The organism is Pedobacter glucosidilyticus (genome assembly GCF_002483235.1).
In the GTDB taxonomy this organism is placed as follows: Bacteria; Bacteroidota; Bacteroidia; order Sphingobacteriales; family Sphingobacteriaceae; genus Pseudopedobacter; species Pseudopedobacter glucosidilyticum_B.
Window position 1 is genome coordinate 57,672 of sequence record NZ_DLHN01000022.1, and the last position, 57,671, is coordinate 115,342.

General features: G+C 34.4%; 49 protein-coding genes (2 of these 49 cut by a window edge). 16 read left to right on the forward strand and 33 right to left on the reverse strand.

Going from position 1 to position 57,671, the window contains the following annotated elements:
* The 5 genes from B2745_RS08270 to B2745_RS08290 all read right to left on the reverse strand — a co-directional run.
* Positions 1 to 1,571, reverse strand: the 5' portion of a protein-coding gene (locus tag B2745_RS08270; protein ID WP_304065256.1) for a hypothetical protein. Its footprint begins 1,876 nt before the window's first position; 1,571 of the gene's 3,447 nt are visible here — the first part of the coding sequence; the start codon lies at positions 1,569 to 1,571; its stop codon lies off the left edge, out of view.
* A complete protein-coding gene (locus B2745_RS08275; RefSeq protein WP_304065258.1) occupies positions 1,568 to 5,269 on the reverse strand; it encodes a sensor histidine kinase in 3,702 nt (1,233 codons plus the stop codon). The genes B2745_RS08270 and B2745_RS08275 overlap by 4 nt, the downstream gene beginning before the upstream one ends.
* A gap of 112 nt (positions 5,270 to 5,381) precedes the next feature.
* Positions 5,382 to 6,263, reverse strand: a complete 882-nt coding sequence (fabD, locus tag B2745_RS08280) for an ACP S-malonyltransferase (protein WP_304065260.1) — start codon at positions 6,261 to 6,263, stop codon at positions 5,382 to 5,384.
* 94 nt (positions 6,264 to 6,357) lie between these two features.
* Positions 6,358 to 6,993, reverse strand: coding sequence for a GTP cyclohydrolase I FolE (gene folE / locus B2745_RS08285; protein WP_304065262.1), 636 nt, complete (start codon positions 6,991 to 6,993; stop codon positions 6,358 to 6,360).
* Positions 6,994 to 7,002: 9 nt separating this feature from the next.
* Positions 7,003 to 7,416: a 6-pyruvoyl trahydropterin synthase family protein gene (locus B2745_RS08290; protein ID WP_304065265.1), complete on the reverse strand. Its 414-nt coding sequence runs from the start codon at positions 7,414 to 7,416 to the stop codon at positions 7,003 to 7,005.
* 84 nt (positions 7,417 to 7,500) lie between these two features.
* Between B2745_RS08290 and mqnB the strand changes: the two genes are divergently transcribed.
* The 3 genes from mqnB (at position 7,501) to B2745_RS08305 (ending at position 9,597) form a co-directional block, all read left to right on the forward strand.
* Positions 7,501 to 8,157: a futalosine hydrolase gene (gene mqnB / locus B2745_RS08295; protein WP_304065266.1), complete on the forward strand. Its 657-nt coding sequence runs from the start codon at positions 7,501 to 7,503 to the stop codon at positions 8,155 to 8,157.
* A 372-nt stretch (positions 8,158 to 8,529) separates the two neighbouring features.
* Complete coding sequence (locus B2745_RS08300; RefSeq protein ID WP_304065268.1) at positions 8,530 to 9,372, forward strand: menaquinone biosynthesis family protein; 843 nt, start codon at positions 8,530 to 8,532, stop codon at positions 9,370 to 9,372.
* 87 nt (positions 9,373 to 9,459) lie between these two features.
* Entirely contained in the window at positions 9,460 to 9,597 is a 138-nt protein-coding gene (locus B2745_RS08305; protein ID WP_155977898.1) for a hypothetical protein, read from the forward strand.
* A 197-nt stretch (positions 9,598 to 9,794) separates the two neighbouring features.
* Here the strand turns inward: B2745_RS08305 and B2745_RS08310 are convergent, their stop codons facing one another.
* From B2745_RS08310 to rmuC, 6 genes are all read right to left on the reverse strand, one after another.
* Entirely contained in the window at positions 9,795 to 11,021 is a 1,227-nt protein-coding gene (locus B2745_RS08310; RefSeq protein ID WP_304065269.1) for an FtsX-like permease family protein, read from the reverse strand.
* A complete protein-coding gene (locus B2745_RS08315; RefSeq protein ID WP_304065271.1) occupies positions 11,018 to 11,659 on the reverse strand; it encodes an MBL fold metallo-hydrolase in 642 nt (213 codons plus the stop codon). The genes B2745_RS08310 and B2745_RS08315 overlap by 4 nt, the downstream gene beginning before the upstream one ends.
* A gap of 1 nt (position 11,660) precedes the next feature.
* A complete protein-coding gene (locus B2745_RS08320) occupies positions 11,661 to 12,971 on the reverse strand; it encodes an alpha/beta hydrolase (RefSeq protein ID WP_304065273.1) in 1,311 nt (436 codons plus the stop codon).
* 27 nt (positions 12,972 to 12,998) lie between these two features.
* Positions 12,999 to 14,501 carry a rhomboid family intramembrane serine protease gene (locus B2745_RS08325; RefSeq protein ID WP_304065275.1) on the reverse strand — a complete coding sequence of 501 codons (1,503 nt, stop codon included), beginning with the start codon at positions 14,499 to 14,501 and terminating at the stop codon, positions 12,999 to 13,001.
* Positions 14,502 to 14,639: 138 nt separating this feature from the next.
* On the reverse strand, positions 14,640 to 16,721 hold the full coding sequence (locus tag B2745_RS08330) for a prolyl oligopeptidase family serine peptidase (RefSeq protein ID WP_304065507.1): 2,082 nt from the start codon (positions 16,719 to 16,721) through the stop codon (positions 14,640 to 14,642).
* A 190-nt stretch (positions 16,722 to 16,911) separates the two neighbouring features.
* A complete protein-coding gene (gene rmuC / locus B2745_RS08335) occupies positions 16,912 to 18,297 on the reverse strand; it encodes a DNA recombination protein RmuC (protein WP_304065277.1) in 1,386 nt (461 codons plus the stop codon).
* Between the two features lie 178 nt (positions 18,298 to 18,475).
* Between rmuC and B2745_RS08340 the strand changes: the two genes are divergently transcribed.
* Positions 18,476 to 19,027, forward strand: coding sequence for a DUF1003 domain-containing protein (locus B2745_RS08340; RefSeq protein ID WP_304065279.1), 552 nt, complete (start codon positions 18,476 to 18,478; stop codon positions 19,025 to 19,027).
* Positions 19,028 to 19,097: 70 nt separating this feature from the next.
* Here the strand turns inward: B2745_RS08340 and B2745_RS08345 are convergent, their stop codons facing one another.
* The 14 genes from B2745_RS08345 to B2745_RS08410 form a co-directional block, all read right to left on the reverse strand.
* The gene (locus B2745_RS08345) at positions 19,098 to 19,784 is read right to left on the reverse strand and encodes a zinc metallopeptidase (RefSeq protein WP_304065282.1); all 687 of its coding nucleotides are present in this window, start codon (positions 19,782 to 19,784) and stop codon (positions 19,098 to 19,100) included.
* Between the two features lie 154 nt (positions 19,785 to 19,938).
* Positions 19,939 to 20,433, reverse strand: a complete 495-nt coding sequence (locus B2745_RS08350) for a GNAT family N-acetyltransferase (protein ID WP_304065285.1) — start codon at positions 20,431 to 20,433, stop codon at positions 19,939 to 19,941.
* Positions 20,433 to 21,002, reverse strand: a complete 570-nt coding sequence (locus B2745_RS08355; RefSeq protein ID WP_304065287.1) for a thiamine diphosphokinase — start codon at positions 21,000 to 21,002, stop codon at positions 20,433 to 20,435. Before B2745_RS08355 ends, B2745_RS08350 begins: the two co-directional genes overlap by 1 nt.
* Before the next feature lie 3 nt (positions 21,003 to 21,005).
* Positions 21,006 to 21,638, reverse strand: a complete 633-nt coding sequence (locus B2745_RS08360) for a thiamine phosphate synthase (protein ID WP_304065289.1) — start codon at positions 21,636 to 21,638, stop codon at positions 21,006 to 21,008.
* Between the two features lies 1 nt (position 21,639).
* On the reverse strand, positions 21,640 to 23,286 hold the full coding sequence (pafA, locus tag B2745_RS08365; RefSeq protein WP_304065291.1) for an alkaline phosphatase PafA: 1,647 nt from the start codon (positions 23,284 to 23,286) through the stop codon (positions 21,640 to 21,642).
* Between the two features lie 271 nt (positions 23,287 to 23,557).
* On the reverse strand, positions 23,558 to 24,835 hold the full coding sequence (locus B2745_RS08370) for a T9SS type A sorting domain-containing protein (protein WP_304065293.1): 1,278 nt from the start codon (positions 24,833 to 24,835) through the stop codon (positions 23,558 to 23,560).
* Between the two features lie 9 nt (positions 24,836 to 24,844).
* Positions 24,845 to 26,485, reverse strand: a complete 1,641-nt coding sequence (locus B2745_RS08375; RefSeq protein WP_304065296.1) for a glycerophosphodiester phosphodiesterase family protein — start codon at positions 26,483 to 26,485, stop codon at positions 24,845 to 24,847.
* Positions 26,486 to 26,568: 83 nt separating this feature from the next.
* Positions 26,569 to 27,726 (reverse strand): hypothetical protein, encoded by a 1,158-nt coding sequence (locus B2745_RS08380; protein WP_304065299.1) that lies wholly within the window; start codon positions 27,724 to 27,726, stop codon positions 26,569 to 26,571.
* 67 nt (positions 27,727 to 27,793) lie between these two features.
* Positions 27,794 to 28,705 carry a glycerophosphodiester phosphodiesterase family protein gene (locus B2745_RS08385; protein ID WP_304065302.1) on the reverse strand — a complete coding sequence of 304 codons (912 nt, stop codon included), beginning with the start codon at positions 28,703 to 28,705 and terminating at the stop codon, positions 27,794 to 27,796.
* A gap of 55 nt (positions 28,706 to 28,760) precedes the next feature.
* The gene (locus B2745_RS08390) at positions 28,761 to 30,167 is read right to left on the reverse strand and encodes a RagB/SusD family nutrient uptake outer membrane protein (RefSeq protein ID WP_304065303.1); all 1,407 of its coding nucleotides are present in this window, start codon (positions 30,165 to 30,167) and stop codon (positions 28,761 to 28,763) included.
* A 10-nt stretch (positions 30,168 to 30,177) separates the two neighbouring features.
* Entirely contained in the window at positions 30,178 to 33,609 is a 3,432-nt protein-coding gene (locus B2745_RS08395) for a TonB-dependent receptor (protein ID WP_304065304.1), read from the reverse strand.
* Positions 33,610 to 33,791: 182 nt separating this feature from the next.
* On the reverse strand, positions 33,792 to 34,961 hold the full coding sequence (locus B2745_RS08400) for a FecR family protein (RefSeq protein ID WP_304065307.1): 1,170 nt from the start codon (positions 34,959 to 34,961) through the stop codon (positions 33,792 to 33,794).
* Positions 34,962 to 35,024: 63 nt separating this feature from the next.
* Entirely contained in the window at positions 35,025 to 35,597 is a 573-nt protein-coding gene (locus B2745_RS08405; protein ID WP_304065309.1) for an RNA polymerase sigma-70 factor, read from the reverse strand.
* Between the two features lie 97 nt (positions 35,598 to 35,694).
* Entirely contained in the window at positions 35,695 to 36,873 is a 1,179-nt protein-coding gene (locus B2745_RS08410) for a THUMP domain-containing class I SAM-dependent RNA methyltransferase (protein WP_304065311.1), read from the reverse strand.
* A 65-nt stretch (positions 36,874 to 36,938) separates the two neighbouring features.
* On the opposite strand from B2745_RS08410, the gene B2745_RS08415 reads away from it, so the two are divergent.
* The 4 genes from B2745_RS08415 to B2745_RS08430 all read left to right on the forward strand — a co-directional run bounded on the left by B2745_RS08415 (position 36,939) and on the right by B2745_RS08430 (position 42,021).
* The gene (locus B2745_RS08415) at positions 36,939 to 37,310 is read left to right on the forward strand and encodes a DUF3127 domain-containing protein (RefSeq protein WP_026904209.1); all 372 of its coding nucleotides are present in this window, start codon (positions 36,939 to 36,941) and stop codon (positions 37,308 to 37,310) included.
* 273 nt (positions 37,311 to 37,583) lie between these two features.
* Positions 37,584 to 39,455, forward strand: coding sequence for a sensor histidine kinase (locus tag B2745_RS08420; RefSeq protein WP_304065313.1), 1,872 nt, complete (start codon positions 37,584 to 37,586; stop codon positions 39,453 to 39,455).
* Between the two features lie 10 nt (positions 39,456 to 39,465).
* Positions 39,466 to 40,164, forward strand: coding sequence for a response regulator transcription factor (locus tag B2745_RS08425; protein ID WP_026904213.1), 699 nt, complete (start codon positions 39,466 to 39,468; stop codon positions 40,162 to 40,164).
* Between the two features lie 36 nt (positions 40,165 to 40,200).
* Positions 40,201 to 42,021 carry a DUF4153 domain-containing protein gene (locus B2745_RS08430; RefSeq protein WP_304065315.1) on the forward strand — a complete coding sequence of 607 codons (1,821 nt, stop codon included), beginning with the start codon at positions 40,201 to 40,203 and terminating at the stop codon, positions 42,019 to 42,021.
* Positions 42,022 to 42,086: 65 nt separating this feature from the next.
* Here the strand turns inward: B2745_RS08430 and rplS are convergent, their stop codons facing one another.
* From rplS to B2745_RS08445, 3 genes are all read right to left on the reverse strand, one after another.
* Positions 42,087 to 42,434, reverse strand: coding sequence for a 50S ribosomal protein L19 (gene rplS, locus B2745_RS08435; protein WP_026904215.1), 348 nt, complete (start codon positions 42,432 to 42,434; stop codon positions 42,087 to 42,089).
* 177 nt (positions 42,435 to 42,611) lie between these two features.
* Complete coding sequence (locus B2745_RS08440; RefSeq protein ID WP_304065317.1) at positions 42,612 to 43,247, reverse strand: hypothetical protein; 636 nt, start codon at positions 43,245 to 43,247, stop codon at positions 42,612 to 42,614.
* Positions 43,240 to 43,512: a hypothetical protein gene (locus tag B2745_RS08445; protein ID WP_304065319.1), complete on the reverse strand. Its 273-nt coding sequence runs from the start codon at positions 43,510 to 43,512 to the stop codon at positions 43,240 to 43,242. Before B2745_RS08445 ends, B2745_RS08440 begins: the two co-directional genes overlap by 8 nt.
* 106 nt (positions 43,513 to 43,618) lie before the next feature.
* Here B2745_RS08445 and B2745_RS08450 point away from each other — a divergent pair, with 106 nt between their 5' ends.
* Positions 43,619 to 44,008, forward strand: coding sequence for a hypothetical protein (locus B2745_RS08450; RefSeq protein WP_304065321.1), 390 nt, complete (start codon positions 43,619 to 43,621; stop codon positions 44,006 to 44,008).
* Positions 44,009 to 44,010: 2 nt separating this feature from the next.
* Here B2745_RS08450 and trmD read toward each other — a convergent pair whose 3' ends face one another.
* Positions 44,011 to 44,685 carry a tRNA (guanosine(37)-N1)-methyltransferase TrmD gene (gene trmD / locus B2745_RS08455; RefSeq protein WP_304065322.1) on the reverse strand — a complete coding sequence of 225 codons (675 nt, stop codon included), beginning with the start codon at positions 44,683 to 44,685 and terminating at the stop codon, positions 44,011 to 44,013.
* Between the two features lie 6 nt (positions 44,686 to 44,691).
* The gene (gene rimM / locus B2745_RS08460) at positions 44,692 to 45,219 is read right to left on the reverse strand and encodes a ribosome maturation factor RimM (protein WP_304065324.1); all 528 of its coding nucleotides are present in this window, start codon (positions 45,217 to 45,219) and stop codon (positions 44,692 to 44,694) included.
* A gap of 132 nt (positions 45,220 to 45,351) precedes the next feature.
* Here rimM and B2745_RS08465 point away from each other — a divergent pair, with 132 nt between their 5' ends.
* Positions 45,352 to 46,377 carry an alkaline phosphatase family protein gene (locus B2745_RS08465; RefSeq protein WP_304065326.1) on the forward strand — a complete coding sequence of 342 codons (1,026 nt, stop codon included), beginning with the start codon at positions 45,352 to 45,354 and terminating at the stop codon, positions 46,375 to 46,377.
* A gap of 38 nt (positions 46,378 to 46,415) precedes the next feature.
* On the opposite strand, the gene msrA is transcribed toward B2745_RS08465, so the two are convergent.
* Together msrA and B2745_RS08475 are read right to left on the reverse strand one after the other, a co-directional pair.
* Positions 46,416 to 47,066 (reverse strand): peptide-methionine (S)-S-oxide reductase MsrA, encoded by a 651-nt coding sequence (gene msrA / locus B2745_RS08470; protein ID WP_304065329.1) that lies wholly within the window; start codon positions 47,064 to 47,066, stop codon positions 46,416 to 46,418.
* 66 nt (positions 47,067 to 47,132) lie between these two features.
* Complete coding sequence (locus tag B2745_RS08475; protein ID WP_304065331.1) at positions 47,133 to 48,674, reverse strand: YifB family Mg chelatase-like AAA ATPase; 1,542 nt, start codon at positions 48,672 to 48,674, stop codon at positions 47,133 to 47,135.
* Between the two features lie 486 nt (positions 48,675 to 49,160).
* Between B2745_RS08475 and B2745_RS08480 the strand changes: the two genes are divergently transcribed.
* From B2745_RS08480 to ybeY, 3 genes are read left to right on the forward strand one after another with little or no spacing between them, the layout of a single operon-like run.
* Entirely contained in the window at positions 49,161 to 52,451 is a 3,291-nt protein-coding gene (locus B2745_RS08480) for a DUF4175 family protein (RefSeq protein ID WP_304065334.1), read from the forward strand.
* Between the two features lie 2 nt (positions 52,452 to 52,453).
* Positions 52,454 to 52,882: an ATP-binding protein gene (locus B2745_RS08485; protein WP_245584817.1), complete on the forward strand. Its 429-nt coding sequence runs from the start codon at positions 52,454 to 52,456 to the stop codon at positions 52,880 to 52,882.
* Between the two features lie 28 nt (positions 52,883 to 52,910).
* The gene (gene ybeY, locus B2745_RS08490; protein WP_304065338.1) at positions 52,911 to 53,351 is read left to right on the forward strand and encodes an rRNA maturation RNase YbeY; all 441 of its coding nucleotides are present in this window, start codon (positions 52,911 to 52,913) and stop codon (positions 53,349 to 53,351) included.
* Between the two features lie 27 nt (positions 53,352 to 53,378).
* Here the strand turns inward: ybeY and B2745_RS08495 are convergent, their stop codons facing one another.
* Positions 53,379 to 54,092 (reverse strand): pirin family protein, encoded by a 714-nt coding sequence (locus B2745_RS08495; RefSeq protein WP_304065341.1) that lies wholly within the window; start codon positions 54,090 to 54,092, stop codon positions 53,379 to 53,381.
* 116 nt (positions 54,093 to 54,208) lie between these two features.
* Between B2745_RS08495 and B2745_RS08500 the strand changes: the two genes are divergently transcribed.
* The 3 genes from B2745_RS08500 to mnmG all read left to right on the forward strand — a co-directional run.
* Positions 54,209 to 54,865 (forward strand): NAD(P)H-binding protein, encoded by a 657-nt coding sequence (locus B2745_RS08500; protein ID WP_304065343.1) that lies wholly within the window; start codon positions 54,209 to 54,211, stop codon positions 54,863 to 54,865.
* Positions 54,862 to 56,727: an ABC-F family ATP-binding cassette domain-containing protein gene (locus tag B2745_RS08505; RefSeq protein WP_304065346.1), complete on the forward strand. Its 1,866-nt coding sequence runs from the start codon at positions 54,862 to 54,864 to the stop codon at positions 56,725 to 56,727. Before B2745_RS08500 ends, B2745_RS08505 begins: the two co-directional genes overlap by 4 nt.
* A gap of 72 nt (positions 56,728 to 56,799) precedes the next feature.
* Positions 56,800 to 57,671, forward strand: the 5' end (the start) of a protein-coding gene (mnmG, locus tag B2745_RS08510; protein ID WP_304065348.1) for a tRNA uridine-5-carboxymethylaminomethyl(34) synthesis enzyme MnmG. 991 nt of this gene lie beyond the right edge of the window; 872 of the gene's 1,863 nt are visible here — the first part of the coding sequence; the start codon lies at positions 56,800 to 56,802; its stop codon lies beyond the right edge, outside the window.

The window sequence follows — 57,671 nt, forward strand, 5'->3', positions numbered from 1 at the left end:
AAATCAGAAAACAAGTTGACATCGTTATTACTCATCCCAACTTCGGTAAATAAACGCGTTTTTTTTGCGATTTGATAATCAGCGTTAAGCGTTAACAATTGTTGCTTTTTGGGTGTAATTAATAAGGTAACAGGTTCGTAATCTCCTTGCGGGATATTATTAATAGGTGCTACAAATACATAAACCCTACCGTTGGCAGTACTGGCAGCATCAACCCGATAGTTCCCTCGGTTTGCCCCTACAAAAGAAAAACCTACGCGGTACTTTGCCAATTGCGGATTGGTGGAGTAAACATAAACCTGGTTAAAGCCCAATGTATCTACACGGCGGTATAAAATCTCATTCTCATTAAACGTAACCGAATCTATATTAGGAAATAATGCCTGATTGATATTATTACCAATACCGCTTAAAAATTGCTGCTGCTCTTGACTTAAATCTTGTAAAAAAGGACGATTAGGATTGTCTTGTTCCGAGTATAAATTGAAACCAATTTTTAGTTTTTCTGATTTAAAATCCTGATTAACATAGTATAAACTTCTGCCAAAAACCTTATCAGAATACTCAAACTCTACCACAATACGGGTAAAACGGGTAATTAACCTTTTAGTAGTAAAAGTAAGTTCTGAGGTATTATAATCTACAATATAATCGTTATCCTGCCCTCTTAACAGCAATTGACCATCTATAAAAACACGCTCTGTACCCGATAGCACTACAATAAACTGCTCACCATTATTACCGGTTAAACGATATGGCCCTTGGTTACCCTCTATACCATCAAACTGGTTGCGGGCCGAGCGACCTTTGGCCACAGCACCAGCTACCTGCGTATTAAAAAGCTGTCCTTTTTTATTTTTATAGCTGTTTGATACATAAGCACCTTGCGTACGTTTAAAATAATTCATGAAATAACTATCAGGTTTACGCAGCTCGTAATCTCCAGCAATTAAAGTAGTTTCTTTTCGCTTTAGCTGGATAAAAACCCTGTCAAAATCATTAATCTGTTGGGTGTTTCCTTCTGGCTGTATAGGTAAATTATCATCAGAAATGGCGGCAGAAAACTCTATTTCATTATTGAGTTTACCAGCCAACTGCAATACCATATTAGAGTTTACAGATAAATCTTGATTATTACCAAAGCCAATACTTCTAGAAATACTTCCGCTTTTCTCTATTCCCTCAAAATTAAACAGCGTATTATCTTCTTGCTTTGGCCGATAGATAAATGGATTGTTATTGATGACCGCTTCCTCTATTAAACTTGGATTTTTGCGAAAGCTTTTTTGAGTAAGCAAAAGTGGAAAAGTACGATAACTAATAGTTACAGAATCTATAGCTGGCTTCTGCTTCCAAATAAGTAAAGCATTTGGATAGTCTACGCTATAAGTGCTGCTATCTACCAATTGCTCATGAAAAACCTTTAAGGTATGAGGTAAAATACTTAGCGTATCAATGGAAATAGTATCGGTTATTGCTATTTTTTTAGATTGGAAATTACTCTTGAATTGGGCAAAACTATGCTCAGCAGTTAAAAGCAGTATAAAGCCGATGAGTATTTTCTTGATCATTTATTTACCAGAGGCAAGATAATGAAGAAAGATGTTCCTGCATTAATTTGCGTAGTAAAATAGATATTTCCGCCAATATTCTCTATAGCTTGTTTCACAAATGCTAAACCTAAGCCCGTTCCAGAGCTTTTGGTAGTGAAATTTGGTGTAAAAATCTTGCTCCTTAAATCTTCTGGTATACCCGCACCATTATCTTGTACTTTAATTTCTACCTTTTCGGTATAAATCTGGCAGCTGATGTTGATGATACCTGCTTTATTCTCAGGCATCGCTTCAATAGCATTTTTAAGCAAGTTGTTAAAAGAGCGTAGAAGTTGGTCTCTATCTGCCTTTATCCAAAGCTTAGCAAAGTCTTCTTCTTCATAAATGATTTGTACACCTTCCATTTGTTTATAAATATGGATGGCTTGGTTTAAAACATCAACCAATTCAAAAACTTCTAGTTTTAAATCGGGCATTTTGGCAAAGTTAGAAAACTCCGATGCAATACTACTTAAACTGTCTATCTGCTCTAAAGATGATTTGCTAAACTTCTCGAATTTAGCGTCAAACTTCGGATCTTTTTCTTTCCAGGAGCGCTCTAACATTTGTATACCTAAACGGAGCGGTGTAAGCGGATTTTTAATTTCATGTGCCACCTGCTTAGCCATCTCACGCCAGGCGGTTTCTCTTTCAGACTGTGCCAGCTTGTTAGCACTTTCTTCTAGGGCTAATATCATTTTATTATATTCAGAAATCAAGTTTCCTATTTCATCATTTCTGCGCCAAAATATGGGTTTATTTTTTCTGCCAATAACTGTTTTGGCCATGCTTTCCTGTATCAGCGTAAGCGGAGATGTAATCTGATTGGCTACTACAAAAGCAAAGAAACCTATGGCTACAAAAACTAATACATAAATATTTATCAATAAGTTTAAGAAGTTTCCTATCCGTTGGTTAAACTCGTTCTGGTTAGAAAAGTAAGGTAATTGCAAATAGGCTATCACATTATTACTAGCATTTTTTACAGGCATATAGGCAGATTTGTAATTTAAATTGCCAATTCGCTCATCTTGCAACAGTTCTGCCTTTTGTAATAAACGTAATTGTATTAAAGCATGGGCATCCATCCTTTTAGCCTGTATACCTAAATTATAAATACGGGGTTGCGTAGAGTTGATAAGGATACCGTTAATATCATACAAATTTAAATCGGTATTGTACATTTTAGAAAACTCTGTGAAAGACATCATATCTTCCTCAATGTTTAAAGTAGTGTTTCTGTACTTTACCCTGCTTTCAAAAGCTTCTACGATAATTTTTATACGTTCTTTTATCAAATCATCTTGCTGTTCTTTGTATTGGATAGATATGTAAGAGAAAGTGATTAAACCTACGATAACCAAAGAGCTTACAACAGCCATCACTAAAGCTATCTGTATACGGGTTTTATACAACATTTTACCACTGTTGATAAAGAGCCGAAATTTTAGATTGCGGAAATTAAACCTGTGTGTAGTTACAAAAACCCATATCCATTTATAAGAGATAATGAGTAAGCCAAAAACCAAAAGCAAGATAAAGAAGAAAGACAAAGAGGCTATTTCTCTCCAAAAAGTATGATACTCTTTGCTAATCACAATATATTTATGAGGCTCGGGCTGATAAATCATGTGGCTATAATTATCTTTCCTAAGGATTACAAAATCTTTAAGCCTTCCACTAAAATCCTTATTTACAAGATCATATATAAAATTACCTGATTGATAAATCAATTTATTATTTGCATAATAAGCATAAGAATAATCAACATAATCTTCTATAGAAATAAGTTTCCCATCTTTAAATAACTGCGGAAAAGTACCAAACTCTCTAATATCTTTAGACCTTAACTCTATCACCATAGAACCTAACAAAGTGTTTTGTTCCTTTACAGGGATGATAGCAAAATAGTTTTGCAAGCCAAAAGTATTGCTAACTCTGTAAAAATTAGCAGAAACCTTAATAGCACCACTTTCTACCAATGTTTTATAGGTATTTAGCTCTTCCTCATTTTCTTCTAAAGCACTGCCATCGGGCTTAAAAGCAAAAAGCTTAAAATCATATTCGCCCAAATATCCGGTAAGGTAATAGTTTTGAAATCTGGAGTATAAGCGTTTCCTGTAAGCTTCCGGATTTTTGAAATAGAATGATAAAATATCATCTTTAAATATCTCTTCCTCAATTTCTGTAAACAGGATAAGGGCGTGTGGGTCATCTGCCGATTCTAATTTAGTAGCTAACCTTTTGCGGGTTTCCAGCTCTTTGATATTCTCGTATCGGTTAAGTTTGATTGATACAAGCGTAGCTAATATGAGCGTAATTAATACCAAAGCGGGGAAAACAACCTGACCTTTATATTGGTAAACAACCCGGGCAATAACCAGAATTAGCAGAAATATCAGCAATAAAAAAACGGTATTCTCATCAAAAAAAGATTGATATAGGTTAAATCCTATTAAAACCGCCACCATTATAGCTGCTTTAATCTCTAATTTAATGTTGATGTAAGCAGAAAAAGTGATGAGGATAACAACTATCAAATAATAGGTAAGCAGGGTAACTAATAATAAACTGATACCTAAAATGCTCCAACCGTCTAGGTTTACAATATTGGTAACCTTAAAATTAATATTAGAGTTAAATACTAATCCAAAAAATAAATCGGAAAGTAAATTAGAAATTACAGCTATAAAAAATGCAGAATAAATAATAATAGGATAGCCAAACCATGGGTTGTTAATAGGTTTAAATATTTTTTCTTTATAGCTGTACACAAAAATGGTAAACCATAAAGCCAATAAAATATTCAATCCATAATCTGCCAAAGATGGGAAGTAATAATTAGAAGCGTATATTTTGGGGCTAAATAAATCCTGATGATATAAAGCATCCGGAAAATGATATTCTAGCCCCACAAAGCGCAACGCAATAAAAGCAAATAATAGCGCCAAAGAGGCTAGTATAGGGTTACCATCATCTGCATAATGCTTACAAATACTGTTGATAAGCAGGCATAGGGTTAACAAACCAATGGCCCACATCAAAATTTCTATATTGGTATAGGGAATATTGGTAATACCCGCAGTACGTTTGATAGAAAATAAGTAACGGTCTTCCAGATTTCTAATATCTGCTACGTTCTTATCATTGATATCTGCAATACCAATAGTAGGGTCTTTTATGATACTATGACTACTCTGATTATTTAAAAATTGGTTTTTGTAAGGATATTTATCTTTAACAAGGATATAAAAAAGGACACTATAATTTTTATCTTCTTTCTTAACAACTTCGTACCAACCGTTCTGATATTCTACAAATGAGGCCCCTTGTTTAATATTTAGGGCGTAGCTAGCGCTTACTTTATTATCAGACCAAAAAACCAATTGGTCATCTTTAAATACCTGAAAATATATTTGGTTGGAAGTGAAATAATTAATGATATCTAGAGCCTCTGAGGCGTTTTTATTAATACGTTCTAGATTTTTAAAACGTACAGAATCTGCCACATAATCATAAATAAAGAGCTCTTTCTCGCCTAGCTTGTCTGCAATATCATGGGCTACATCTTCTAGGTTTGAAGAACGTGTTGTTGCCCACCTAGCTGTTAATGAGGTTGCAAATAAACCAATGGTAACAATTAATAAAAGCCAGCGTATTTTAGTATTTGTCTTCAATTGGGTTTAAGCTAATTCATCTAATCTTTTAAAGATACTACAAACTTAAAAATCAAGCCAAAAAACAACGGGAAAGTGTTTCTTCCCCGTTATTTAATTATTTTGTGTTTTTTTACACGCTTGCGCTTGATGTACTTACGCTTCTGTCTACTTTTTTTACTAGACCTTGTAAAACATTACCCGGACCAACTTCTATAAACTCAGTACCGCCGTCTTCCAGCATTTTTTGTACCGTTTGCGTCCACTTTACAGAACCTGTAAGTTGTGCAATTAAATTAGCTTTAATAGCCTCTACCTCAGTATAAGGTTTTGCATCAATATTTTGATAAATTGGGCAAATAGGCTCGTTAAACTTTGTGGCTACAATAGCCGCCTCTAACTCTACTCTTGCTGCTTCCATTAATGGCGAGTGGAACGCACCACCAACATTTAATTTTAAAGCCCTCTTAGCGCCTGCTGCGGTTAATAATTCACAAGCTTTATCAATACCAGCAATACTACCAGAAATAACCAATTGCCCTGGGCAGTTATAATTGGCTGGCACCACAATATCGCTTACACGCTGGCAAATATCTTCAACCGTAAAATCATCTAAACCCAAAATTGCCGCCATGGTAGATGGTTGTAACTCGCAAGCTTTTTGCATAGCATTGGCTCTGGCTGCAACTAATTTCAAACCGTCTTCAAAAGATAGCGCTCCGGCTGATACTAAAGCAGAAAACTCACCCAAAGAATGCCCAGCAACCATATCAGGTTTAAAATCATCACCTAAAACCTTTGCCAATATAACCGAATGTAAAAAAATAGCAGGTTGTGTAACATTGGTTTGTTTTAAATCTTCATCGGTACCGTTAAACATCACATCTGTGATTCTGAAACCTAAAATTTCATTTGCTTTTTCAAACAAGTCTTTCGCTTGCGCTGATGTTTCATAAAGGTCTTTACCCATCCCTACAAACTGCGCACCCTGACCAGGAAAAATATATGCTCTCATTGTTTTATTTGGTTTAAAATATAATTAGCATGTTGTAAAAAGGCTTCGACTCTGCTCAGCCTAACAAAACAGCGTATGTTTAAAATTTTATTATTTAAGATAAATTTGCAGCTATCAGCCTTAAAAACTCAGACCGTGTTTTTTCTATAATAAACTGCCCTGTAAAAGCCGATGTTGTAGTAACAGAATTTTGTTTTTGTATACCTCGCATACTCATACACATGTGTTTACACTCCATCACCACGGCAACACCCGCAGGTTTTAAGGTATCTTGTATACAATCTCTAATCTCGTTGGTTAACCTTTCTTGTACTTGTAACCTTCTTGCAAAAATATCTACCACTCTAGGTATTTTACTTAAGCCAACAATATGTCCGTTAGGGATATAAGCAATATGCGCTTTGCCAAAGAAAGGTAACATATGATGCTCACACATGGAGTATACTTCTATATCTTTTACGATAACCATTTGGCTATAATCTTCCTGAAACATGGCAGAACGTAAAACTTCTGCTGCATCTAAATCATAACCGTGGGTTAAAAACTGTAAAGCTTTAGCCACACGCTCTGGTGTTTTTAGCAAGCCTTCCCTTTGTGGGTTTTCGCCTATTTCAGAAAGTATTTCTGCATAGTTGGCTGCTATTTTATTGATTTTTTTACTGTTATAACGGTCTATCTTAGCGTAGCCATTTTCTTCAGCAAAATCATCATGTTGGTTATCAAGACTCATAAGGATGTATTAATCGCCAAAATACTCAACGTAATTATTGGCTGTTTCATAAAGTTTTATGCTATGCAATTGCGCTCCTCTGGCAGCAATATGAGGTGCTAGTTGTTTCCAGATTTCTATGGCTAAAACCTCTGTAGATGCCATTTTACCTTTCATAAAATCAACATCTAAATTTAAGTTTCTATGGTCTAGCTTATCAATTACATTTACTAAAATAATATCTTTTAGTTCTTTTAAATCAATCACAAAACCCGTATCAGGATTAATATTACCTTTTATAGTAACATATAAATCATAATTATGGCCATGCCAGTTAGCATTTGCGCATCTACCAAAAAGCTCTTCGTTTTTCTCTTTGCTCCAATCCTCGCGATAAAGTTTATGGGCAGCATTAAAATGCTCTTTTCTTGTAATGTAAATCATTTTTGCCTAAATAATGCCGCAAATATACGTAAAGCATTTACAAGGATAATAAACACTTTAAATCATTGTGTGTAAATTTGTTGAATGAAGATACTCATTGTAGTTGCAACCTATCAAGAAATAGCACCATTATTTAAAAAATTAGGCATCCCCGAAAAGGGTTTAAGCTTTACTTACCAAGCCCATGAGATTGATATTTTGGTTACTGGTGTGGGTATGGTGGCAACCGCTTATGCGCTAGGCAAAGCGCTAAAAAGCCAAACTTATGACATGGCCATAAACGCCGGTATAGCAGGTAGCTTTAGTAAACGCATAGCTATTGGCGAAGTGGTACAGGTTAAAAAAGACATTTTAGCCGAGCTTGGCGCTGAGGATGATGAAGAGTTTTTAAGCCTAGAGGAAATGCAACTGGGAGAGGTTGAGTTTTTAGAACAATTACATGACAGCTTCCAAACCGATTTAAAAAAGGTAACAGCCATTACCGTTAATAAAGTACATGGCAATGAAGATAGTATTGAGGATGTAAAAGAACGTTTATTCCCTCAAACAGAAAGTATGGAGGGCGCAGCTTTCTTTTACGCTTGCGAAGAAGCAGGTGTGGCTGGTATGCAGGTGAGAGCCATTTCTAATTATGTAGAAAAAAGAAATAAAGCAAACTGGAACATCCCTTTAGCTGTTAAGAATTTAAATGAATGGCTAAGTACATACTTAAAAAATTTATCACAAAATAGTATAGAGTGAAGTATAAGTAATAAGTGAAATCATTGTCTTTCTAAGGCTGATATAGAATACAAATCAATATTAAAAACATGTTCAGGTTTTAGATAGTCTAGCCCCAGTATTAACAACCGTTTACGCCTAATTCCGCCTTGGCGGTTGCGGCAGATTCAGAACTAGCCTCAGCAGAAACTTTAGAAGCAAGCGGCGCAGCGGAGAGTTTTTGGTTACTTTTTGCGGAAAAAAGTAACTTGACATGGCCGGTCAAGAGGCCGGAAAGCCAGAGCGTGAATGCCTGATTTTAAAATATACATAAATAAGGCTTTCACTCCGTTTGACAAAAAATAGCGTTAAATTAAATCCTTTTTGAGTGATAATTTTTAAAATACCAAACACATGAAACTAAGCTTAGGCTTCTCGCCCTGCCCTAATGATACTTTTATTTTTGATGCCCTTATCCATAAAAAAATAGATACCGAAGGCTTAGATTTTGAGGTTTCTTATGATGATGTTGAAACATTAAACCAGAAAGCTTTTAACCAGCAGTTGGATATTACCAAACTAAGCTACCATGCTTTTGCTTACGCTTTAGAAAATTACGTTTTGCTTGATGCTGGCAGTGCCCTAGGTTTTGGTGTAGGCCCTTTATTAATTGCTAACCAAGATTTTGATGAAAGCCTTATCCAACAAAAGCCAGATTTATTGAAAGTTGGTATCCCAGGAAAATATACTACGGCTAACTTTTTATTGGGCGTTGCTTATCCACAACTACAAAACAAACAAGAAATTGTATTCTCGCAAATAGAGCAAAAACTATTAAATAGAGAAATAGATTTAGGCCTTATTATTCATGAAAACCGCTTTACTTATCATGAAAAAGGTTTAAAAAAAATCATGGATTTAGGCGATTATTGGGAGAAGACCACCCAATCAGCCATTCCTTTAGGTGGTATTGTGATTAAACGTTCTTTACCAGAGGAAGTAAAACTAAAGGTTAACCGTTTGATAAGAAAATCTGTAGAATTTGCTTTTGCAAATCCGAAATCTGGCTTGGATTATATACGCTCTCACGCCCAGGAAATGAGTGAGGAAGTGATGTATAAACACATCTCTTTATATGTAAACCAATATTCGGTTGATTTAGGTGCAGAAGGTCGTAAAGCTATTCAGCAGCTTTTTCAAACGGCGCAGGATAAAAGAATCATTCCAAATTATAATAAGTCTATTTTTTTAACCTGATATAGATTTTGCTTATATCCTTATCATTATTATCGCTTTTTACTATAAAGTTATTATGACGAAATTTGATATACCAAAAAAGATATCATGCAGCAAGAACATCACATCAGCATAAAACATATTTCTTTAGCAAAAGAAGCTAAAGCTGATGAAATGGTAGAGAAGGAAATACAGGGTATTTGGCCTTTTTCTTTAATCTGGCAAATGCTTCGTGATAACTGGTAAAAAACAGAAAATTACTGTCAATAATTTAAGGGAGAAGTGCTTAAAGGATAGTGTTTATTCAGGTGCCGTGAGATTTTGTTGTTGTGAGAATAGAGGTAGTAAAGAGAGAGAGCATAAACACGAAAAGAAAATAATTATTGATGGTTATTGATAGGTGTTTACACCGAGAAGGGATGGTTTTAAAATCATCCCTTTTTTTATAAATCTTCTTTTAACTTCTCAAACCTTTTGATACTTAACCTTGAGCTGATAAAAGCGGCGATAAAAGAGATCGTAAACACAGTCATAAATACCAAAAAGAAGTCTGCAATTTTAAGCTTTACAGGATAAGCATCTATCAATAAATTGGCTTGCCCCATGCTAATTAAACCAAACTCCTGCTGTAGCAAACAAAATGCTAAACCTGCTAAAAGACCTAAAAAACAACCCAACATGGCTATCATCAAACCTTCATAAAGAAATATTCTACTGATCATGGTTTTTGATGCGCCTAAACTATTTAAAATGGCTATATCTCTTCTTTTATCTATCACAAGCATGGTTAAAGAACCAATAATGTTAAAAATAGCGATAACCAGTATAAAAGTTAGGATGAGATAGATAGCCCATTTTTCTGAGTTTAAGATTTTATAAAGTAAGGCATTTTGCTGTATACGGTTTTTCACAATAAAAGCACTTCCTAAGTTTTTTTCCAAGTACTTTTTAAAAGTCTCTACCTGTTCTTCATCTTTTAGAAAAATCTCTATAGCAGATACATTTTTAGCTTCTTGCAATAAAGTACGGGCAGTCTCTATGGGCACAATAACCATATCGCTTTCTTCTTGTTGCGTTTGAAAAACACCCACGGGCTGTAAATAAGCTGCCACAAACTCATCTACAGGGGTAAATGCACTTTGTGTACCTTTTTTAGGCGAATATATTTCTAATCTCTTTAATGGGTTATTGATATTTACTCCTAAAACATATTGTACCGTAGCCCCAATAACCACTAACTGTTGGGAAGAATCTCCTAAAACAAATTCGCCCTGTACCAAAGAAGAATCCAGAAGGTTATTCTTTAAAAAATCTTTACTTACCCCTTTTACTTTGCCTATAAACTGTAAATCATCATACCTCAATAAAGCTTTTTCTTGTAAAACTTGGGTATAAGAAAAAATCTGAGCGTTGGTTTCTAATTGTTTAAAGAAAGGTGTTTCAGGGTCGAAACTTTTGCCTTTAACAGCTTCTACTTTTAGATGTGGCGAGTAGCTATCATACATAGATAAAACCAAGCCTTCAAAACCATTAAATACTGATAAAATGATGATTAAAGCTGCGCTACCAATAAATACACCCAGCATAGAAATACCGGATATCATATTGATAGCATTGGTAGATTTCTTAGAGAATAAATACCGCTTAGCTATGTAGAATGATGCATTCACCTATTAAAAAAAGGATTATACTGTTTCTCATAACCCACTGTAGTTTCTGGGCCATGCCCTGGGTAAACTACAATATCATCTGGCAAGGTAAATACCTTGTTTTGAATACTGTTGATGAGGGTTTGATAATCTCCTCCGGGTAAATCTGTACGACCAATGCTTCCTCTAAACAACACATCGCCGCCTATCATAAATTTATCTGCTCTGCTTAAGAAGCAAAGGTGTGCCGGCGAGTGCCCAGGGGCAAAAACTAATTCTAGGCTGCTGCTCCCAAAGTTTACAAAGCCCGTTTCTGGCAAAAAAACTTCTGGCTCTGGCGATAGCTCGTACCTAAAACCCTGTTGTGGCGCATAAGCAGGTACTGCCTGTAATACTGGAAGCTCGCCTTTATGAAATTGTGGCTTTAAACCATAATAATCAAAAATGAATTTATTGCCCAAAACATGGTCTATATGGCAATGGGTGTTGAGGAATAAAACTGGTTTTAAACCTTCTTCCTTGATAAAGTTTACCACCTCGTTTTGCTCGGCAGCGGTATACATACCAGGGTCTATAATCACACATTCTTTAGTTTCATCATAAAGAATGTAGCTGTTTTCCTGATAAGGATTGTTTACAAAAATTTGTATCTGAATCATATTATTGCTTTATCCAAGCTGTTACATCATTAATTAAAACGGCATCAACATTAGCCACTTGTTGGTATTGGCTGGCGGTACCTTTTTCAGAAACAAAACTAAATAAATGATTAAGCATGGGGTAAAATTTAAAGCTAACGTTTTTCTTATTTTTCAATGCCTTTTGCCATTCGTTATAGTCTGTAGTACTCACCTGAAAATCATTTCCACCTTGTATCACCAATACTTTGGTCTTCAATTTTTTTGCCGTTTCTACTTGGTTTAGGTTATTGATATCTAGCCAATAAGAAACAGGTAGACCAAGCATCACCGAATCGGCAGGTAAAACCCCTGCTTTTAAGTTGGCTACTTGCTGTATATCTTTTAAAGCTTTATCTAAACTAGCTCTAGTAGCTTTTGTAGTATCCTTGCTTTGCTCAAACAAGTATTTATTTTGCTCGCTAATAATATCGGTAAACTTTCTTGCTGGTGTTGCTGCTAAGATAATACCTTTTACATCTGGGTTTTGGGTAGCCAAACGTGGTGCTACCATACCGCCCAAACTATGTCCAAAAATGTAAAGCTGTGTTTTATCTATTTCTGGAAGAGTTTTAGCAAAGGTTAAAGCTGCCTCGGCATCTTCAACGGTTTCTTCCTTTAAGGTAAAAGATTTTGAAAATTCTTGTGGATATAAAGTGGTGCGTTTTACATACCTGATACTGGCTATCCCTTGTGAAGCCAAACCAAGTGCTAAATCTTTAAAAGGCTTTTGTGCGCCAACGCTTTCATCCATATCTGCCGGACCAGAACCATGCACCAATATCACCACAGGGAAATTTTCTCCTGTTTTTGGTTTTGTTAAGATACCGGGAAGCTCATGTGTGCCAGATTTAATGGTGATAAATTCTTCTTTATAGCTAGCAGTATCTGCGTAAGCGGGTAATTTATATGTTGGGATATTTGGCTTTGCAGCTATAAAAAAGCCAATCAGTTTTTGATCTTTATTAAATACAAACTGAAAAGGCTGACTACCTTTTTCAAAAGAACAATTTAAAATTACAGACTGAAAATCATCCTGACTACGGTTTTCTGCGCCATCAATAGAAGTTAAATTACCCATACGGGCTGTAATTTGTTTCCAAACGGCGCCTAAGGTTGCTGGTGGAACTTTCGCTTTCAAACTATCGGCAAAAAAACCTTGAGCTTCTTCAAATTTTCCCTGATTTAGCTTATCAAAAAAATCGCTCGCATTGTTCATGTAGCCAATTAACCCTTGTGCAAAAACACCTGTACTACATAATAGCGTTAATAGCAATAATTTAAATCTTCTCATTTATTGTTGAACGTTTAATTTTTTGTATTAATCCTCTTCCTGCTCGTAAATCTCATCTGTGAGTTGTTGCATTTTCTTCCTGTATGCAGGATGATCTGTTTTATACTCTTTATACAATAACTCGTAAATTTTAAGCTTATTACCATAGTATTTGAAGAACTGTTTTGCATCTTTTTCTTCTTCTGATGGTAAAGGAGTATTCTTTAATTCCTTCAGCACTATTTCATTCTTTCTTATGACAGGAATCATCCTGGTTTCTAGCAAGACAATCCGCTCGGCTTTTGTGAGCGTATCATAATCAGAAGCGTAAAAGTAAGAAGAAATAAGGTTTAAGTCGACCATCATTTTATCTTTTGATTTTCTGAAGGCTTCCAAATCATATTTAGGCATAAAAAACACCCAAGATGATACTGCCAAAAGTATCAATACATAACTTACCGTTCTTATAAAATAGCGTTTAGTGCGCTCTGCCTTGGTATAAGCCCAATACGAGAAAAGCCCGAAGATGTAACCAGAAATAAAACCTCCAAAATGGGCCGCATGGTCTATCCCTTCTCCGCTAGGCCATAAGGTAATGATGCTTATTAATACTGTACTTATCAAAAATGCGGTTCTGGCCTTAGCATCAAAAAAGTTGGTACTTAAATAAGCTAAAAAAACACCAAACATGCCCATAATGGCTCCAGAAGCGCCTACCCCCATTTCCTCGTACCTAAAACCAATAGAGGTAATGCTTGCGCAGATACCTGTCATGAGGTATAAACCTAAGAAGTTCCATTTGCCAACCCTGCCTTCTATGATAGCACCGATATAGGCTAAAAAAATCATATTAAAAAAGATATGACCAAAAGAACCATGAGAGAAACAGGCGGTAAATAATCGCCAGTATTCTCCATTCAGAACCAAATTACGCTCTATACCGCCAAATACTATTTTCGAGAAAGCCGCACTTTTCTCTGGAATATCTTCGACCCCTTTTTTATTGAGCGAAAACACATAAGCAGAAAAAATAATACGTTGCAAAATGAAAACTAGGCAGTTAACAGCTATCAATACAGGTGTTACCTGATAGTTTTTGCTAGGAATAAATATGGTGCCTAAATGGGTAAACTTATCTTTAGCACCCAGCGGTGTATAAGACAAATTTATGCCCGGATGCTGGTAAAAACTATCTTTAAACCTTTGGATATTCCCTTCTATATCTGTTTGGATATGGAAAGCACAATACTCAATCTCGGTAATCAGTAAGTCTATATTTTTTTCGTTTTTACCGTAATCATACAAAAAGGCTTGATAACCTACGCATTCGCTTTTGAGATAAGCTACTTCATTTTCTATAACTACGGTAATCTGCTCTGAATAGGATTCCCATGAAATGGGTGTATAAGCTATTAATCCTTTATCATCGGCATAGCTTACCTTCCAATTTAAATTTTCAAAAGCATTAAAAACTATTGCTAAATACTTATCGGTTCCAAAACCATGCAATGGAACTTGTGCTGTTTTTTTAGGTGAAATGCCCCAGGCCATATCCTAAGATAGAAAGCTTCTGAAAATAAAAAAAGTATTGGCTATAATTAGTGTATTTTAATACAAAAAAGGCAAAAAAAACAGCGTCTTTAAGAAAAAGACGCTGCTCATAAATATTTAGAAAATCAGTAATAACGCTTATTTAACTACCTGATAACTAAGCCCCATGTTTTGGAACATGAAAGCCCATTTATCTGCTTGTTCTTCTATAATTTTTGAAGTTGGTTTACCAGCGCCATGTCCGGCATTCGTCTCAATCCTAATTAAAACGGGTGCCGTACCCTTATGGTATTCTTGTAAACGAGCAGCAAACTTAAACGAGTGTGCGGGTACTACACGGTCATCATGGTCTGCAGTACTTACCATAGTTGCAGGGTAGGATGTTCCTGCTTTTAATGCGCTGTAAGGAGAATATTTATTTAGATAATCAAACATCTCTTTAGAATCGTTTGCTGTACCATAATCATAAGCCCAACCAGCGCCAGCCGTAAATTGATGATAGCGTAACATATCTAAAACACCAACAGCCGGGAAAGCAACTTTAAACAAGTCTGGTCTTTGTGTCATACAAGCACCAACCAACAACCCGCCATTAGAGCCCCCAGAAATAGCTAAATAATCTGTAGAAGTATATTTTTGATCTATGAGGTATTGCGCTGCTGCAATAAAATCATCAAAAACATTTTGCTTTTGCATTTTAGTACCTGCAATATGCCATTTCTCGCCATACTCGCCACCACCACGTAAATTTGGTACTGCATAAATTCCACCTTGCTCTAATAAAATAATATTTGCGGTACTAAATGCCGGTGTTAGACTCACACTAAATCCTCCGTAACCGTACAAAAGTGTTGGGTTTTTGCCGTTGAGCTCAACACCTTTTTTGTAAGTGATAATCATAGGTACTTTTGTGCCATCTTTAGAAGTGTAAAAAACTTGTTTAGACTCGTATAAAGAAGGGTCAAATTTCACAGCAGATGCTTTATAAACTTCTGATTTACCGCTTTTAATATGGTATTTAAATATCGTTGGCGGATAGATGTAAGAAGTAAAAGTAAAGTATAATTCATCCTCTGTTTCTTTAGCGCCAAAACCAGAAGCAGTACCTACACCAGGTAATTCTATTTCTTTCTCTTTCTTACCATCCATGCTAAATTGTACTACATAAGAAGTTGCGTCTTTAAGATAGTTAGCAAAAATTTTTCCGCCTCCTGTACCAGCACTCAATACATTTTGGGTTTCAGGAATCAAATCTTTCCAGTTTTTAGGACTTGCATTGGCAGCATTAACTGTTATTACTTTATAATTTGGAGCATTTAAATTGGTTTGGATGTATAAAACATCCCCTTTATTGCCAATTACTTGATGCTCATTGTCAAAATTATCAACCACCTTAACAATGGCGCTGTTAGGTTTGCTTAAGTCTTGTATATAAAGCTCGTTACCAGTGGTAGAGTTTGCAGCAGAAATGATTAAGAAGCGTTCATCTTCTGTAAGGTTTGCACCGATATATCTTCTTGGGGTTTGGTTACCGCCAAAAAGTAAAACATCTTCTTTTTGCGAAGTACCAAGTTTATGAAAATACAATTTATGGTATTGGGTTAAACCCGATAATTGACTTCCGGCTACAGGTTTATCATAACTGCTATAGTAGAAACCTTCATTTCCTTTCCATGCCAAGCCCGAGAATTTAACATCTATCAATGTATCGCCAACAATCACCTTATCTTGTGTTTTAAGAACTACAACTTTGCGCCAGTCTGAGCCACCTTCAGATATTTGGTAAGCCGCTAAACTACCATCTTTAGAAAAACTTATTCCTGCTAAAGAGCTGGTACCATCGGCAGAGAATTTATTAGGGTCTAGAAATACTTCAGGTTCTTTTCCATCAGCTTGACGGTATAAAACAGCTTGATTTTGTAAGCCATCGTTTTTATAGAAATAAGTATAAACACCTTCTTTAAACGGGGCCGAGAATTTTTCGTAATTCCAAAGCTCTGATAAGCGATTTTTAATTTCTTCTCTGTATGGAATTTGTGCTAAATAGTTCTGTGTAACTTTATTTTGGGCTTGTACCCAGGCTTTAGTCTCGGCCGATACATCATCCTCTAACCAACGGTATGGGTCTTCTACGATGGTTCCAAAATAATCGTTTTTTACACTTTCTTTTTTGGTATCTGGATAAGCTAATACATTTATTTTTTCTGCCGGGGCTATCATATCATTTTGTTTGGTACTGTTACATGCCGAAAGTACAACGGCTGTAATACTAAAAAATAGATTAATTTTTTTCATTTCTGTACAGTTAGTTAGTGTGTATGATAAATTTAGTACTTGTTCCTATACAGAAAGAAATTGCCATGTAATATGTTTGAGATATTTTTAGATGTTCTTTTACGTCATCTAAAAATTACTCTTCTATCAATTTATCATCCAATAATTTAGAAGTTTTGGCACCCAGTTTCCTCAGCTGTTCTGCCCGGGTAACCAAATTACCATTGCCGGTGCTTAATTTTCCTAAAGCATCTTGATAAGCTTTTTGAGATTTATCTAAGCTATCGCCAATTTTCTGAATATCGCTTACAAAGCCCACAAATTTATCGTACAAAGCGCCTGCTTTTGTAGCAATATCTATGGCATTTTTGGTTTGTTGTTCTTGTTTCCAGATAGAAGCTACCGTTTTTAAAGTTGCCAATAGTGTTGATGGCGTTACAATAACCACTTTTTTCTTCCATGCAAAGTCAAACAACTCTTGATCGTACTGTACGGCAATAGCAAAAGAAGACTCTATAGGGATAAATAACAACACAAATTCTGGCGAGTTAATTTGATATAAATCCTGATAGTTTTTATTGCTTAAACCTTGGATATGGTTTTTTATAGCATTTACATGTAATTTGGTTAAAGCTTCACGTTCTGCTTCTTCATCGCAGTTTACCAGTTTTTCATAAGCCACTAAAGAAACTTTAGCATCTATAATGATATGCTTATTTTCTGGCAGATTTAATAAAATATCGGGCAGATAACGATTACCATCTTCGGCAATAAAACCCGCTTGTTTAGTATAATTAATGCCCTCTATTAAACCCGAGCCTTCTAAAAGTTTATCTAAAACCATCTCGCCCCAGTTACCTTGCTTTTTATGATCACCTTTTAAAGCTTTGGTGAGGTTATTGGCATCGTCTTGTATCAGTTTAGTTTGTTTAATGAGCTCATCTATGGTACCTTTCAGCGTGAAACGTTCGGTAGCCTCTACTTTATACGTTTGTTCTACTTTCTGTTCAAAAGCCTTAATATTCTCTTTTAGTGGATTTAATAAGATATCCAGATTGGATTTATTGACCTCTGTAAATTCTTTAGTTTTTTCTTTCAGGATTTGGTTGGCAACATTTTCAAACTCAGTTTTGAAACGCTGCTGCAACTCTGCCATATAGTGTTTTTGTTCTTCTAAACGCTGCTGCTGAGCTTTATAAGATTCTTCCAATGTTGCAATTTTCTTATGCTCGGCATTTAACATATCTTGAAGCTCTTTTTTATCATCTTCTAAGGCATTTATCCTACCTAAAAATTTAAACTCAGCATCCTGCTTTTCTTCTTTTAAGAGATTCATGACAGCAGTTTTTTCTTCTGCTAAGCTTATTTGTTGTTGCTGACATACCGCAAGGTTAATTTTTAACTGCTCGTTTTCTGTCTTAAACTCGTTCAATAAATGATCATGGATATTTGATGACGGCTTTTTAAGGAAAAGAAAAACGGCTACGAGTAATATAATAACTGCTGTAATGATATATTCCATGTAAAAGAGATTTACCAAAAATACTAAAATGAACCCGAATGGTTTTAAACCATTAAGCGACTTTTGTTTACCTGATTTTGCTTTCTGCGATGGAGATGATATGCGCAATAACAGCATCGCTAAATAAAAACTTAGCTGAACTCGAAATCTTTCTGTAATTTTCTAGAAATAACTCATCATGAATCATAAAATTAATTACCGTACCATACTTGAAACTAGTAATGGTAATCTTGCTAAGCTACATGATATTGTTTTAAAAGCCTTAGAAGAGGAGGAACTCATCTCAGAAAAATTAAAAAGCAACCAGGATTTAAGTTTGGCAGAAAAAATGGCCGATCGTGTAGCTTCTTTTGGAGGTAGCTGGCGTTTTATCATCACCTTTTCTATCATTATCCTTATTTGGATTAGTACAAACGTTTTGTTACTTAAAAATCAGGCTTTTGACCCTTATCCTTTTATTTTATTAAATCTGATGCTTTCTTGTATTGCAGCACTACAAGCCCCTATTATCATGATGAGCCAAAACAGAAAGGAAGAACGAGATAGGCTAAGAGCAGAACAGGATTATATGATTAATCTTAAAGCAGAAATTGAAATCAGAACACTACATGATAAAATAGATTTATTGATTACCGAGCAAATGAAGAATTTATTCGACATTCAAAAAGTACAAATGGATAGTATAGATAAACTCAGGAAAACCCTTCATGAGCATCTTAAACCCAGTTAAACTCTTTAGAAACAAAAAAGGAGCATCTTATAAAAAATGCTCCTCTTAAATTATCCTTTTAAGGGAAATGTTAGTCTCTTCTACCAAATAGCATCATTGCATAATACATTAAAGTAGCTAATGATGATAATGCTGCAACAACATAAGTCATGGCTGCCCACCATAAAGCGTTTTTAGCTTGATCATGCTCTACACTGGTTTGCATAATACCTTTGTTACTTTGCAACCATACCAATGCTCTTTTACTGGCATCAAACTCTACAGGTAAAGTAACAAAACTAAATACCGTTAAAATAGCTAATGCACCAACGCCAACAGCTAAAACAATTGGATTATTACCAAAAGCCATCAGCATCACACCAATTAATAATACCCATTGTACCAAATTAGAAGCTACGCTTACCACAGGCACCATAGCAGATCTAAATTGTAACCAACTGTAAGCTCGGGCATGCTGTACCGCGTGACCGCACTCGTGTGCTGCTACTGCCGCTGCTGCAATACTTCTACCGTGGTAAACATCCGGAGAAAGGTTTACTGTTCTATCCGCCGGGTTATAGTGGTCTGTTAACTGGCCGTCAACAGATATAATTTCTACATCGTTTATACCATGGTCTGCAAGCATTTTTCTAGCTATCTCAGCTCCACTTAAAGCAGAACTCAAAGCAATTTCTGAGTATTGTTTAAACTTGCTTTTAAATCTCCATTGTACTATAAAACTTATAATAGCAATGCCTATAAAAAGTATTAATCCCATTTTCTATATATTTTGGTTTAAATTAATCAAATTGTATTCCTAAACAACATTAGAAATGTTTTTATTACAAAACGCTGAAATTTTGTATTTGTTCTTCGCAAAAGAACGCCAAAATTGCTTTATTTATTAATATAAGCAAGAAAATACTGCCACATTAACAGTCGGCATCTTCAATATGCCTTTCCATTACATAATCATTCAAAACAAATTCGTAGTAAGGAATATCAACTTCTTCGGCTATATGAAATCCCAATCTTTGATAAAAATGTAAAGCCGGGTTATTCCTGTTTACGTTTAAACGCAATAAGGTAGCACCATTGGCAAAAGCTACTGCGCCAATATAATTCATGATTTGCTTACCTGCACCCACCCCCTGTAAAGCTGGTAAAATATACAGTTTATGAATGATACAAACCGTTTGAGAAAAAGAATAACTGCTAAAACCTACTGCTTTTTCATCCTGATAAAGAAGAATAAAAGTATGCCCATCTTCTATTTGTGCTTTTAAAGCGTTTGGATGGTAAATCTGCTTAAGCATAAAGCTTATTTGCGCTTCACCGATATAGGCCTCATAAGTTGGCCACCAAATCTCTTGCGCTAATTGTTGTATTAGAGGTAAATCTTGTAAAGCTGCTTTTCTAATTTCCATTATAAATCTTCAGCTATAAAAATAAAAGGTTGTTGAAAAGACAAACTATAAAAGCCATCTTTCTCTGTTTGATAATGGTTGTTTGCTATCAAATTTAAACCTTTTGTGCTTAATTGAGCCTCTTGTAAAATGTATATGTTTTCTTCAGCTGGCTTCCATTTGCTAAACTCGGGTTTCACGGGAAATATTTTTTTACCATCAGCAAAAACTACCAAGTCTATATAATCAACAAAGAACAAATAATCTTTAGCCAAAAAGGTATCAGTGATGATGTTTACTGATGGATATTCATGCGCAACCAGGTATTTTAATACAGCTGTCGTCACATCATCATCGCCGCAAGGAATAATTTTTATATGCTCTTGAAGCGCAAAAGAAACATCTTCTTTGCTCACTACAACATCTATTTTAATGCCTAAAGAAACTACATGCTCATATATAGCGGAGTGTACAATAACGGTTGGAGACCATTCTAACAACTGCCCCAAGTATTCCTCATCAAAGCCACTCATGTTTAAAATAAACAAGGCTGGTTCTTGCTTTTCGCGGATGATATGATGAGAAGACATAAATTAATGTAAGAGGTTGTAAAATTGCTTAAAGGCTTCCGCCGGATGTTCGGCTTTGTTAACTGCTGCTGATACTGCTACACCTTTAATGCCAGTTTTTAGTAAATCTGCTACATCATTTAAACCAACACCACCTGCTGCAATCAGAGGAAAATCAATTCTTGATTTTTTTAAAGCACTTACAGCATCTGCATAACCCTTTAAACCCCAATGTTCACAAGTATTAGGCTTTGTGTCGGTATGTGCAAAAGGACCACAGCCAATATAATCTGCTCCGTTTTGGATATGTTTAAGGATAGTTGCTAAATCATTGGCAGATGCGCCTAAGGTTTTATCATCACCAATTTGTGCTCTTACCAAAGAAATATCTGCATCCATATCTTCAATATGAACACCTTGTATATCTGCCTGATGCACTAAGTGTATATGGTTGGTAACAATTAAAGTTGTGCCCCAATCATCACAAATACTTGCTATTTGATGGATTTCTGCTAGCATGTCCTCATCAGATTTAGATAAGCAACGGTATTGCACCCATTTAGCCCCTTGCGAGCAGGCCATTTCTACCTGCGCCACATGACTGATGTGAGGTAAGTCTTGTGTGAGGTAATGTAAGGTATCAACAAATTTCTTCATGTTATTTTAAAGCTTCGGTAACTACATCGCCAATATTACCATTAGGTTCTTGTATACGTAATAGGGCAGAAATAGTAGGCGCAATATCACTCATAGAAACCGTTCTGTTGCTGATGCCTTGCTTAATTCCCCATCCCATAAATACCATCGGGATATGCGTATCGTAAGGATTCCAAACTCCATGTGATGTTCCGGTTATGCCATAACCTTGAAACCATGCCGGGTCTAATACAATTTGTAACTCGCCACTTCTTTTTATATGATAAGCGTTGATGATTTTCTCTCTCAACTTAGCAGGTACTGCACCTTCGTTCACATTGGCTAAATCAACCACAAAAGATACTCCTTCTTGCTTTTTAAGAAAATGGATACAGTCTTTTTTTAAGTCATCTATATCAATTTTGCTAGCTTCAATAGCCTGATAGTTGAAATTTACCTGATAATTGGTAATAGCTCTTATTAAACCTTTAGCTTGGTATTTATTAAATAAAAGCTCGTTTAATTGTTTAGAGATGGTTCTGGTGTTGAAATAGCCAGCGTTAATCTTGTTATCAATTAAAAAATTAGGGTTATGCGCTGCGCCATGATCAGCACTTAAGAAAAAAGTATAATTTCCCTTGCCTACGGTATTATCCAAATAGGTTAAAAATACTTCTAAGTCTTTATCCAACCTTAAATAAGTATCTTCTATCTCTATCGAGTTTGGACCAAACTGATGACCAATATAATCTGTACTGGATAAGCTTACGGCTAATAAATCCGTAATATCATCAGCGCCAAGCTTTTCTTCTTTTATGGTAGCTTTTGCAAAATCTAAAGTTAAGGTATTGGCAAAAGGTGTATTTCTGATGGTGTTAAAATCAGACCCTTTTATTTGAGGTATTTTATGGGGGAAAACTGGTTTTGCTTCGCCTTTAAATTTTCCTTCATACTTATTGTCATCTGCACTACTTTGCACATAAGTGTTGATTGGGTAAAGGGTATTCCAATCTTGTGTTAAATATTTATCTACCAATTTTTGGTTGTTAAAAGTTTTTACCCATGTTGGTAAATCTTGCATATAATAGGTAGAACTTATCCAAGAGCCCGTTAAATCATCAAACCAGTAAGCTGCGTTGGCACTATGACCGGCCGGAAGTATTCCCCCTCTATCCTTTAAAGCGATGCCAATAACTTTAGATCTGAAATTGGTAGCTAGTTTTAATTCATCGCCAATGGTAGAACTTAACAGATTTTTAGGTGACATTTTACCAGCATCTGATGTACTACCTACCGTATTTACCGTGGTATCTTCTGTACAATACATATCGTAACCACTATTTTGTTCTATCCAATTGTTAGCTGTTATACCGTTAATGGCGGGTACAGAGCCTGTGTAAATACTAGCATGGCCACAAGCAGTTTGTGTAGTTGCATATCCAATATGCGCATTCTCGCAAGAAAAACCTTCTTTCAATAATCTTTTAAATCCTCCTTCTCCGTAACGAGATGCGTAACGATAAAGATAATCCCAACGCATTTGATCTACTACCAAACCAACCACCAGTTTTGGGCGGGCAGGGGTGCTGGTTTTTGGGGGTTGGGGTTTTTGTTGTGCAAATAAAAGAATAGGACAAAACAGAATAGAAAATATATAGGAAAATTTCATAAAAGAAACGAATTAATAAGCGACCTAAATTAGATAAATAATTTATTTTGAAAGAGGCTTTGTTGTAAAGATGGTGTTAAGTTATTTTAATTATATACCTAACTCTATCTGAAATACAGCATTTCAAAAGTTTTTGTCATGTTGTAAACTGTAATCTCCATCAGTTGTATTGTAACTGATGTTTTAGAACTTGCACAAAATATTATCATGCTATTATAAAAGAAGGTTGTTTCCAACATTTGGTTGCGAAGTAAGAAACAACCTTCTTTTGCTATTCTACAATAAATTTAAAATTGTATTCTTTGGTTTTTGACATGACTTTTAACATATAAAAGCCTGACTTTAATCCTTTAGCTTTAAGATTTTCTACAACTATTTCTTGCCTTCCCTTTTGAACATTTATAGTTTCTTTAATAATGTTTCTACCCGTTAAATCAGTAATCATCAAATTTACGGGGCCAGCCTCTTGCATAAAAAGTGATACCGTAAACTGATTAGTAACTGGATTGGGATATAAAACCGCTTCTTCTACCATAATTTTATTATCTGAAGAATTTTCTTGAATAAACATTTCTTCAAAACCAGCTTGCATAATTTGTGTAGGCGGTACAAAACAATTATTAGCGGCATTAACCTTTTGGCAATCAAAAATAGCTTTAGCTTGATTATCTGTTACGGCAAAGTTCCAGATCATAAAGTCATCAATTTTTTGTACAGGTTTAATGTTGGCATTTACGTCGTCTTTAATATCACGAGCCCCAAAACCCCAATTGGTAATACTATTAAAGAGATTTTGAATACCAAATGAAGCGTAGCCTCCACCAAAATTTGAGGCTAAGGGATCTGTGGTTGTTGTAACTATTCTTGGTCCTGTTTTATCATATTTTACTGTACCAGGTTTACCAACATATAATTTAGTACGTTTTACTCCGTTAACTTTGCTCATACACAAAATTAACTGATACCAACCTGCTCCTGCATCAAAAGAAGCTGGCGACCAGAACTCATAATCGAAACGAGCATTATTATTATTTTCTACACAACGCCTTAAAAAGATTTTACTGCCTTTATGCATCAAAGCAAATTCGCTATTATCTCTTCCACCATATAAAATTTTTCTCGTTATATTAACTTCTGCAGGGTCAGCATAAACCCAGCATGATAAGGTAAAGTTTTCTGGTATATTGCCTAATCCAAATAGTTTTTTGGCAGTTGGTTCAGGCAATATACTAGACCACGTTACAACGTCTGAATAACCCTCAGATGAAAAGCTAAAAGCATCGTTGTTATTGTTAAAACGATCTGTGCTATAATTACCTCTTCTATCTAAACCAAGTCTGCCCCCCCCAAGATAAGCCCCAGGAGCATATTTAGTATTACCAAACTCATCAGTAAAAATATAGATTTCATCGGCAGGTTTAAACCTAAACCAAACCTGAGGTTCAGAGATTTGAGCATCAGCATGAGTTATACAAAGAATACTTAGTAGCAATATTATATTCCATTTCAACCCCCTATATAGGATGAAATTTAAAAATATCTTTTTCATAAAATTATTTTAAAATGGTTTATACTTACCAGCAGCTTGTAAATACACTTTTAGTGCATCAGGCCTATCTGTTAATACATAATTTACACCTGCTGGTACATAAAAGTCCCAGTCGCCTCTAAAATCAAAATCTCCAATATCCGTAACTCTTGGAACAAAGGTTGTTGAGTTTTCTTTTACAAAACCAGAAACTAAATTTGTAGTAACCCTAGCACCGGTAGTAGAATTAAAATCAGGAATAGCACATACCTCTGGTACCGAGGTAAATATGCCTACAGGATAACCAAATGATTGTACATACTCTACAAAGTTTTTATTTCCTAATATGGCCCATTTTCTTAGAATCCATACTTGATTGGCATTACCTGCACCGTATTCTACTGTACCAAAGGGATAAGCCTTAAAGGTAAGTTCAAAACCATCTGCTAAACCAGAATTTATCCATCCATCAATATAATCTTTATATTTTTGAACATCTTGTTCAGTGTAGGCGGTACTGGTTTCATTTAAACCATCGAATAGCACTGGGGTAAAATAGATGGCTTTCATCGTTTCAGGATTAGTGATATTCATTTGATTAAACGCTGTAATAATGTCGGTATGGGAGATAGGATATCTACCTTTAAAAATAGAACGGCTTACTAGCTGCTGACCATTAATAATTGGATAAACTAGCTTAAATGTGGTAGCATCATTAGCAGCTCTGTCAAGGTTAATCCAAGGTATAGGTATAGTTGTACTGTTGTTTTTTATGAATGATAAAATTATATCAAGACTTTGGATAGAAGGCGGGGCTGTAGCAGGTTGATCTATAATCTCATCAAAACGATTTTTTAGTAGCTTTCCTTGCAATTGTGCCAAAGATTTTGATTGTACAGAGCCAGTTAAATCTGTTCTTTTATTTAAGCCCATATCATGAAATACAATAACCTTATTATCTGATGTGGTTTGCATATCAAGCTCTATCATACCATAAAGATTATCTATAGCTTTTTTGATGGCACTATAAGAATTTTCAGGATCTCTTACTCCTTCCCAGTAACCTCTATGGCAACCAATGGAAACAAAATTATTAGGTTTGGGATAACTGCCCGGAGTAAGAAATATTAAACTAGAATCAAAAGCACCAAGCCCTGGTATTTTAAAGGCTATGAAATTTGAATTTTTTATACTTACCTCTACAATAACTTTAAATTCACCTTCTGTTCTATTACCTGTAGCTCTTTTTACCAATTCTTTAATATCGGTACTTAGATAAGGACTAAACCAATAAGGAACTTCTGAATTCGGTAATTTCCATGGATTTATGGTATAGCTTGTTGAGCTTGTTGTTACAAAACCACCATATAAAAATTTCCCTTTACCATCTATTGCTGAGGAATTATATTTATACATTTTAATACAAATACCAGAGTTTACATTAGTTAAAGGACAACTGGTTACTATTGTTGACGGTGTTGAACTGCTAACCACTGTTCTAACAATTCCGTTAGTTAAATCTGCACCTCTTCTATAAAGTAATGCAGGGTCAAATACCAACATATCGTTCTCTGTTTGTGATGGATCAACCTTAGGATTTGCAGAAGAATAGTTGAAAATAGTTGTGCCGGTTTTTATAATTCCTCTTGTTGGTGTTTGAGCAAATGACATAAGATTCATGCACAAATAGCACAGAAAATTAAAGAATACCCATTTCATACTTCTTTTCATGATTTTTAATTTAAATGATGAATTCAATTAATTTTAAGGCTTAATAGCTTCTTGTTAATCTCTGATATTTCAGCCCTTAACCCATCATTTTCTTTTTTATCTTGCTCAAGCCCTTCTATTTTCTTTTCTTGTTCTATCATATACAAGGTTAATTCTTCAATCTTTTTCAACAAGAGTGTATTCATATTATGTAAGGTATAACCTGTTTTTTTGATTTCATTTTCTGAGGGTACTTCTGGAAGATGTTTATTAGCCTGAATAAAATCAGACACTTCCTTTAAGGATCGCAATTTGTAATCAGAAGCAAAAACATAATCACTCCAACTTGCAGGGTTTTCAATGGCATAATCTGCTGCGATAACTCCTTTTTCAATCCATAAACTAAAAGAATCTCTCGAAGCTACTGCTCTTGCACCTTGAAATTTTGCTTTATTGGAACCTATTAAAACCGTACCGTCACCATCTATCATCATATCCAACCTACCTGCATATGAATTAAATCTGTTATTAAAAAATCCAATTCCTCCCGTTGTAGCAGATCCTGTACCGGAGAGATGAACTATACCATAAGAGTTTACACCAAATTGCGAAAAACTAATACCAACATCCCCAGTCCCCTGACGAGAGAAACTGCCAACAATACCATTTATAGCAGCAGGATTATCGTCATTTACAACTAATTTTGCTCTTACAGATGCTGGCGGCGTAGTACCTACATACACATCACCTGTGAAAGTTGCTCCACCTTCGCTCCAAAACTTTAATTTTCTATTGGCCCCTGTAGTACCAGCCCCTACAATATCCAAAGCGTCTGACCAACCTTGGTAAACTATTTTTCCTGCATTACTTTCGCGAGTTAATATATGAGACCCTAGACGTAGTTCTTTAAAATCTGCATTACCTGTAATATTTGAATTGCCATTAACAGTCAAATTCCCATCAACTCGCATTGGAGACCAAGATGTGACACCATATTCACCCACCTTAAATCTTTCTTGACCATTAAAAAAAAGAGCAATACCAGCTTCCGCAGCAGATGTAGAACCCGACATAAAAAGGTTAAATTCACCACCCGTAAAAAGTGGGGCCATTTTGTACTTAGTCGCAATATATTCTTGCGCATTAATATGGTATAAACCAAGTGTTAAAAAAATTGTAAGCGTAATAATTAATCTTTTCATAATTTTATTTTTATTTCTTAGCCTACTCTATTAAGGTTTTTCAGCATCCACCTTTATAGTATATTTTCTATTTATGTAATTTTTTCTTTTTAAGATATAACAGCATTTCTTTAGGTCGGTCAGTCTGTAAAATGGTAGCTCCATGTGCTATAAGCCAGTCCCAACTATCTTTGGTATTATCTTCTTCTACAGCCAAATCATCATAATGCCCCCCATTTAAACTAGCCCATAAAGCGTTAATCCATATTTTAGAGCCATTAGCTTTTATGAATTGGTTATTGGTTAATAGCGATGAAGTATCTTTATGGAAAATGAGCTCAAAAGCTACCGGGTTTATTTTTTCCTGATAGGTTTCTATGATGGTTTTTGCATCTGGTTTATCTAAATCAACAACAGGCATAAAAACAATATTGTCTAAAATAGAACCGTATCTTTTAAGTACTTCATCATAACGGGCATCTGTTTTAAATAGGGCTTGTTGTAGGGTGTTTGTTTCTTTTAAAATTTTATACGCTTCATTATAGTAAGGATAACTTTTATCCAGATTTACTAAAACCCGATCTTTAGCTAATAACATTACTTCTTTTAAAGTAGGGATGGTGTGGCTGGATAACCTTCCTAAACCATTTTTCAGATGAAATTTTTTAAGCTCGGCTAATGTATAATCAGATGGTTTTCCTTTGCCGTCAGTAGTTCTGTCAATAGTATTATCATGCATAATAATAACATGGCCATCCTTAGAAATATTTAAATCCACCTCAATAATATCTACTCCCATATCAATAGCCAATTCAAAAGCTCTTAAAGAATTTTCAGGAGCATTACGCCAATCGCCACGATGAGCAGCAACCATCACCTTCTTATCTTGAGGGTTATGCAATTGCTTAAGTAAATAATTTATATTCTTTGATTGTGCAGAAACAGATAAACCAGATAATAGTAATCCTGCAAAAACTAATATTTTTGATAAAATCTTCATGTTTTTAAGTATAAAAAGAGCTTGCTTTTATAAAGCAAGCTCTAACCAATTAAACCTAATTATACCCAGTATTTTGAGGAAAAATTGAGGGATTATTAATAATATTAACCTCGGTTTGAGGAACAGGATATAGAAATTGAAATGGCTGAATAGTAACCGGAGTTAAGCCAGAAGTTTGCAATGCATTAATGGCTGTATTGGTTCTTACCAGATCAAACCACCGATGTAATTCTAAGGGCAACTCTAAACGGCGTTCTTTTAAAACAGCATCTCTAAAAGCTGCCTGGTTAGGTAAAGATACTGGCGTGTAAGTAGTTGCAGAAGCTCTGCTGCGTACCGCATTTAAATAAACAAAAGCATCAGAAGTAATCAATGGGTTATAAGCTACTTCGTTTAAAGCTTCTGCATACATTAAAAGTACATCAGCATATCTTAAAATTATGTAATCGTTTCCAAGTGTACTGTTTGTAGGGTCGAAAGTGTCAAAATACTTTTTTACAGGTCTGTTATTGCCGTTGATGGTCTGAAAATTAAGTAAATCTCTCCTGGTATCTGTGCTTTCATAAGCAGCAAGTAATTTCGGGTCTAGAACAGGTTGATTAAAATACACCGCTAGACCATGTCCTTGTCCTTGTATATTTTTAGCATAGCGTACAGCAAAAATTATTTCTGCATTCATTTTATTATTCACGCTAAAAACATCAGCTACATTAGGCAATAATCTGTATTGATGAGGATTAGTAGAGGGAGGCACTAAATCATCTAAGATAGCAACTGCTTGGGGATATTTTTTTTCTGTTAAATAAACTTTGCCCAAAAGAGCTTTTGCAGCTCCGGCAGAAGCTCTACCAACATTTACACCTGTATAAGAAGGAGGAAGTAAGTTTATCGCAGCAGTAAGATCATCTTCTATAGCAGCATAAACATCATTTATCGGGCTCCTGGGCAAAACTTTTGCCTCTGCCGCAGTAATAGGCTTTAATACTAAAGGTGCGGCCCCCCATAACCTAACAATATTAAAATAGTGTAATGCTCTTAAAAATCTAAGTTCTCCCTCATGTTGAGCTTTAAGACTTGGGTTTGTAACAACATTTATATTAGCCAGTGCATTATTACACCTTGCAATGGCTGCATAAATTGCTCTCCACGCATCACTTATAGCAATATTATCAGACTGTGCCAGAAAACGATCTATATTATAGTCTCTTCCAGCATTACCTCCAGGGTTTTGATCCTCAATATTGTCTCCTCTTGTTTCCATTAAAGTAATAAACCTGTCTTGATACATGTTTGAGCTTTGTAATGCTGCATAACTTGCACTTACTGCGGCACTAATATCCGCTGTATTTTTATAAAAATCAGCCTCAGTTAAAGCAGATGGGGGTGTAAGTGTTAAAAAATCTTCTTTACATGATGATAGTAGCATCAAGCAACCAGTCATCAAGATTAATATATTTTTCATTTCTATTCCGTTAAAAATTGAGATTTAAACCTAATATGAATGCTTTAGCAATGGGGTAAGAACCATAATCAATACCCGGCGTTAATGCGCCACTATTTAAACTTGCTTCTGGATTATAGCCATTATATTTAGTAAAAGTGAATGCGTTTTGAGCAGTAAAATACAGTCTAACATTAGAGAAACCTGCTTTTTGAATATGCTTAGTGGGAAGCTTCGCCCCTAATGTAATATCTCTTACTCTTAAATAAGAACCATCCTCTAAATGATAGGTTGATATAGTACTATTTAAACCTCTTTGGCTACGGTTAGCTCTTGCAACAGTACCATTTCCAGGCTGTTCTGGAGATTTCCAAGCATTTAAAACATCTGTAGTATTATTAGCAAAACTTTCACCAGAATTATAATGCCTTTGGTTGATATTTGCTATGGTGTTTCCATAAACACCCTGGATAGCCACATTCAAATCAAATGCGCCATATTGTAACTGCCCAGAATATCCATAAGTAAACTTTGGAAGATAGTTTCCAGTGATTTCTCTATCATTACTATTTATTACCCCGTTACCGTCTACATCCTTAAACTTAAAATCTCCGGGTTTAGCACCGGGTACGGTAGCATTAGCAGGATTATCAATATCTGCTTGGTCTTTAAAAATGCCTGTTTGAACCAATGTATAATAATTACCTACAGGCTTGCCAACCTCTGTTATGAAGTTTAAAACACTTTCTGCTATAGTTACAATAGAGTTTACCCCACCAAGATCTACTACCTTATTTCTATTAGAAGAGTAATTAATGTTGTTGGTCAAAGTAAGCTTTCCGATTTTACTAGAGTTAGATAAGGTAATCTCAATTCCCCTATTATTTACTTTACCAATATTTACTAAATTGGTACTAAAGCCCGAAACCTGAGGTACAGGTACATCTAAAAGTAAATCTGATGTATTATTGTTATAAACATCTATAGTAGCTCTTAACGCATCTTTAAATAGTCCAAAATCAAGCCCTAAATTAACAGCAGTAGTTTTTTCCCATCCTAAATCAGGATTACCGGCTGTAGATTGAAATAATCCTGTAGATAAAGTAGGACTCGCTCCAAACACATAATTTGCCGGAGAAATGGTTGATAAATAACCGTAGTTACCGATTTGGAAATTGCCAGTAACACCATAACTTGCTCTTAATTTTAATGAACTTATGGCATTTACGTTTTGCATGAAGTTTTCCTCTTTAACAATCCATCCTGCTGAAGCAGAAGGAAAATATCCATATTTATTATTGGGTCCAAAACGGGAAGAACCATCTGCTCTTAAAGCTGCTGATAACAAATACTTATTTTTGAAGCTGTACTGAACCCTTCCCAATAACGATAGCAAAGACCACTCATTAATATTTGAGCTAAACGCGGTAACGCTAGTTGCAGCATTAAGTGTTTGTATGATATTATTTGCATATCCAGTTCCAACAATCTGACTAGCTCCGTTTCTTTCTTTTTGTACAGAAAAACCAGCTAACGTCCTGATAGAATGATTTCCAAATGTTTTATTGTACGTTATCGTGTTTTCTGCGAGTAAATTTATCGATTGAACTGACCGATATTCACCAATCGGTATAGATGGAGGAATTATAGCAATAGCACTAGGTAATTCAGAACGACGAAAAATGTCTCTATTAGCATTACTTATGTCAGCACCAAAAGAAACTCTAAACTTTAAATCTTTTAAAATATCATACTCTGCAAATACATTTGTAAGGAATTTGTTCTCATTGGTTCTATCTGGCTTTAAATTAGCGAGCGCAACTGGATTAATACCATTAGCAACAGCATATTGATTTTTAAATGCATCATAATTATAAGTCCCATCCGGATTATAAACAGGAAAATAAGGGGAGGCAGCTAGAGCACCAGAAACAACATTCTCAAAACTGAATCTTCCTTCTGTTTGCTGATAATTATATACAGCATAATTATAGGTGAAATTAGTACCGAAATGGAATTTCTTTTGAGTAACATCTAAATTAATTCTACCCCCATATTTTTTGTATCCCGAGTTAATTACAATTCCTTCTTGATCTAAATAATTACCTGACACATAATATTTAATCTTTTCAGATCCTCCAGATGCCGATATGGTATGACTTTGCATAGGAGCACTCTGAAAAATTTCATCTTGCCAATCTGTATTAGTTAAGCCAGGTTCATTATTCAGATATGGAAAAATTTCTGGCGGTAATAAATAAGCATTGGTAGTATTATTAGCAGGAGCTCCAAACTTACTTAATCTTGTAGCATTATCATCCGTAGCACTTCCTGTTAAGCCTCTATCTGCTAAAAGATCAAAATAGGTATTATTATGAGCATCGTAAATTAATTTAGAATATTGATAAGCATCTAGCATAGGTATTTTTCTTGTTGTGGATTGTGTACCATAATAGCTGTCTATATTAAAAGCTGTTTTACTACTCTTGCCTTTTTTAGTAGTGATGAGTACTACACCATTAGACCCTCTAGAACCATAAATTGCTGCCGCAGATGCATCTTTTAAAATATCTATACTTTCAATATCATTTACATTGATAAAGTTTAAAGGGTTAATTCTAATACCAGGACCATTACTGCTATTATCAGATAAAGGGACACCATCCACTACATATAATGGGTCGCTTCCAGATGTTATACTCCCAGTTCCACGTACTAGAATCGATATACCAGCACCAGGTGCACCTGCAGGCTGTAATACTTGCACACCAGCTAGTCTACCCGTTAAAGCTTTATCTAAACCGGCAGCAGGGAAATTATTAATTTGATCTGCTGATAAACTTGAAACAGAAGTAGTAACATCCTTTCTATTTTGAGTACCATAACCAACCACAACCACCTCATTTAGCCCTGTTGCATCTGGTAGTAAAACGATATTTAAAACTTTATCATCATTAATTTGAACTTCTTTATTTGCATAACCTAAATAGGATATCATAATAAATGAACCTTTAGTGATACTTAAGGTAAATTCACCACTAGCATTCGTTAATGTTCCACTTTTAGTTCCTTTCTGAGTTATACTAGCCCCTATTATAGGTAAGCCATTTTCATCTACAACTTTTCCCTTTATTTTTATAAAAGGGTCTTGTTGTATAGTCATACTAGTCGCTTTTTTTTGTATGATAATAGTTCTATCTTTTATAATGTAGGTTAAAGGTTGTTCTTCAAAAACTCTCTTAAGTGCATCATTAATAGAAAGGTCATTAAACTCTACATTTACTGGTTTAGAGAGTTGCAGTAATTTATCTTGGTAAATAAAGCTATACCCAGATTGCTTACGTACTTTTTTTATTACTTGCTCTAAAGAAGTGCCTTTTTCATCAAGACTCACTTTTTGAGCAAAAGAAGCTTGCGATGTTTGTAAGAAAGCGGTGATTAAAATTATTAAAGCTAATTTCATACCTAATAGGTATTTATTTGTAACATAGACTGAGGGTCTACATACAAATGAATTGTAAAATTTCATACATTTGATTTGGTTAAAAATTGATTAATGGTTTCAAACTGGATTTTCAATTATTGACTTTTTTAAGGCCGGACGTGTTGCAGCACTTCCGGCTTTGTCATTTTCGTTTAGTGTATTTATTGCTTTACAATAATCCTCCTTCCTGATATTTTAAACTTTATATTACCTGTTAATTGCAAAATCTCTAATACCTCTTGTATATTAGCATATTTAGATATTGAACCACTGATGATGACATTATCCACATTATCCTCATAAACAATATCTACATCATACCATCTTGACACTTGTCTTAAAACACTTTTTATGTCTTGACTACTAAACATCAAATCACCGTTTTTCCATGCTACCGCTTCCTCTGTATCAACTTGAGATATTTTTATATTCTTTGATGATTTAGCTTGTTGCCCTGGTTTTAAAACTTTATAATCTTTTATAGTATGATGATTACCTTCTTCTGATAATAAGGAAACTTTAACCGCACCTTCTAGAAGCGTTGTTTTTGTTTCTCGCTCATCTTTATAAGCGTTTACATTAAAATGAGTACCCAGAACTTCTATAACCTGATTATCACTTGCAACCTTGAATGGCGTTTTCCTGTTTGACACTACTTCAAAATAAGCTTCACCCACAAGTTCAACTTTACGCTCAGCTCCTTTAAATGATGTCGGAAATCTTAAAGAAGAAGAAGCATTCAGCCAAACATGAGTTCCATCTGGAAGTATGATTTGATATTGACCACCTCTTGGTGTTGATATCGTGTTGTAGGATAATTGATTCTCTTCTAAATTTGAAGATGTTTCTAATATAGAATAAACGAGCTCTCCATAAGCGGTCTTAGTGATTTTTATACTCCCTTGTTGAGCTATTTCACCATTATTAGCAGAATCTAAAGTAACTATCGTACCATCTTCTAATGTTAAAGTCGCTCTATTATTTCCAGGAGTAATTTCTATTGATAAATCTTTGGTAGCTATTTGAGAATTATTGGTACTCCTTAAGAAGTATAATCCAAAAAACACCAAAAATACAGCTGCTACTGCTGATGCTATTTTCCATAATTTTATTGATTTTTGAATTGGTTTAATAAGGGCTTTTGAGACAATATTAGTATAAATCCTATTTCTAAGATCATCCTCATTATCATCCGATTCAATCTCTAAATAGGTGTCATCAAAACTAGTATACCATTGTTCAAGCTCTTCTTTTTCTTCTGGAGTTATAATGCCTTCCTGAAGCTTTTTTGCGAGCAAATCGATACGTTCAATTTTATTTGGCTTATGCATTGGTTATGCTTTTGTACTTAGCCAAATAAAAATTAAAATACCCTACCTCATAAATTGTTTTTTTTAAGATAAAATGAGAAGGATAGATAAATAGTGTCCAAAACGAGTTTTTAAGACTCTTAAAGCATGGGTTTTATGCTTTTCAACCGCTTTTTCTGAAATTGATAGCTGTTCTGCTATTTTTTTGTTTGTAAGATATTCTTCTCTACTCATCCTAAAAACTAGTTGGCATTTAGGTGGTAAAGTATTAATAGTTTCTTCTAATTGCTTTTGAAGCTGTTCTAAGTCATAAAGTTCAACTAATTTAGTAGTCTCATTCTTTTTTAAATCTGTAATTTCTGCGTTTCGAAGCTCTTCCCTAGCTCTTTTGGCTCTTCTATTTATAACTTCAAATTTTACAGCTGTTGCAAAGTAATTGTCGAATCCTGTTTTTAAAACAAATGCTTCACGCTTTCGCCATAGATTTAAAAACACATCTTGTACCAATTCTTCAGCTTCAACATGATCACCTAGGCGTCTACTTGCAACAACATAAAGCTTTTTCCAGTATCGGTTGTATAAAAACTCAAATGCAACAGCATCACCTTCTTTTAAAAGAAAAGCTAATTCTTGATCGCTGAGACTATCGTAAGACATTTAGGTTTATAAAAAACTAATATAATATAAAATCCAAGTTGATTTCAAACATTTATCAAACTTATATTAAAATATCAGCTTTATTGTAAAATCCCTATTAAGTTTTAGTTAATCCTCTCCTACTCCCATCATACAATTCATATTCTAACAGCCTGCAATCTAGCTTACCGTTGTAAAATTCTATCCTTCGCGATGCTCTTAAACCTATTTTCTTAGCTAAATCAGGGTTTCCCGTAAAGATGTATCCGGTATACCCTTTACACTCTTTTTTCATAAAATCGCCAATTCTGGCATAAGTAGCTTCTAGCTTGCTGTGTACGCCTAAACGTTCGCCATACTCGGGGTTAAACATAATCACCCCAGCTTCATCCTGAGGGATTCTTGTATCGGCAAAATCGCAAGCATAAAACTCAATCAATTGGTCTACACCAGCAGTTTTAGCATTCTTTTTACTGATGTCTATAGCATCTTCAGAAATATCTGTAGCAATAATTTTTAAATCTTGGTTTTTAATCACTTGGTCTTTTAGCCTTCTTCGCTCTGTAAAGAAAACCTCTTCTTCATAACCTAAAATGTGCATAAAACCATAATTCATACGTAACAATCCTGGCGTTCTGCCGGTTGCAATGAGGGCTGCCTCTATAGCTAAAGTTCCAGAACCGCACATCGGGTTTATAAAAGGAGATTTGAAATCCCATTGCGTAGCTAAAATGGTTGAGGCTGCAAGCGCTTCTAACATAGGCGCTTTACCCGGTATTTTTCTGTAACTGTGTTTAGCTAAAGTTTCACCGGATGTATCTAAAAAGATTTCTGCCTTTTCATTTTTCCAATATAAATGCACTACGGTTTTAGTGTAATCCGGACCAGAATTTGGTCTTATTTTATGTACAGATTTAATCCTGTCTGCAATGGCATCTTTAACTTTTAAATTAGCAAACAAAGGTGTGGTGATGGTAGAATTATCCACATTTGAGGTTACGGAGAAATAGCCACCAAAATCTATCAATTTCTCCCAAGCTATAGCAGTAACTTTTTGATACAGTTCTTCACCGTTCTCAGCATCAAATTCCTGAAGGCTATAAAGCACCTGACTAGCACATCTGAGGTTGAGATTCAGCCTGATACAATCATTTAAACTTACTTTAAGCTCTAGCCCAGTAGAAAAAATCCTAACAGGTTTAAAACCTAAATTTTTCACTTCTAATTCAAGATAAGGCGATAATCTTTTGTTGCAGGTTATGATAACCTTTGATGGGGTGTTGAAAACTTGATGCATAAGAATGCGCAATTTAATGATAAAAATATAGAGATTTGATTTTAGTTATTTAAAAACCTGTTGAAATGGAGATAAAAGGAAAAGTTCATGAAGTATCTGAAGTCATGAACGTTACTGATACATTTAGAAAAAGAGAGCTTGTTATAGAATTTGCCGAAAACCCACAGTACCCGGAATACGTAAAATTTGAAGCCATACAAGACAGGGTTTCATTAATGGATAATCTTAAAATTGGTGATGATGTTGAGGTTTCTTTCAATTTGAAAGGAAGACCATGGACAGACAAAACCGGTAAAAAACAATATTTCAATACTTTACAAGTTTGGAAAGTAAATGTATTAGGTGCTGATGCAGGTGCTCCTGCCCAAACACCGCCATTTGCAGCACCAGTTGATATTAGTGCAGCACCAGAGGCAGACGACGATTTGCCATTTTAAAGAGCCTATTTTCTGATTACAATGCGATAAAAAGCGGCACCAATCCCAAAGGTGACCGCTTTTTTTTAGAGCCTCACCCCAGCCCTCTCCAAAGGAGAGAGAGTGCCTAAATGTGTATTAAAATATTAAATGTTTAATAAAACAATTAAAAAATAAGCATAAGCAAAGTAGTCCTGCGCTTCCCTCTCCTTTGGAGAGGGATTGAGGGTGAGGCTGTTAAATAATGTTAAACCACCTCCATATTAAAGCATTGGTGTTTATATTTGATTTGAGATGAAGCGTAAAAGTATATCGGTTATTATTGGTTTAATGAGTTTTGCATTGTTGGGAGTGATGGCTATGCAATATTATTTCCTAAAAGAATCTTATCAATTAAAAACTCAAATTTTTGATAGTGCGGTAAATGATGCTTTAAAAAGTGTGGCTTATAAATTAGAAAAAAATGAAGCCGCAGCTTTTTTAGCTCAAAAAGCTGCAAACGAAAAAAAATTAAGAGAAATTAATAGGTTAAATCAAGATTTGAAATTTAGCCAAAACATCAGAAAATCAAAAACTATTGATCGTAACCCGCAAATTAAAGAAAATCCATCCCTAGCTTTTATCAGGCAACTTAAAAAAAATCAGGAAAAATCTGACAGTATTTTTAGGGTAAGAGATAGCATTTTAAGAAATAAATACCCTAATATTTTAGTATATAACGGCCCGGCGCAACAAGAAACTCCAGATAATGTAATTGCCGGCGTAAGATTTGATTTTGAAGAAGTTACAGACGAATTTGGCGTCAGACAAAATCTGGTTAAACAAGTTTATACAGAGCGATTACCTTCCAGAAAAAGACCCAAAAGAGGTAACGTTGTCGTAGATTCTATCAAACAATACGTTATTGTTGACCCTGTATTAGGCCCTGTTGTTCGTACCATTGGCAAACCTAATTACTTATCAGAAATTAGTGAAACTGAGCTTGCAGCAGCAGAGAAACCCATCCATAGCAAAGAAAAAGTAAAAGATGTTAAGCTTTACTTAGACTCGGTACAAAAAATCAGTAACAAAAAGGAGATTTTAAATGATTTAGCTTCAGAGTTTCAGCAAGCAAATGTACCTCTGCATAAACGTATTAAACCAGAATTGCTAGACTCTTTGCTATTGATAGAGTTGGCCAATAACGGCATCATGCTCAAGTACAATTATAAAATAAGCTCCAACAAAAGCTCCAGAATTTTATTCAGAAATGCCTCGGATAATACAATGGATTTTGAGCCAGAAAACACCTACAAAGCCGCACTTTTCCCAAAAGATATGGTACGTGAAGGCGGTTATTTGATGGTAAGTTTTCCAGAGAAAAATAGTCTCATCCTTAAAAATATGAACTCTATTTTGGCTTCATCCATAGGTTTATTGTTAATTTTAACCGGAAGCTTCGCTTATACCATTTTTTCTATCTTAAGACAGAAAAAGATTTCTGAGATGAAGACAGATTTCATTAACAACATGACACATGAATTTAAAACTCCGGTAGCCACCATCATGATTGCCAGTGAAGCTTTAAGAGACCCCGACGTTAATGAAGACCGCAAACGCGTAAATAAGTTGGCAAGCATTATTTATGATGAAAATATACGTCTTGGAGACCATATTGAAAGGGTACTTAATATTGCCCGTATAGAAAAAGACGATTTAAAAATAGAGCGTAAAGAAGTTAACATCCATGATTTAATTCATGCCGTTTCTGATAGTATGAACTTGCAACTACAAAAGAGAAATGCTATTGTAAACATGAACCTTATAGCCACAAAATCAACCATCATGGGCGATGAGCTACACCTTTCTAATGTATTTTATAACCTTATTGATAACGCCATAAAGTACAGTAAAGAAGCACCAGAGATTACCATCAACACCACTAATACCCAAACAGATTTTATAATTACCGTTACTGATAATGGAATTGGCATGGGAAGAGACCAGCAAAAGAAAATTTTTGAGCAATTTTACCGCATACCTACAGGTAACTTACATGACGTAAAAGGTTTTGGACTAGGCTTAAGCTATGTAAATAACATGGTGAAAAGAATGGGCGGAACTATAAAAGTGAAAAGCGAAAAAGATAAAGGCTCGGAATTTGAGCTCAAATTTCCATTAGCATAATACCATATAAATGAGTGCAAAAAAAATTCTTTTAGTAGAAGACGATCCTAACTTGGGGATGATTTTAGAAGACTACCTTTCTTTAAAAGGAAAGTTTGAGGTTACCCTTTGTGATGATGGAGATGAGGGCTTAAAAGCATTTACATCTTCAACTTATGATATTTGTATCCTGGATGTGATGATGCCTAAAAAAGACGGATTCACGCTGGCAAAAGACATCAGAAAGATAAACAAACACATACCTATTATTTTTGCCACAGCCAAAGGTATGATGGAAGATAAAACCGAAGCTTTTGGTTTGGGTGGTGATGATTATATTACCAAACCTTTTAAAATAGAAGAGCTTTTATTACGCATTAATGCCCTCTTAAAAAGAGCCGGCAACCAGGAAAAAGCTGAAGAAGAGAAACCTAAAATCTTCACCATTGGCAAGTATACCTTTGATTACCAGCATCAAATTATTATAAATGGTGATGAGCAACAAAAGCTAAGCACCAAAGAAGCGGAACTGTTAAGGTTATTATGCCTTAAAATGAATGATGTTTTAACCCGTGAAGAAGCACTTTTACAAATTTGGCATGATGATAATTACTTTAACGGCCGTAGTATGGATGTTTTCCTAAGCAAATTGCGTAAATATCTTAAAGAAGATGCCAGAGTAGAAATCATCAACGTACATGGAAAAGGTTATAAACTCTTGGTAAATTAGTAAGTAAAAGCTAATTTCATAAGAAATATTTTACTTATGAAGTTTCCTTCACTCAAACAACTTGGTTATACTGCGCTGGCTGTATTAAAAAGATTCCCTATCCCCATACTTTTTGCAGTTTTAGGAACCAGATCTTTAATTGCGCTTACCGTAAAAGATCTTAACAATACTTATAACGAAGAACTTGTAAAAGGCGCTTATATAGGCAATTTAGGTTTAGCACTTACCTTGGCTTTTGCATTATTTGCAGAAAAACATAAACTCAGAAACTCCATTAAAATAGGGGCTAATGTAACACTCATAGCTTTTTTATTTTCTTTAAGTTTTATCTTAAATCCTTTTGAAAAAGAAGCGCATATTTTAATGCTAGTCATTCTTGCATTTGCTTTTCATTTATTGGTTTCTGTCGCTGCTTTCCATAAAGCAGAAGAAAATCAAGCTTTTTGGCAACTTAACAAAAGTTTATTTCTACGTTTTTTAACATCTGCCCTGTACAGTGCGGTATTATTTATTGGGATAAGCATTGCCTTATTAAGCATTGAAGAATTGTTTAAAGTAAATTGGGATGATAAAATCTACTTACGTCTGTGGCTCATCATCGCAGGTGTATTTAATACCCTATTTTTTCTATCCGGCATTCCTAAACCTTTAGAAACACTTCAAGAAGAACAATCTTATCCAAAAGGGCTGAAAATTTTCACACAGTATGTGTTAATCCCTTTGGCAAGCATTTATTTAGTCATATTACTGGCTTATGAAGGTAAAATATTGTTAGAGTGGCATTTACCTAATGGTTTTGTTTCGGTATTAATTTTAGGTTATGCTGTTTTTGGGATGCTTTCTTTATTGCTAGTTCATCCACTCAGAAGTTTAGAAGAAAACAAATGGATAAAACTCTTTAGTAAGACCTTCTATCTGTTTTTAATTCCCTTAATTATACTTTTAGTGCTTGCGGTTTATACCCGAGTATCTGATTATGGCATAACAGAAAGCAGATATATTTTAATTGTACTTACCTTTTGGTTAAGCTTTATCACCTTTTATTTCTTAATAAAAGGACAAGAACATATTAGGATAATTCCCATCAGTTTATGTGCGTTAGCACTTATAATCTCCTTTGGACCATGGGGTTTACAAAGTGTTTCTAAAAACTCGCAACAAAAAATATTAAGCACTCTTTTAGCCACTAAACCTAATAAAGAAAGAGACCAGCAAATCAGAAACATTGTTGATTATTTATATGATTATCATGGTATAATGGCTTTACAGCCTTTTACTAAAGCATCGCTTAGCGATATTAAAACTTTTTTTAAGAATAGCCATAAAAAAGACTCCTTGAGTCAGTTTCAAAGTTATCAAGCTAAAGAAAATACCAAAGATTCTGTATTAAAGTTATTAGGACTTAATCCGCTTTATAACCCCGCAATGAAAGGCAATTTTTACAACTTTGCTAATAAAGAAAAAGAAGTTTTAAGTATTGAAAAGGCAAGTATTTTGGTAACTATAGAAAACCAGTCTTCTTTTAGAGATGATAAATGCAAAGAAATAACTGCCTTTGGAAAAGCTTTTAAAATATGTAAAGAGAAAGAACAAGAACTGTATCTGGTCTTAGGAAAAGAAAAGCTATCTCTACAACTTTATAAAATAGGAAAGCAATTGTTAAAAAAGAGCTATCCTATTACTGATAAAAACTATAATACTTTTCAAGTACCAAATAAAGATTTAACACTTACCCAGCAATGGAAAGGATTAAACATCACCATCAGAATAGAAGAAATAGGTATTGAGGAAGAAAATCAAGAAACAAGCATTCTACATTATAAGGTTTATGTGCTGATAACGCCACAAACTTTATAAAAAAACAGTGCATAAAAAAGCCTTTCAGGAATATTCATGAAAGGCTTTTTTTTATTTTGAGAAAACTAAACTCTTTTAGATTTGATACGAGCTGCTTTACCAGTAAGCTCACGTAAGTAGAATAATTTTGCTCTACGAACTTTACCAACGTTATTAACTTCGATTTTATCGATGTTTGGAGAATTTACAGGAAATATACGCTCTACACCTACACCATTAGACATTTTTCTTACGGTAAAGGTTTCTGTAGAACCAGCACTATTTCTCTGGATAACTACACCTTGATAAACCTGAATACGCTCTTTATTTCCTTCACGAATTTTATAGTGAACGCTGATGGTATCTCCAGATTTAAATGCAGGTAACTGTTTTTTCTCTACAACCTGCTCTTCTACAAATTTTACTAAATCCATGATTTTATGCTGTTAAGTTACGATTGAGATAAATACCAACCGCACCGAAATTTCGGAGTGCAATATTAGGGATAATTTTTGATAATTAAAAACATAATTAAAATTTTCCACAATTGATGTTTTATCTACATCCACACTATTTACGCATTAGATATGAATAAGTTATCCTTTATCGTTTTAGCTACTCACTAATTTTATTTCTATATCATCCAATGCTAATGAATCGCTTAACATACAAAGCTCGCCGTTGATACTCATTAAACACAATTCGCAAATTTGGTGGTCATAAGCTACAACATTACTATATACCTCTTTACTAAGTAAAAACGCATTTTTAATGATGATTTTTAAAAACATACCATCAGAGCTTGTACTTATAATTAATGGCAAACTACCGTGTTTATGGTTCAGTATACAGTTTCTTAAAATAGTTTTTAAAACATAAAAAAGTATAGGCTCTAAAGAAAGAAAGGTAACTTGATCATCCACCTCATTTATGATAACTTTTTCTGGCTGTAGATAATCTAACTGACTAATAATCTGGTTAATATATGATTTAAGATGGATAAGCTGTTTTTCTTTATGCTGATGATTTAATAAATATCCTAAACCTTCTATACTGTTGATCGTATTGTAAGAGGTATCCAGGAAAGCGTTTAAATGATAAAGAAAATCTTTATTTTCAATATCATTAGTTACAGATAGGTAATAACTAAAACTTTCTATGGATGACTTGGTGTCAACAAGCAGATGACTTAGTAACTTTTGCTTTAAAAGATCTACTCTTTTTTCTAACACAAGCTGATTATCCATGATGAAGATCCTCCAATAAAATCTCTGCTAAGCTTTTTTGAACAATTTTAAAGTTCATCAAGCTACCGCTTTCTACTCCAAATATTTTCTCTAGTAAAATTACTTTTTGATAAGGAATATCTTTTTCATCATCCATTTTAATGCTCCTATAATTGGCGAAGGTGTTTTGTGATACTCCAATAATTTTAGGAATTACTTTAATTGCTTTTTTATACTCCTTCATAGGCATATTATCTAGTATTTCATTTATTTTATATTTATACATAAAATCAATTTTTTGCGTTCATCACAAAATTTTGAGTATTTTAAACAAAATTTTGAGTAGATATAATATTTTTAGTAGAAATTACCAATAAAAATATGTTTTTTAATTGGCAAACAAAAATATTACTAATTTTTTTATGCAATTAAAACAAATTATAGATGAGTTACTTAAAGAGCGTAATCGATCTTTAAGTTGGCTGGCACAAAATACCGGGAAAACATTTGACGGGCTAAAATTATCCCTAATAAAAGAATCTCTTAAATATAGTGATGTTATAAAAATAGCGAAGGTTCTGGATGTATCGGTATGTAAACTTTTTGCAGAACATACGCTTAAACCCGCTGATGATAGATTTCTAAATAATTTGGAAGAAGAAAATGTCACTTATAGCACCGCAATCCAAAAAGAACTGGAAGCCTGTAAAGAGCTTAACATAACCCTTAAAAATCAGCTCAAAGACAAAGAATTAATTATACAGCTTTTAAGTAAAAAGTAGTATTACTCCAACAAATCTGGTCTGCGTTTTTTAGTGCGTTCTAAAGCTTGTTCATAACGCCATTGTTCTATTTTAGCTTGGTCTCCGCTCAACAAAATATCAGGTACTTTATAACCCTTCCAATCTGCCGGTCTGGAGTACACTGGAGCGTCTAACAATTCGCCTTGAAAAGAATCAGACAAAGCCGATGTTTCATCTGATAAAACGCCAGGTATTAATCTTACCACAGCATCAACAATTAAAGCAGCTGGCAGCTCGCCACCAGAAAGCACAAAATCTCCAACAGAAATCTCTCTGGTTACAAATACATCTCTAATTCTTTGGTCTATCCCTTTATAATGGCCACAAAGAATCATGATATTTCCTTTAATAGAAAGCTCGTTGGCTATTTCTTGTTTAAAAGTAACGCCATCGGGTGTCATAAAAATAATCTCATCATAAACCCTTTCTGCCTGTAATTTCTCTATACAAGCAGCAAAAGGCGCAATCTGCATCACCATACCACTACCACCACCGTAAGGATAATCATCAATACTTTTATGCTTATTGCTTGCGTAGTCTCTTAAATTGTGAATATGAATTTCTGCCAGACCTTTTTTTTGTGCCCTTTGCATAATAGAGTGTGCAAACGGACTGTCTAGTAAAGCCGGTAAAACGGTTATGATATCAAATCTCATAGTTCATTAATCTTGAAGGTAAACATCCAACAAACCATCCGGAAGTTCGATATTTAAGACCTTATTGTCCATATCAATACCCAATATTAAATCCTCAGATAAAGGAAACAATACTTCTTTTTCCTGATACATAACCGTAGCTAAAAACTGCTGCGGATATTCTCTCACCTCTAAAATTTCACCTAATTCGCCCTCTTGTTCATCAATAACTGTAAAGCCTGTTAAATCTTTGTAGCTAAACTCTTCCTTACTCTTTTTGGGCATTAACCTTTTAGCAAGAAAAATTTTCTTCTTTGCCAAGGGCTGCGCTTTATCAATATGATTAATATCTTCAAATAAAAAGTAACCTAATTGTTTTTGCGATAGCTTAAACTGCGAAACAAAATAAGGTACCATTTTGCCTCCAATTTCTACATATACCGATTTCAATTTTAACTTTTCAGGGTGATCATAACCAAAAGATACCTGAACCTCACCTTTTAAACCATGGGTTTTGGTAATATATCCTATTTCTACGTAATCTCCTGTACTCATTTATTGCTCTTTAAAAACTCTTGCAAAAGTAAAGTTTTTATGATGAGTTGATTTATAATCGTTTCATTAATTCATTATTCTGTTTTTTGATTATTATTGAGGATGCCTAAAAAGATTTTACTATACTTTTTCATGTTTTTGAGTTTTGCTGCTGTTGCGCAAACAGAAAGCAAAGTTATTTTAGTTACTATTGATGGTTTACGCTGGCAAGAATTGTTTAGAGGAGCAGATTCTTCCTTAATTTACAGCAGGTATAACAACCAAAAAGATTATTTATTTAAAAAATTTTGGCATAAAGATGTGCACAAAAAAAGAGCTTTATTAATGCCTTTTATGTGGAGCGAGATTGCCAAAAATGGTCAAATTATTGGGAACCGCGATTTAAAAAGTTATGCAGCAGTAAGTAATCCATCAAAGATTTCATATCCTGGTTATGCCGAGCTTTTTTCTGGTTTTGTAGATAGCAATATCACCAATAATAATAGGGTTTACAATAAAAACCCTAATGTGCTAAGATGGATAAACCAACAAGAAGGTTTTAAAGGTAAAGTAGCTTCTTTTTCCTCTTGGGACGTCTTTAATTATATTTTAGATGATTCTGCTCAGGATTTTATAATAAACGCTGGCGTAGAAGATTTAAAGCTTCCTGATATGGATGAAAGTTTTAAAGCCTTAAATGAGATGCAGCATTTAGCCCCTCCCTTTATATCTGATAAAGTAAGACTAGATGTAATTACCTACCAATTGGCTAAGCAATATGTAAAGTTTTATAAGCCCAAATTTTTACATATTGGTTTTGATGAAACAGATGATATGGCCCACGCTGCCGATTATAAATTTTATATAGAGCAGACTCGTAAAAGCGATGATATGATTGCAGATTTATGGAATTACCTACAAAACGATGATTTTTATAAGAACCAAACCACTTTAGTGATTACTACAGACCACGGCCGTGGCGAAAAACCATTTGGCAATTGGACTAGTCATGGTAAAAGCATCTCTGGCTCAGAACAGGTTTGGATAGCAGCCATTGGCCCAACCATAACAGCAAAAGGCGAAGTAAAAAATACCGACGAAATTTTTACCAGACAAATAGCAGGTACGCTGGCTAAACTTTTAGGATTAAACTTCAATAAAGACAATGTTTTTAAATAAATAAGGCGAGAAAAATCCCGCCTCATTTTCCACCCTCATCAATACCCCTTCTTCAATTTTCCTTTGTATGTTTTCTTAAACTTCTCGAACCTAGGAATAGAAACCGCTCTTACATAAGATTGGTTTGGGTTATGCGCTATAAAATCTTGATGGTATTCTTCTGCCCTGTAAAAAGCCTTTAAAGTTGCAAGCTCTGTTACAATAGGCTTACTAAACCTGTTGCTGCTGCTTATTTTCTTAATAGCATTCATGGCAATGGTTTTCTCCGCATCGGTTTGATAAAACAAAACAGAACGATAAGAAGAACCCCTATCTGGACCTTGTTGGTTTGGCGTGGTAGGGTCATGTGAAGAGAAAAATACTTCTACCAATTCTTCATAAGTGATAATTTTTGGATTATAATAAACCAAAACAGTTTCTGCATGACCTGTAGTTTCAGTATTTACCAACTCGTATGTTGGATTAACGGCAGTACCTCCGGCATAGCCAGAAACGGCAGAGTCTACACCAATAACAGCTTCAAAAATATGCTCAGAACACCAAAAACAGCCCGATGCAAAGGCAGCTATAGCTTTACCTTTTGGTGCTACCAACTTAACCGCATTGTTTTTAGGCACTTGTCCGTTAGTATTGCAAGAAATAATTAATAAAGCAAAAATGCTGGCACTTAATATTTTAACAAATTTCATGGTCTTACAATTTTAATCATAAACGAAATTTAAGATAAAATGATTGTAAGTTTTAAGTCATGCTTTTTAACCTGCCCAGCTTTCGCGATCTAAACTTCTAAAATGTATAGCTTCTGCTAAATGCTCTATGCCAATATCATTGCTACCGGCCAGGTCTGCAATGGTTCTGGCTACTTTTAAAATTCTATCATAAGCCCGGGCAGATAAGCCTAACTTTTCCATCGCTTTTTTTAATAATTGCTGCCCAGCATCAGAAACTACACAAATAGCTCTTACCATTTGCGGACTCATTTCTGCATTTGCATTAATACCTTGATGCTCTTTAAACCTTTCTGTTTGCATTAAACGGGCTTTAATCACCCTTTCTCTAATCAACTCGCTAGGTTCTGATTTTCTTTCTGATGCCAGTTCATCAAAATTTACTGGTGTAACTTCTACATGTAAATCTATACGGTCTAACAAAGGGCCACTTACTTTACTGAGATACTTTTGTACCACACCGGGCCCGCAAACGCATTCCTTTTCGGGATGGTTGTAATAACCACATGGGCAAGGGTTCATAGCAGCTATCAACATAAAACTAGATGGATAATCTACAGACATTCTGGCTCGGGCTACCGTAACACGCCTTTCTTCTAAAGGCTGGCGCATAACTTCTAAAACGGTTCTTTTAAACTCTGGTAATTCATCCAAAAACAAAACACCATTGTGGGCTAAAGATATTTCACCTGGCTGAGGGTTGCTTCCACCGCCTACCAAAGCTACATCTGAAACCGTATGGTGGGGCGAGCGGAATGGTCTTGTAGTAATTAAAGCATCAGAAGCTGAAAGCTTACCTGCTACCGAGTGTATTTTTGTAGTTTCTAAAGCTTCATACAAATTTAAAGGAGGTAAAATAGTTGGTAAACGTTTAGCTAACATGGTTTTACCTGCCCCTGGCGGACCAATCAGAATAGCATTATGCCCACCAGCAGCTGCAATTTCTAAAGATCTTTTGATATTTTCTTGTCCTCTTACATCGGCAAAATCGGCATCGTAATTATTAATAGCTTTAAAAAACTCGTCTCGGGTATCCACAACTGTTAAAGGTGGTTTTTTGCTATTCTTGAAGAAATCTACAATTTCTGAGAGATGGCTAACCCCATAAACTTCTAGTTTACTTACGATTGCAGCTTCTCTAGCGTTTTGACTTGGTAAAATAAAACCTTTGATATTTTCTCTTTGAGCGTTTATAGCTATAGGTAAAGCCCCTTTTATAGGCTTTACTTGTCCATCTAAAGAAAGTTCGCCCATGATGAGGTAATTTTCTAAATCCTCTTCATCTATTTGACCAGAAGCGGCCAAAATACCTGTAGCTATGGTTAAATCGTAAGCAGAACCTTCTTTGCGAATATCGGCAGGTGCCATGTTGACCACAATTTTTTGGCGAGGCATACGAAAACCGCTATTTGTTAAAGCACTTTCTATTCTCAATAAGCTTTCTCTAACGGCATTATCTGGCAAACCTACAATTAAATAAGCGGCTTTACCTCCAGAAATGTTTACTTCTATGGTGATGGTTTGGGCTTCTACCCCATACACAGCACTCCCAAATGTTTTTACAGGCATACATAAAAATTTATCGGAAAATTATAATTTATTACTTAAAAATCATAGATAAAGATATTTAAAATTAGTCTAGTCGAGTTTTAAAATAATAAAAGTTCAACATTTTTAAGAAATGGCAGCTAAATATGATTTTCAAAAAAAAATAAAAAACAATCCTTAATTAAAACTATTTTATTAATTTAGTTTCCAAGTACCATTGCAAAAATTCTAGTTTCTATTTTCTCTACTACAGCAACCTTATAGCAAGGTTATAGAAACCTTATAGCATGTGTTAAGTATATCTACGCTATATTCAAACATACCCTATACTTAACTTTATCTTAAACATATTATCGAGAAATATTAGATTAGCAGCAAACTAGCTTAAAGTACCATAAGCTCTTTATGTCACTTATAAATATCTTTACAAATTTTTATGCCATAATAAAATCATTATTAAACGGTTAAATGTTATATTTCCGATGTGCTTAATATTTCTTCATTTTTATGGATTACGCTGACTTTTTAAAAAAGATAGACGATTTCATCAGGAAATATTACCTCAATAAAATTATTAGAGGCTTGATATGGCTTTGTGCTATATTTTTAGCCGTTTTTTTACTGGTTATTACGGCAGAATATTACAGCTATTTTAATCCACTTACCAAAACTATTCTTTTTTACCTGTTCCTTATCAGTCAGCTAACTTTAGCTTGGTTTTTAGTTGGTAAATACTTGTTAAAATATTTAAAGCTTGGTGCTTTTATTAATCATGAACAGGCATCCATCATCATAGGGAATCATTTTCCTGATGTAAAAGACAAACTCCTCAATACCCTACAACTACAAAAAGTTTTAAGCACTAACCCAGAACATGAAGCTTTAATTTTAGCCAGCATCAACCAAAGGGTACAACAATTACAACCTATTCCTTTTGTATCTGCTATAAAAATCAGTGAAAACAAGAAATATCTACGTTATGCCATTCTTCCGGCTATGGTAATGCTGGTTTTGGCATTTACCACACCAGCTATCATTACCGATGGTACTACAAGAATTATCAAGCACAACCAACGCTTTATTAAGAAGGCTCCTTTCGGTTTCGAGATTTTAAACAAGAACTTATCTGGTGTGCAAGGCGAAGATTTTCAGCTTCAAATTAAGCTTAGCGGAACAGAAATACCTCAGGAAGTTTATATAGAAGATGGCTTTAACAGCTTTAAATTGACACAAAAAGATATTATCCACTTTAATCATACCTTTAAAAACTTACAAGAAGACATTAAGTTTAGATTTAAAGCAGGCGAATTTTATTCTGATACTTATACTTTAAAAATTAGTAAAAAACCAAGTATTACTGATATCAAGCTATCTTTAACTTATCCGGCTTACCTAAAAAAGCAAAACGAAGTTTTAGAAAACCCCGGAGATATGAGTTTGCCCGAAGGAACAGTTGTGAAATGGTTAATTGGTGCAGAAAACACTACTACGTTAAACTTCCTTTATTTAAAAAATAACATCAGGTTAACGCCTCATAAAGAAAACAAGTTTAGTTATCAACTTAAGCTTACAAAAAGCGCTTTATATAGCTTAAAACCACAGAATAATTGGGTTATACAAGATGCTTTAAATTATCATATCGAGGTTTTACCTGATGCTTTTCCTCAGATTGAGGCTACAGAAAAACCCGATTCGCTGAATAGCCAAGTATTATATTTTATTGGAAAAGCCAGTGATGATTATGGTTTAAACAACCTAAGTTTTCATTATAAAATTACCGCTTCTAATGATAAAAGTAGGTTAGGAAAACAGTTTAAAGCACCTATAAAACTTCAAAAAGGAAGTTTAGAGAGTAGCTTCTTTTATTTCTGGCCTATTAGTAATACAGGTATAAAGGCTGGTGAAGAAATTAGCTATTATTTTGAAGTTGCTGATAATGACGGTATAAACGGACCTAAAACCAGTAGAACAAGTTTAAAAACATACCGACTTTTAAGTAAAACTGAGCTGATAGAAAAAGTAGAAGAAGGCACCCAAAATGTTAAGCAAAAAATTTCTGACGCCATAAAACAGGCTCAGAAAATTCAGGATGAAGCTAAAAAGTTGAACCAAGATTTACTAAATAGTAAAGGAATAGATTATCAGCAACAAAAGCAAGCACAAGAATTACTTGATAAACAACAAAGGTTAGAAGAGTTGCTTAAAGAAATAAGTAAAGAAAATCAGAAGAATTTACTAGAGCGTAATCAGCTTGATAATAACAAAGAGCTTTTAGAAAAGCAAAAACAGATACAAAATCTTTTTGACAATGTATTGGATGAGAAAACTAAATCTTTATTAAAAGAAATTCAGAAAATGCTTGAAAAACAGCTTAACGAAATTCCTAATCAGGAATTAAAGCAGTTACAAAGTGATGAAAAATCTCTAAAAAAAGAATTAGACCGTATTCTGGAATTATACAAACAACTAGAAGTTGAACAAAAAATAAATCAAGCTATTGATCAACTAGAAGAGCTTGCAAAAAAACAAAACGAAAATGTTAATAAACCCGATTTAAATCAGCAAAAAGACATTAAAAAAGATTTTAATGCGCTAAAAGAAGATTTAAAAGAAATAGCAGAAAAAAATCAGCTTCTAGAGCAGCCAGAAAATTTTGACCAACAAAAAGAACAACAACAAGCTATTGAAAAGAAACTTCAGGAGGCAGAAGAACAGTTAACACAAAACCGTAAGCAAAAAGCTAACGAAGCGCAAAAAGAAGCCGCTTCCGAAATGCAGGAAATGGCTAATAAGCTTAAACAAATGCAAAATGAAGAAGAAACTGAAGAAAACCAAGTTGATGCGCAAGCTCTAAGACAAATTTTGCAAAACTTGCTGAAAACCTCTTTCGACCAAGAGAAATTGATGCTAGATATTAAGAATACCAATATCAACGACCCACGATTTAATGAAATTGGCCAAAAGCAAAGAAATATAAAAGATAATTTAAAACTTGTGGAGGATAGCTTGTATAGTTTAAGCAAAAGAGTACCACAAATATCTGCTACAGTTAATAAAGAAGTAACTCAAATTAACCAACAAATTGCAGACGCTTTACAAAACCTTACTGAGCGGAAAATAGCTGAGGTAAACAGAAACCAACAATATGCTTTAACGGCTATCAATAACTTATCTTTAATGTTGAGCGAAGCCTTGGAACAGCTACAAAATGCCATGAAAAATGCTAAATCTGGCGGTAAAGGGAAACCTAAACCAGGTATGTCTCAACTATCCAAGATGCAGCAGGAGCTCAATAAAAATATGCAAAAAGCAAAAGAGCAAATGCAACAGCAAGGCATACCGCAAGGGCAAAAAGGCAATAAACAAATGAGCCAGCAGTTTTCTGAAATGGCACAGCAACAACAAATGATTAGGCAGGCTTTACAAGAGCTTAATCAGCAACTGAATAAAGACGGAAAAGGGAAATTAGGAAATCTGGAAAAAATCATGAAAGACATGGAACAAACAGAAACCGATCTCGTAAACAAACGTATTACACAAGAGGCTATAAATAGACAACAAGACATACAAACAAGACTTTTAGAAGCAGAAAAAGCCGAAAGAGAAAGAGAGCAAGACACACAAAAGGAAAGTAAAGCCGGTAAACAATTTGCACCAAATTATAATTTAGTACTTAAAGAGTATGAAAAAATAAAAGAAAATGAAGCTGAAATGCTAAAAACTGTATCTCCAGCGTTAAATAATTTTTATAAATCAAAAATTAGTGATTACTTTAAAAAATTAAATAAGAGGAAATAATCATGAGTAATCTTTCAGGGATAATGGATAAAGGACTCTATTCTCTTCAACTTCCGTCAAATGAGAATAGTGTAGCAGTAGTTGAAAATTTTGTTGATGATCTTGTATCTACTTTAAATATAGGGGATGATGTTTACGCCAATTTGATGACTTGTCTTAATGAAGCGGTTACAAACGCCATTTTTCATGGTAATAAGCAAAATCCAAATAAATTGGTTTACTTAAATCTTGAAATTATCAATCAGAAAAGATTGGTTTTTACCATAGCAGACCAAGGCGAAGGTTTTAATTTTAATAACCTGCCAGACCCAACAGCACCAGAAAATTTAGAAAATTTAAGCGGTAGAGGTGTTTTTATCATGAAGCAGCTGGCAGACCAATGTATTTTTAATACAAAAGGCAACGAAGTAGAGCTACATTTTAAGTTCTAATCTTCATCTTTGCATAAACAAAGATTTAATGAAAAAACTGCCCATAAATTTTTTTGAAGAAGACATCGTCCATCATCTTAAACAGAAAAACGCAGTTAGAAGCTGGATAAATGCTACCATAGAAGAAGAGAAACATCAGTTACAAGAACTCAATTTTATATTTTGTTCTGATAATTATTTGTTAAACATCAATAAGCAATACTTAAACCACGATACCTTTACAGATATCATCACCTTTGATCATAGTGAAGTAAAAGGAATTATTTATGGTGATATTTTTATCAGTATTGACAGAGTTAAAGAAAATGCCAAAACTTTTAAGGTTGCTGTAAGCGATGAATTACACCGTATTATCATACACGGAACATTGCACCTTTTAGGTTACCCTGATAAGAAAAAAGAAGAAAAAGCTAAAATGACTGAGATGGAAGACTTTTATTTGGCTAAGAGAGAGTTTATAAAGGGTTAAACCCAAAAGCTTAACCCTTAATCATCATTAAGCCATTGGCACTTCTATCACCAAAAGCTTAGTGTCTACATGAGCTTTTACAGCTACTGATGTTGTATCATAAATACCAATAGCGTCTCTGTTATCTAAAACCTGCTCTGCTACACCTAATTTGCCTTGTAATACAAAAATATATACGCCGGTATTATCTCCATTCAATTTATATTCAAGCTCTTTAGCGGCATCCAAATTAGCTAAAGAGAACCAAGCATCTTGGTTAATCCAAACAGCTTGCTCGTTTTCTTGATTAGGAGAAACAACTGTTAAAAACTGGTTATGCTTATCTGCTTCGTTAAAAGATTTTTGATCATACCTAGGTTGAATATTATATTCTTTAGGAAAAACCCAAATCTGTAAAAATTTTACCGCCTCTGTTTTACTTCCATTAAATTCTGCATGCCTGATACCTGTTCCGGCACTCATAATTTGTACGTCGCCAGTTTTAATTACAGCATCATTACCCATACTATCCTGATGATTTAAAGAACCAAAAAGTGGAATACTTACAATTTCCATGTTTTCATGGCCATGCATACCAAATCCCATCCCAGGCTCTACATAATCATCATTTAAAACCCTTAATAAGCCAAAACTCATTTTATTTGGGTCTTGATAATCGCCAAAACTAAAAGAATGATAGCTTTTTAACCAGCTAATTTGTTTCGCTCCTCTATCAGAAGCTTTGTGTATAATCGTTTTCATGATGAAATATTTTTAAATGTTACGTGTCTTTTTTATATAAAATATTACATGTTTAAACATACAATATTTATTCCAAAGATACAAATGCGTACTTTTGCAGATTGATTTTAGATAAAATGAGTAAAAAAGCAATTATCATTGGTGCAAGCGGACTTATTGGCAGTGAATTACTGTCGGTATTACTGCATAGTAGTGCCTATACAGAAGTAATTGCGCTTGGAAGAAAACCCTTAAACATCCAAAATCAAAAACTAAAAGAAATTATTACAGATTTTTCTAACCTTTCGGAGATAAAAGGCCAAATCAAGGCTGATGTTATTTTCTGTTGTATTGGAACTACTAGAGCCAAAACGCCAGACTTAAATAGCTACAGAAAAATAGATCATGATATCCCTATTGAAATAGCGAAAATTGCTGTAGAAAATCAGGTTCAACAATATCATCTGGTCTCAGCTTTGGGCGCTAACGCTCAATCTTCAAATTTTTATAGTAAAATTAAAGGCCAAACAGAGGATGATTTAAAAGTGCTAAACATCCCTGCTATACATATCTACCAACCATCCCTTTTGAGCGGAAATAGAAAAGAAAAACGAATGGCAGAGAAAATAGCTTTAGTATTGATGAAAGTTATAGACCCTCTACTAATAGGCTCTCTAAAAAAATATAGAAGTATTAAAACATCGGTTATTGCGTTAGCCATGTATCAACAATCATTAAAAGAGGATCAGGGAATTTTCACCTATCCATCAGATATCATAAAAGAAATAGTGTGAGTATAGTATCAGCAGAACAATTAGGCCATGCCTTTAACGATTATTGGCTTTTCAGAAATTTAACTTTTGGCATACAGCAAGGACAAAGAGTAGCTTTAGTAGGTATTAACGGAGCCGGAAAATCTACCCTATTGAAATTGCTCGCAGAAAGAATATTACCTAGCGAAGGAAAAGTTGTAAAAGCAAAGGATATCAGATTTGGTTATTTAGAACAAGATCCAAAATTTAGTGCCGATGCCAGTATTAGCGATTTTATTTTCAGTTTAGATAATAGGCAGCAACAAATTATTAGAGAGTACGAAGAACTTTTAGAAGAAGAAAATCCAGACTTAGATAAGATAAATGAACTTACAGAAGAGCTCAGTAATCTTGATGCCTGGGAATATGAACATCAAATCAAAACTATTCTGGGTCGACTAGGTATTCATGATTTACACCAAAAAATATCTAATCTTTCTGGTGGGCAAAAAAAGAGATTAAGTTTAGCTAAGCTATTGATAGATGAACCGGATGTTTATGTATTAGACGAGCCTACCAACCATTTGGATATTGATACCATTGAGTGGCTAGAGAGTTTTTTGAATACGGGTGGTAAAACTATTTTAATGGTTACCCACGACCGTTATTTTTTAGACAATGTTTGTAATGAAATTATAGAATTAGATAAAGGACAAGTTTTTTCATACAAAGGTAAATACGCTTATTATTTAGAAAAAAAATCAGAAAAAGATGCTTCCGACCAAGCTACTTTAGCTAAGAACAGAAACCTCTTGAAAAAAGAGTTAGAATGGATGAGGAGGCAGCCACAAGCAAGGGCCACAAAATCTAAAGCAAGAATAGATGCTTTTTATGATTTAGAAGAGCGTTCTAAAGGTAATGGACCAAAAGAACAAGTTAAGTTAGAGGTTAAAGTAAGCAGACAAGGAAATCAGATTCTAGAGATAGCACATATTCGTAAGACATTTAATGAAGTTGCCATTATTGAAGATTTTTCTTACCCTTTTAAAAAGGGAGATAAAATTGGTTTAACAGGAAAGAATGGAACAGGAAAATCTACCTTCTTAAATTTAATTACTGGTGAATTAACAGCCGATGCAGGAAGCATAAAAAAAGGTGAAACCACTGTTTTTGGATATTACCATCAATCCGGATTAAGCTTTCAGCAAGATGAACGTGTTATTGATGTTGTAAAGAATATTGCTGAATATATAACCTTAGCCGATGGTAGCGTAATTACGGCTTCTCAGCTGCTTACGCTTTTCTTATTCCCACCAAAAAAGCAACATGGTTTTGTAAGCTTATTAAGCGGCGGCGAAAAGAAAAGGTTACACTTAATGAAGGTCTTGATTAAGAATCCAAACTTTTTAATTCTGGATGAGCCAACTAATGATTTAGATATTGATACCTTAAACGTTTTAGAAGAGTTTTTAGAAAACTATCCGGGTGTTTTAATTTTAGTTTCACACGATAGATATTTAGTAGATAAATTAACCGAGCAGCTTTTTATCTTAGAAGGTAATGGCAAAATCAGAATATATAATGGCAATTATTCTTCTTATAGAGAAGAGCAAGAAATGCTTAAACAAATAGAAAAAGAGCAAGCCAAAAAACAACAAATTAAAATTGAAAGCCCTGCTCCTGTTAAAGAAAAAGCAAAACTTTCTTTTAAAGAGAAGCAAGAACTTGAAGCCTTAAATAAAGAGATAGAAACATTAGAACAAACTATCAAGAATTTAACAGATAGCTTAAATAACATTTCTAATCCTGATGAAATCATCCAAACTTCTCATTTAATAGAAAAGAAACAGGGCGAGTTAGATGAAAAATCTATGCGTTGGTTAGAATTATCTGAACTAGCATAACAAAAAACCTTCATGTTCCACGTGGAACATGAAGATAAAAAGAAGAATTGTTTCACGTGAAACATTAAATATATGTTTGAAAAATACGATGTAATTGTAGTTGGAGCCGGACATGCCGGATGTGAAGCAGCAACAGCTGCAGCAAACCTAGGCTCTAAAACACTTTTGATTACCATGAACATGGGGACAATAGCTCAAATGAGTTGTAATCCGGCTATGGGAGGTGTGGCTAAAGGACAAATTATAAGAGAAATAGATGCTATGGGAGGCAAATCAGGCATCATTGCTGATAAATCAACCATTCAATTTAGAATGCTTAACCGCTCTAAAGGACCTGCAATGTGGTCTCCGCGTACACAAAACGATAGAATGCGTTTTGCTGAAGAATGGAGACTAACGCTTGAAGGCACACCCAACTTAGATATTTGGCAAGATATGGCAAGCGGTATCATCGTCAAAAATGATAAAGTTTGCGGTGTCAAAACATCTTTAGGAATAGAAATAGAAGCGAAAGCTGTAGTACTAACTAATGGTACCTTTCTTAATGGTGTTATCCATATTGGTGAGAAAAAAATGGGTGGCGGTAGAACAGGAGAAAAATCTGCTACAGGAATTACAGAACAATTGGTTGAGCTAGGTTTTGAAGCTGGTAGAATGAAAACCGGAACGCCACCAAGAGTTGACGGTAGATCATTAGATTACTCTAAAATGGAAGAACAATGGGGCGATGAAGAAAGAGGAAAATTCTCTTTTACGGATACGCCTACTCCAACAGAACAGAGGTGTTGCTGGATAACCTATACCAATAGCGAAGTTCACGAAACCTTAAAACTAGGTTTTGAAAAATCGCCTATGTTTACTGGAAGAATAAAAGGTTTAGGACCTAGATACTGCCCTTCTATTGAAGATAAAATAAACCGCTTTGCAGAAAGAGAAAGACACCA

Excerpts from the sequence above, each read along its gene's own strand:
- B2745_RS08425 (WP_026904213.1), top strand. The coding sequence starts at position 39,466 with ATGAGTGCAAAAAAAATTCTTTTAGTAGAAGACGATCCTAACTTGGGG.
- folE (WP_304065262.1), bottom strand. The coding sequence starts at position 6,993 with ATGAGTCTTGATAACCAACATGATGATTTTGCTGAAGAAAATGGCTAC.
- B2745_RS08430 (WP_304065315.1), top strand. The coding sequence starts at position 40,201 with ATGAAGTTTCCTTCACTCAAACAACTTGGTTATACTGCGCTGGCTGTA.
- B2745_RS08375 (WP_304065296.1), bottom strand. The coding sequence starts at position 26,485 with ATGTCATTTGCTCAAACACCAACAAGAGGAATTATAAAAACCGGCACA.
- B2745_RS08495 (WP_304065341.1), bottom strand. The coding sequence starts at position 54,092 with ATGAAAACGATTATACACAAAGCTTCTGATAGAGGAGCGAAACAAATT.
- ybeY (WP_304065338.1), top strand. The coding sequence starts at position 52,911 with ATGAAAAAACTGCCCATAAATTTTTTTGAAGAAGACATCGTCCATCAT.
- B2745_RS08480 (WP_304065334.1), top strand. The coding sequence starts at position 49,161 with ATGGATTACGCTGACTTTTTAAAAAAGATAGACGATTTCATCAGGAAA.
- B2745_RS08340 (WP_304065279.1), top strand. The coding sequence starts at position 18,476 with ATGAATCATAAAATTAATTACCGTACCATACTTGAAACTAGTAATGGT.
- B2745_RS08345 (WP_304065282.1), bottom strand. The coding sequence starts at position 19,784 with ATGGGATTAATACTTTTTATAGGCATTGCTATTATAAGTTTTATAGTA.
- rimM (WP_304065324.1), bottom strand. The coding sequence starts at position 45,219 with ATGAGTACAGGAGATTACGTAGAAATAGGATATATTACCAAAACCCAT.
- B2745_RS08325 (WP_304065275.1), bottom strand. The coding sequence starts at position 14,501 with ATGGCCTGGGGCATTTCACCTAAAAAAACAGCACAAGTTCCATTGCAT.
- rmuC (WP_304065277.1), bottom strand. The coding sequence starts at position 18,297 with ATGGAATATATCATTACAGCAGTTATTATATTACTCGTAGCCGTTTTT.
- B2745_RS08485 (WP_245584817.1), top strand. The coding sequence starts at position 52,454 with ATGAGTAATCTTTCAGGGATAATGGATAAAGGACTCTATTCTCTTCAA.
- B2745_RS08305 (WP_155977898.1), top strand. The coding sequence starts at position 9,460 with ATGCAGCAAGAACATCACATCAGCATAAAACATATTTCTTTAGCAAAA.
- B2745_RS08415 (WP_026904209.1), top strand. The coding sequence starts at position 36,939 with ATGGAGATAAAAGGAAAAGTTCATGAAGTATCTGAAGTCATGAACGTT.
- B2745_RS08475 (WP_304065331.1), bottom strand. The coding sequence starts at position 48,674 with ATGCCTGTAAAAACATTTGGGAGTGCTGTGTATGGGGTAGAAGCCCAA.
- B2745_RS08300 (WP_304065268.1), top strand. The coding sequence starts at position 8,530 with ATGAAACTAAGCTTAGGCTTCTCGCCCTGCCCTAATGATACTTTTATT.
- B2745_RS08385 (WP_304065302.1), bottom strand. The coding sequence starts at position 28,705 with ATGAAGATTTTATCAAAAATATTAGTTTTTGCAGGATTACTATTATCT.
- trmD (WP_304065322.1), bottom strand. The coding sequence starts at position 44,685 with ATGAGATTTGATATCATAACCGTTTTACCGGCTTTACTAGACAGTCCG.
- pafA (WP_304065291.1), bottom strand. The coding sequence starts at position 23,286 with ATGAAATTTTCCTATATATTTTCTATTCTGTTTTGTCCTATTCTTTTA.
- B2745_RS08315 (WP_304065271.1), bottom strand. The coding sequence starts at position 11,659 with ATGATTCAGATACAAATTTTTGTAAACAATCCTTATCAGGAAAACAGC.
- B2745_RS08410 (WP_304065311.1), bottom strand. The coding sequence starts at position 36,873 with ATGCATCAAGTTTTCAACACCCCATCAAAGGTTATCATAACCTGCAAC.
- B2745_RS08390 (WP_304065303.1), bottom strand. The coding sequence starts at position 30,167 with ATGAAAAATATATTAATCTTGATGACTGGTTGCTTGATGCTACTATCA.
- B2745_RS08405 (WP_304065309.1), bottom strand. The coding sequence starts at position 35,597 with ATGTCTTACGATAGTCTCAGCGATCAAGAATTAGCTTTTCTTTTAAAA.
- B2745_RS08400 (WP_304065307.1), bottom strand. The coding sequence starts at position 34,961 with ATGCATAAGCCAAATAAAATTGAACGTATCGATTTGCTCGCAAAAAAG.
- B2745_RS08320 (WP_304065273.1), bottom strand. The coding sequence starts at position 12,971 with ATGAGAAGATTTAAATTATTGCTATTAACGCTATTATGTAGTACAGGT.
- B2745_RS08445 (WP_304065319.1), bottom strand. The coding sequence starts at position 43,512 with ATGTATAAATATAAAATAAATGAAATACTAGATAATATGCCTATGAAG.
- B2745_RS08380 (WP_304065299.1), bottom strand. The coding sequence starts at position 27,726 with ATGAAAAGATTAATTATTACGCTTACAATTTTTTTAACACTTGGTTTA.
- B2745_RS08370 (WP_304065293.1), bottom strand. The coding sequence starts at position 24,835 with ATGAAAAAGATATTTTTAAATTTCATCCTATATAGGGGGTTGAAATGG.
- msrA (WP_304065329.1), bottom strand. The coding sequence starts at position 47,066 with ATGAAATTTGTTAAAATATTAAGTGCCAGCATTTTTGCTTTATTAATT.
- mqnB (WP_304065266.1), top strand. The coding sequence starts at position 7,501 with ATGAAGATACTCATTGTAGTTGCAACCTATCAAGAAATAGCACCATTA.
- rplS (WP_026904215.1), bottom strand. The coding sequence starts at position 42,434 with ATGGATTTAGTAAAATTTGTAGAAGAGCAGGTTGTAGAGAAAAAACAG.
- B2745_RS08440 (WP_304065317.1), bottom strand. The coding sequence starts at position 43,247 with ATGGATAATCAGCTTGTGTTAGAAAAAAGAGTAGATCTTTTAAAGCAA.
- B2745_RS08330 (WP_304065507.1), bottom strand. The coding sequence starts at position 16,721 with ATGATAGCCCCGGCAGAAAAAATAAATGTATTAGCTTATCCAGATACC.
- B2745_RS08420 (WP_304065313.1), top strand. The coding sequence starts at position 37,584 with ATGAAGCGTAAAAGTATATCGGTTATTATTGGTTTAATGAGTTTTGCA.
- B2745_RS08360 (WP_304065289.1), bottom strand. The coding sequence starts at position 21,638 with ATGAAGAAATTTGTTGATACCTTACATTACCTCACACAAGACTTACCT.
- B2745_RS08395 (WP_304065304.1), bottom strand. The coding sequence starts at position 33,609 with ATGAAATTAGCTTTAATAATTTTAATCACCGCTTTCTTACAAACATCG.
- fabD (WP_304065260.1), bottom strand. The coding sequence starts at position 6,263 with ATGAGAGCATATATTTTTCCTGGTCAGGGTGCGCAGTTTGTAGGGATG.
- B2745_RS08355 (WP_304065287.1), bottom strand. The coding sequence starts at position 21,002 with ATGTCTTCTCATCATATCATCCGCGAAAAGCAAGAACCAGCCTTGTTT.
- B2745_RS08500 (WP_304065343.1), top strand. The coding sequence starts at position 54,209 with ATGAGTAAAAAAGCAATTATCATTGGTGCAAGCGGACTTATTGGCAGT.
- B2745_RS08290 (WP_304065265.1), bottom strand. The coding sequence starts at position 7,416 with ATGATTTACATTACAAGAAAAGAGCATTTTAATGCTGCCCATAAACTT.
- B2745_RS08350 (WP_304065285.1), bottom strand. The coding sequence starts at position 20,433 with ATGGAAATTAGAAAAGCAGCTTTACAAGATTTACCTCTAATACAACAA.
- B2745_RS08465 (WP_304065326.1), top strand. The coding sequence starts at position 45,352 with ATGTTTTTGAGTTTTGCTGCTGTTGCGCAAACAGAAAGCAAAGTTATT.